The sequence below is a fragment of the uncultured Pontibacter sp. genome (genome assembly GCF_947492645.1).
In the GTDB taxonomy this organism is placed as follows: domain Bacteria; phylum Bacteroidota; class Bacteroidia; order Cytophagales; family Hymenobacteraceae; genus Pontibacter.
Genome location: NZ_CANLMZ010000006.1, coordinates 1 through 57,671, shown reverse-complemented (window position 1 = coordinate 57,671; position 57,671 = coordinate 1). Strand labels below are relative to the sequence as shown.

The window sequence follows — 57,671 nt, the reverse complement described above, 5'->3', positions numbered from 1 at the left end:
CGCTTCTCCTGGAAGGTTTCATACTCATGGTATGTCCCCGGATATTCTTTCAACTGGTAATCTTCAATGTACCAGATTTTGGTAGCCACATTCTCTACAAAATACCTGTCGTGCGAAATAATGATAAACGTACCCTCGTACTGCTCCAGCGCCTGAATCAGGATGTTAACCGATTGCATGTCGAGGTGGTTGGTAGGCTCATCCAGCATCAAGAAATTAGCTTCCGAGATCAGGGTTTTGGCCAGCGCCACTCTTGATTTCTCTCCTCCCGAAAGTACCTTGATCTTTTTAAACACCTGGTCGCCGGTAAACAGGAAAGAGCCAAGCAGCGTGCGCAATTCCATCTCCGTTTTACCTGAACCCGCTTGCTGCAACTCCTGCAGCATTTCGTTCTCAACGGAAAGCGACTCCAGCTGGTGCTGCGCGTAAAAAGACATGATTACGTTATGGCCGAGCTCGCGTTTGCCTTTGATGGGTTCTGTACCAGCAATGATGCGCAACAGCGTAGATTTACCTTTACCGTTACCGCCAATCAGCGCAATTTTATCGCCGCGCTCCACGTGCACATTCGTATCCTTGAAGATAACTTTATCACCGTAAGCTTTGCTCATTTGCTCCAGGCGCAGAACATGGCGGCCCGGCTGCACATTAAACTTAAAGCTGAAATTCACTTTAGCGGCATCAGGCGCAACCTCCTCGATGCGCTCCAGGCGCTCCAGCTGCTTCATGCGGCTTTGTGCCTGCTTTGCTTTGGTTGCCTTGGCTTTAAATCGCTCAATAAAACGCTCTGTCTGGCGTATGTGGGCCTGCTGGTTTTCGTAAGCGCCTTTCTGTATCTCGTTGCGCATCGCTTTTTCCTCTACATAGTAGCTGTAGCTGCCTGCGTATACATTCAGTTTGCTGTTAGATACCTCCACGGTTGTGTTGGTGGTTTTATCCAGGAACTCGCGGTCGTGCGATACAATGACCACAGCACCTTCAAAACGCTCTAAGTAGGTTTCCAGCCATTTAATGGAAGGTAAGTCCAGGTGGTTGGTAGGCTCATCGAGCAACAGCAAAGACGGCTTCTGCAAAAGTATTTTAGCCAGCATTACGCGCATGCGCCAGCCCCCGGAAAACGAAGCCAGCGGCTGCTGCAGTTCTTCGGTGGTAAAGCCAAGCCCTTCCAGAATGGCTTCGGCTTCGGCCTGCATGGTGTAGCCGCCCAGCGCCTCAAAACGCTCTTGCAAGCCGGCCAGTTTATCTACCAGGTTATCATGGAAATTATTCTCAAACTCCACCAACACCTTATCAATCTCCTTTTGCAGGCTAAGGGCTTCCTCAAAAGCCTGCATTGCCACTAAAAGTATACTTTCGTGCGTTTCGTAGCTTAGCAGGTCCTGGTTCAGGAAACCGATGGTTGTTTCCTTGCTCATCTGTATGCTTCCGCCATCGGGTTTATACTCTCCTACTATAATGCGCAGCAGCGTAGATTTGCCTGTACCGTTAAGGCCAATTAAACCGATTTTATCTTTGGGCTTTATATGCAGGTTGGCATCCTCATACATGGGGCGGCTGCCAAAATGGAAGCTAAGGTTATTAATAGAGATCATGTGCTAGGGCAATAGTGTAAAGTGCAAAGGTACTTATTTTTGCATGCCAGATAAAACACAGGCCGTTTAGAATTAGTGCAGTACAAATAAAACCATGCAAGTGCATCAGCTGGCGTTTCCTCTAAAAAATTTAGCTTTGAGACATAAACCCGGAAGATACTGCCAGGCAACAACTTGCAAACCGCCAAGGTTATGCTCCCAGGCTTAATCCCAGCACTACACAACCTTATAAACTGCACGTAGTATAAGCACTTCTAATTATTCGCGGCTAGATATTATCACTTATTGATTCAAACATTTAACTTTGCTAATCGTTTTTCTACTGTTAGCCATAAGTACTAAAAGCTTTACCTTATGATCGCAATTGCTTCGCTTTTAGACAAAAAAACCTCTGATCGTGTTAATGAGCTTACAGAGTATCTCGAAAAGAAATTCGGGCTTAATGGTGTTAAGCTAACGCCTTACCCTCATCTCACTATCCTTACTGCCGAAGTAGTAGACGCCGACGAGCTAAAGCAGTACCTGGAGATGACCTGTTACGAAACAGAGAAGTTTACCATACGCACAACAGGCCTGGGTATTTTTCCTGGAGAAAACCCGGTAGTGTACATCCCTGTGCTTCGAACGCCCCCCTTAAACCGCCTGCACGAGCGCCTGCACTCTGATATTTCTGAGATGAGCTCTGAAATGGGCATCTACTACCATACAAACAGGTGGTTGCCACACATTACCTTGGCCTTAGGAGATACCAGCCCCGATGTGCTTGGCCCCTTGCTCAGTTACCTGTGCGAGTATAACTTCGACTGGGAGATCACGATAGACAACCTGATTATACTTCAGAAAAGCGGTGAGTATTATCTAAAAGAAGATGAGTTCAGGTTTGGCAGAAGAGAGCTGATCAGCTAAAAACGCATCCTCTATTGATTCTCTTACCGATTTACTACTTATTAAGCTGCCTTTAAATCGTTATAAAGAGCAAAGCGGTTGTATTCTTTAAGTACAACTTTCTTTTATCCTCTGCCGCTGCAGCGCAACAACAGCTTTGTACGCAACACATCCCCAAAAAGCCTGTTATACTAGTTTCATGGGCTCTGCTTATACTTTATCCTCACTTTAGTTCGTGCTTCCGGCGCTGTACATGCATTAATTTAAGGCAATTTTAATCTTATTTTAATGTAGTATCCCAAAAGAATAATTCAACAATATACTTTCTCGATCCGTACAGATTCTTAGCAAAATAGCCTGTGCCACCTATACTATTCCGTAACGGCGTGCTTGCTGTTTACGTCAAAACCTGCACTACATCAGCTATGTGCTTAACCAGTATTTCACTATACTCCAAACCCATAAATAATGGAACAAAATAAAGACCAGGAAAAAGAACAAGGTAAATCTTTTAATGTTGACCAGGATAGCAAAAACCGCCAGTTAGAATCTTTCCGGGAAGACGTAAAAGACCAGTACATGACTACTGATCAGGGGCTCCGCATTAACCACACCGACGACTCGCTTAAAATAGGATCAAGAGGGCCAACCATCATGGAGGATTTCCACTTCCGTGAAAAGATGACGCACCTTGACCACGAGTCAATTCCTGAGCGGGTGGTGCATGCCAGGGGTTCAGGTGCACATGGGTACTTCCAACCCTACGACGACTCGATGAAGGAATACACTAAGGCGCAGTTTCTGACAGACCCTAATACCCGTACACCTGTATTTGTGCGTTTCTCTACTGTTGTAGGTTCCAGAGGCTCTGCTGATACAGTACGCGACGTGCGGGGCTTTGCAACTAAATTTTATACTTCGGAAGGCAATTACGATCTGGTAGGCAACAACATGCCGGTATTCTTTATTCAGGATGGTATAAAGTTTCCGGACCTGGTGCACTCTATTAAACCGGAGGCTGACAACGAAATGCCACAGGCCTCTGCCGCACACGATACTTTCTGGGATTTTGCCTCTCTGATGCCTGAAGTTAACCATATGATTATGTGGGTGCTTTCTGACAGAGCGATACCCCGCAGTTTCCGGATGATGGATGGCTTTGGCGTGCATACATTCCGGTTTATAAATGAGGCCGGTAAATCTCGTTTTGTGAAGTTCCATTGGCGTTCGTCATTAGGTGCGCACTCGCTGGTTTGGGATGAGGCCCAGAAGCTAGCCGGAAAAGACCCCGATTGGCTGCGCCGCGACCTTTGGGACGCTATAGACATGGGCGATTACCCTGAGTTTGAGCTAAGCGTGCAGATAGTGGAAGAAGAAGACGAGTTTAAGTTTGATTTTGACCTGCTGGATGCCACCAAGATCATACCTGAAGAACTGGTGCCGCTACGCCCAATAGGTAAAATGGTACTGAACCGTAACCCTGATAACTTTTTTGCTGAAACTGAGCAGGTAGCTTTTCACCCGGGCAACCTGGTGCCGGGCATCGATGTTACAAACGATCCGTTATTGCAGGGCCGCCTCTTCTCTTACCTTGATACACAACTGAACCGCTTTAACAGCTCCAACTTTACAGAGGTGCCCATCAACCGCCCTGTAACGCCGGTACACAACCACCACGGTGCCGGCTTTATGAAGCAAACCATCAACAAAGGCAAGGCAAACTACTGGCCAAACTCCATTGGTGGCGGTTGCCCGATGATGGCCCCGGAAAACCAGGGTGCTTTTGTGCACTACATGGAGAAAGTGGATGGCCATAAAATACGGGCCCGCAGCGAAAGCTTTAACGACCATTACAGCCAGGCCACCATGTTCTGGAATTCCATGACGGCCGTAGAGAAAAAGCACATCGTAGATGCGGCGCATTTTGAGCTGGGCAAGGTAGAGTCGGAGGAAATACGTAAGCGCATGCTTGGCCACTTCTCTAAAATATCATCTGAGCTGGCAAACAGAGTGGCGGAGGCTATCGGAGTGGATGTGCCCGCTAATTTTGAACAGGAGTCTACCGGCAATTATGAAAAGGACGCTGTCTCAGGCAAAATGAAGCAGGGCAAATCCGTTAAAGAATCGCCTTCGGTAAGTATGGAACGCAACAAGATTGAGTCTGTAAAATCGAGAAAGGTAGCAGTTTTGATAGAAGATGGTTTTGACTGCAACGAGCTAACGCAAGTAAAGCAGGCCCTGGAGAATGCCGGCGCACATGTTAAGATCATATCGAAGTTTTTGGGCATGCGCAAGGCAAGCAATGGCACCGAGGTAAAAGTAGACAAGAACCACGTAACTACCGGCTCCATCATGTACGATGCCATTTACATACCTGATGGCGAAAAGAGTATCGAAGCCTTAATGAAAGAAGGAGATGCGCTGCATTTCGTTAATGAAGCCTTCAAGCATTGCAAAACAATTGCCACGTCGGGCCACGGCATCAAATTACTCGAGAAATCTGGTGTAGTAGGTGTATCTTATGCTGATAAAACCTCTGGTACAATAAAAGACGACAAGGGCGTTATTACAGCCGGAAACGATGCCGATGCCGAAGAATTTGCCGAGATGTTTATGACTGCCATTAAAAAGCACCGCCATTGGGACCGCGAAGAAAAAACAATGGTACCCGCTTAAGTATTTTATACTTCTGATAATTTAAAAAGCGGCTGAACCTTCGTTCAGCCGCTTTTTTGTAGCTGGTCAATTCTTACTTACTATATTCCGCATGCTTAGCCCTTTAAAAAAAGCTGAATTACAAAGTATAAATTTTAAAGCGAAGGGTGCTGTCTAGCTCATGGCTACGTTCCATACTACAAGCACCTGCTTGTGGTGTGCATTTATCTCCTGCAATGCGTAACTTTACCTTAGCTCAAATCATTTTGCATGAAACTTGTACCCTCCCTCCTTTTTAAAGCCGGTGCTATGGCTTTGCTCCTTTTTTCAGCTGCATCGTGTAGCCAGACAGCAACACAGTCCAATGCGCTTCCCGTGGAAACCGGCGTGTCACAGCAGTTGGCAACCTACCGCAAACGAGTAGTAAGTAACATCAACTACAACCTGCACCTGAGTATACCGGAAACTAAAAGCGAGCCAATTACGGCCTCAGAGCTTATAACGCTTACCTTAACCGATAACACACAGCCACTTCAACTGGACTTTAAGGAGCAGGCAAGCCACCTGAAAAGTATAAAGGTAAATGGCAAAACCATCCCTATAGTTTTTGAGAATGAGCACATACTTGTTGAGACTAAGTTTTTGCAGGAGGGCGAAAATAAAATCGAAATAGATTTTACTGCCGGCAACCTCTCCCTGAATCGCAACGCTGATTACCTGTATACTTTGCTTGTACCTGACAGGGCTCGAACTGTGTTTCCAGTAATAGATCAGCCTGACCTTAAGGCTACCTTTACCTTAGCCTTAAGTATACCGCGCAGCTGGAAAGCCGTAGCCAATGCTCCGCTGCAGGACATCGTGGCAAAAGGCGAACAGAAAGTATACCGCTTTCAAGAGTCAGACAAGATCAGCACGTACCTTTTCTCGTTTGTAGCCGGCGATTTTAATTTGATCAGCCGAACTGAAGCTGGCAGGCCCATGAACTTTTACCACCGCGAAACCGACAGCAGCAAGCTAAAACTAAGTATAGATCCCATCTTTAAAATACACGCTGATGCGCTGGCGTTTATGGAAGACTATACCCAAATCCCCTATCCTTTCCAGAAATTTGATTTTGTGGCGATTCCGGATTTTCAGTATGGAGGCATGGAGCACGTTGGAGCCATCGATTACAAAGCCTCTACCCTCTTTTTAGACGAAGGCGCAACAAAGGATCAACGCGTATCGCGCTCAAACCTGATTGCCCACGAAACAGCACATATGTGGTTTGGTGATCTGGTTACGATGCAATGGTTTAACGATGTGTGGATGAAGGAGGTGTTCGCCAACTTTATGGCCGATAAAATATCGCAGGTTACGGTGGCCGACGCGAATTACGACCTTAAGTTTTTGATAAACCACTTCCCGGCTGCCTATGGTGTAGACCGTACCACAGGTGCTAACCCCATACGCCAGCAACTGGATAACCTGCAGGATGCCGGCAGCATGTATGGCAACATTATCTACCACAAAGCCCCCGTTATGATGCGCCAGCTAGAACGGCTAATGGGTGAGGCAAAGTTTCAAGAGGGGCTGCGTGAATATCTAAAAACCTATGCCAACGGCAATGCCACCTGGCCACAACTTATCGAAATTCTGGATGCACGTACCCCAGCAGACCTGCAAGCCTGGAACCAGGTATGGGTAAACGAGCCGGGGCGACCTGTATTCGATTATCAGCTGCAAACAGACAAAAGTAAAATTACAAGCTTTACTATCTCCCAAAAAGGAGAAGATGGCTCAGACAGATTGTGGCCGCAGTTTTTTGAAGTAGCGTTAGTCTATAAAGATCGGGTAGAAGAACTAACAGTTAACATGAACGCGCAGCAGGTGGCGCTAAAAGAAGCTATAGGAAAGCAACAACCGGAGTTTATACTTTTCAACTCATCCGGGCAAGGGTATGGGCAGTTTCCAATTGATAAAGATAACCTAGAGGCAATACCTAAGCTACAAAGCCCTTTGATGCGAGCTTCGGCTTACATTAACCTTTACGAGAGCATGCTTAACAACCGGGGTATAAACCCTGATTTGTTACTGACATTTACTGCTCTGGAGTCTGAAAAAGAGGCAGAAGAACTAAACCTGAAACTACTGACTGGCTACACCAGCGACATTTTCTGGAAGTTTTTATCACCTGAGTACCGAAAACTGATGGCATCAGCATATGAGAAAAAGCTTTGGGATAACATGGAAAAGCAGCAAGATACGAATGCAAAAAAACTGCTCTTTAAAACCTACCAGGACATAGCGCTTACTCCTGAAGCAACCAAACGCCTTTACCAGGTGTGGAAAACTCAGCAGGCCCCTGACGGTGTAAAACTAACAGAAGACGATTATACTTCGCTGGCTCTTGTTCTGGCACTAAGGGAATATCCGGAGGGCAACACCATACTTGATAAACAGCTTGCCCGCATCAAAAACCCAGACCGCCAGAAAAGACTGCAATTCCTGATGCCAGCCTTATCGGCGGATGTGCAGGTGCGTGATGCATTTTTTGCCTCGCTTAAAGAGGAACAAAACCGTGACAAAGAAGCCTGGGTGGCAACTGCACTTGGGTACCTGCACCACCCGCTGCGCAGCCATACTTCTGAAAAGTACCTGAAGCAGAGCCTGGAGATGCTGGAGGAAATCCAATTAACTGGAGACATTTTCTTCCCGACGAACTGGCTGAATGCCACATTTGGCTCTTACCAAACACCAGAAGCCGCCGCCGTAGTCCGCAATTTTTTAGAAGCAAACCCTACATACAACCCGAAGTTAAAAGGCAAGATACTGCAGGCAGCGGATAACCTTTTCCGGGCACAGCAGCTGGTGCAAAAGCAACAGTAACAACAAGCATGTATAAATCAAAAGCCCGGTAACACAGGCTACCGGGCTTTTGATTTATACTTTATACTTTCCGAATTACATATCCAGCACAATCGCGAAGATAAGCGGAGCCACAATTGTGGCATCTGATTCGATCATATACTTTGGAGTTTCTTTGCCAAGCTTACCCCACGTAATTTTCTCGTTTGGCACAGCACCGGAGTAAGAACCGTAGCTGGTAGTAGAATCGGAAATCTGTGCGAAGTAGCCCCAAAGCGGAACACCATCACGCTGCAAATCCTGGTGCAGCATTGGCACTACGCAAATCGGGAAATCGCCGGCAATACCACCGCCAATCTGGAAGAAACCTATGGTAGATTCTTCTTTAGCAGTTTGCGTATACCAGTCGGCCAGCTCCATCATGTATTGTATACCGGTTTTCATGGTATGCACATTTTTAATGTCGCCGCTGATAACGTGGCCTGCATAGATGTTACCTAGCGTAGAGTCTTCCCAGCCCGGGCAGATGATAGGAAGGTTCTTTTTTGCGGCCTCCAGCATCCAGCTGTTCTTCGGGTCAATCTGGTAATACTGCTCCAGTTCTCCGGATAACAGAATCTGGTAGAAAAACTCGTGCGGAAAGTATGCCTCCCCTGCTTTATCAGCCTTCTCCCAGTATTTTAATACAACATGCTCTAAACGGCGCATAGCTTCCTCTTCCGGAATACAAGTATCGGTAACGCGGTTCAGGTGGCGGCTAAGCAGCTCCTCTTCGTCTGCGGCAGAAAGCTCACGGTAGTGCGGCACGCGCTCATAAAAGTCGTGGGCTACCAGGTTAAAGATGTCCTCTTCCAGGTTAGCACCTGTACAAGAAATTGCGTGGATCTTGTCCTGGCGGATCATCTCGGCCAAAATAATACCCAGCTCTGCCGTAGACATGGCACCAGCCAATGTAACCAGCATTTTACCACCATTGTTCAGGTGTGTTTTGTATCCTTCGGCGGCATCAATCAACGATGCAGCGTTAAAGTGCTTGTAGTGTTTTTTTAAGAAATTTGATACTTCCATTTTGATTAGCTTTAAGCACCCTAAAATTGGGCGTCTTGATTCTGCAAGTTATAAATTTATCTCTGATTTATACTTTACGAACTATATACTACAGCTGTTCGAACACCGTAAAATGCAGGTGGAATTAAGTAGCCAAGCTAAGGTCCTCCAGTTTCAGAAACCAAATATAATCGGGTGCAATAAAATCCATTCTCAGAACCTGAAAAAAGATAATTACCAACACACGTTTCAGTAGCTTTAACTAGCTGGTTTCTCTATTATCAGGTTATGATTGGTGTAGATGCATATGTCGGCTGCAATGGTCAGGGCCTCGCGCACCATCTCTTCTGCAGATAAGTGCGGCGCGTGCTTTTTAAGTGCCAAAGCGGCAGCATGCGCATACATACTTCCTGAACCGATAGCTGCAATCTGGTTGTCCGGCTCCAGCACATCGCCTGTACCTGAAATAATCAGCAGTTCATCTTTATTAGCCACCACCATCATGGCTTCCAGTTTGCGCAGGTACTGGTCTTTGCGCCAGTCCTTGGCAAGCTCTATGGCAGCGCGCTTCATGTTGCTCTGGTAGGTGTTCAGTTTCTCCTCAAAGCGCTCCAGCAGCGTAAAAGCATCGGCAGTAGAACCGGCAAAGCCTGTTACGATTTTACCATCCAGCAGCTTACGGATTTTTTTAACGTTGCTTTTAGCTATATGCTTGTCCATGGTAGCCTGTCCGTCGGCACCTAAAGCCACTTCGCCGTTATGGTAAATTCCGCAAACGGTGGTCGATCTTATTTTTGTCATCTTTTTATACTTGGTCAGGTTTAACATACGCAGCTGCGGCCATACTTGCTGCAATTGCTAGTTGTAAAGCTAAGCACTCTTCAAACAAAAAGCCAAAGCCATACTTTGCGCCAAATTGTCCGGTAAGGACTGCAACGGTTTAAAATAAAAGAGGGCTTACAGAGATATTCGCAATTATATGCTCAGCAAAGTGGAATATATGATCAATACCTAAAAGTGAAAATATTTTATAGATGAATGCAACATTTGCCATTTAATCTGCATCTTAGTATAGAAATCCTGATGTTATGAAAACGCCGGCCTATACTTTTAAAATGCTGCTGATGCTGCTAGCTGTAACTGTTGCCTGTAAAAAAGACACCGTGCATGTGTCTGCCTATACCCAGGAGTGGCTGCAGACAAAAACAGATACGAAGTTATACTTTACCAGCCATACCGGAGAAAAGGAAGAGCTAACGATTAAGGTGCAAAAGGACACCCGGACTTACTCCGGCAAATTCGGTGCAAACAAATCGGAATATTACTGGTTAACCTACACCGGGCTGCAAAGCGACCTGGGGCTTATCGTGGTGGCCGAGCAGGATTACCTCGACATTAGAAACATTGGCCAACCAGACTTCAACGCTTATTTTGCAACGTTGATTACAGCAAAAAATCAAGCTGATGAGCAGGTTATGGCCCGCGAGGTAGAGGCCGAACTCATAAACAACCTCGACCTGAACGGCACCCAGTACGAAAGAGTGTTTCGCGTTAAATTTAACCTGCCTCCCCACAGGCCAGACAAAATACACGAGATTTACTATGCCAAAAAGCACGGCTTGGTATACTTCCAAACTATTGACGGGCAGTATTGGAGCATCGATAAATAAAGTTGCACCGGCTTAAAAGTAGAAGCGCCATGGCGGAAGCCGTGCCCGAAAATCGTACCTTTACGCGATTAAATTTGGTTGCATTACCAGTTACTTACTATGCAAAAAACCTTTAAATTACTTTTAGTTATACTTACATACTTCAGCGCCTCTTCCTGCGACGATCTTTTTGAATACCACCCTAACCAGATACGCCTCGATAGCGACGAACGTAACTTAACGGCTACTAACCTGGAGCGCCTGCAAAAGCAGCAACCCGGCGATACCCTGCGCTTAATCGTGATGGGCGATACACAGCGCTTTTATGACGATGCGGTAGACTTTGTAAAGTCTGCCAACAGCAGGTTTCAAGACATTGATTTTGTGATACACCAGGGCGATATCTCCGACTTTGGCATGACACAGGAGCACAAATGGGTGCAGGACATTTTAAAAGACTTGAAATGGCCGTATCTGACGGTAGTTGGCAACCACGACCTGCTGGCCAACGGCAGCAAAGTATACCAGCAAATGTATGGCCCCCTGAATTACTCCTTTACCTATGGCCACACCAAATTTGTAATGGTTGATACCAACGGCCGCGAGTACAGCTTTAACGGGAAAGTACCCGACATTAACTGGCTTGCCAAAGAACTCGCGCCACAGCAGGGCGAAGTATGGCAGCAGGCCATTGTGGTATCGCATGTGCCACCTTACGATGCAGACTTCGATCGTAAACTGGAGGCCTCCTACCACCATGCATTAGCTCAAAGCAATATGGTAAGCCTGAGCCTGTTCGGCCACATCCACAACTGGAACACGGATTATCTGTACGATAACAAGATACTTTACCACGGCACCACCACCGTTAAAAACCGCGGATTCACATATTTAAAAGTATGGGAAGGTGGTTACGACATAAGGAGAATCGCCTACTAGCATGAAGCAACTTTATACCTTTATACTTGCTCTTGCTGTGATCGCAGCTTTACGTTTACCTGCACATGCACAGCAACCTGCCCCGGATTCCGCCGCACAGGACTCTCCTATTGCTTCTCCGTACCACGTAAAGGCGCAGTTTGCGGGGGGCATCGGTTTCTTATCGGCTGGCGTGGGGCGATCTTTTTTCAAAGATAGACTCGAGACAGACCTCTTCCTGGGCTACTTGCCAGAAAGCATTGGCGGCGACAGAATTACGACCACGGCTATCAAAATAACTTACGTTCCAGTTAAAGCGCTAAAGTATAAAGCCATAAGCTGGCAGCCACTAAGAACAGGCATACAGGTAAGTTATACTTTCGGAGACGAATATTTTGCCTTTGAGCCACATGATAAATACCCAAAAAGCTATTACGGCTTCTCTACTGCCCTGCACGGAAGTATACTTTTAGGCGGTCAGGTTGATTTTGCAAGGGTAAATAAACTAAACAGATTTGCCGCATACTACGAGTTTGGCTCTAGCGTGGAGTACATTATCTCGTATGTGCAGAACCCAAAGTACCTTGGCCCCGGCAAGATCTTTAACCTGGCGCTAGGGGTTAGAATGAAACTCTAACATTGGTAGTTTCTAGGTTACTTTCTATATTTAATATAAAGGCTACTCCGTTTAGCCGCTGGTTTATAGTGGTAAACGTAAGAGAGTTCTGTTTGTATGTTAGTTGGCAGTAATTTCTAATTAATGAAAAAAGCATTCTCCATTGTTTTTATACTACTGTTCTTTGTGGTCAACGGAAATGCGGACTCTCCTCCCTCTTGGACTCCATATAAGGTAGAATCTGAAAATGGAGAGTACTTCTCTTGGGTGCGTTTCCGCGACAATGATACCACTAAATTACCTTGGGAACGGAAGTGGGTTTTAATTGTCTACACAAAAGATAGTACTGAGCTTTGGAAACAGCGAATAAGACCAATGGGGTATCCAGAAGGTAGATTGTCTACTGATGGTATGTACTTCTCCTATGTCAACTACTGGTACTATTCTGAATCTCCCATAGTTGAAGTATATAGAAAAGAAAAAAAGCCAATCACAATAACAGGCGATAAGTTTAATATACCCACGCAATATCTTCAACAGACTTCATCCCACCAATTGTGGTTAGCAGACAAAGGTTACCATTACGCAACCGGAACTGAGCAGCAGCTAATCATTAACACAAGGGACTTTAATACTTGGTTAATAAATTTGGAAACAGGAGAAGTACATGTTGAAGGTATGAATTGGAATTATGTTTATGCCTTTCTCATTTCATCTATTATCATTACTTTGTTGTATATTTTATTTAGGAAAAGAAGTAGAATTACTTTCGCCAACAAACACTAAAGTGTGCTTTAGCCTGTACGAGGCATTGAGAATAATAAATTGATTAGGGTTAAGATGGGCTCAAATAAATGGTTAGCCTCGGTTATTGCTACACTAATAGCCATTTTCACCAGTTGGGGTGTTGGTGAGATGTTTTCTTATAGAAGCTTTGTATTTGCTTGGAGTCTTAATTTCATACTAATGAGTTGGTATACTTACCTGGCCTCACAGGTAAATCTAAAACTCGATTCAGATTATTTCGAACCTAATCCATTTGAAAGAAATGGGAGCATTTATAAATATTTAGGCGTTCATGCCTACAGAAAAATACTCGTGTGGATTGGATGGGAAAAAATTAATAAAAAGAAAAACCCTATAAAAAACAGCCTGCTTTCACTAAAAGCAAATGAGTATAATACTCGAGCATCTGAACTAGGACATACGATTATAGCTTTAATTGTTTTCGCAGTAGCTATCGTAGTTTCAAGCTCATCAGGTGAGGCTAAATGGCTTATCATCACCAACCTATTCTTAAATATATACCCGATAATGGTTCAACGCTTTAACAGACCAAGATACAGCAGGATTATTAGGTTGAGAGGAAATATTAACGTAAGCTAAGTAGATATACCATATTTCCTTTTAAGAACACTACCTGCAACCACATCTGAACTTTAGCTACGCCACCACAACTTAGCCAAGTCCGCAGTACGACACAAACAACATAAAATGTGTATGAATCAAATAATCCACATCTCAAGCCTCATCTTTCCCCAGCCATTGTTCGTGTTATCATTAACAATCTAAATAATAAAAGCTAATTCATGCTGATGAGAGCACGCAGCAAGGGCGGGTGAAATTGAGACTAATAACCGTGTTTATACCTTATCCGTTCGCTATCTGTAAACAAGTTAAATACAGAATTCCGACACTTTAATAAAAATCAGAATGGAGAATAAGCACGGAATGACACAAAATGAAGAAAGTAAAAGCCATTACACAAAGTTTGTGTTGATGTTACTTTGCTCGTTTATAGCAATGTACATAACCATGTACTTAAATACGTACGAAATAGACCATGTGTACTTCAGCCTCACACGATTTTACATGGCTTGCCTTGGTATAGCTGCAATGGCAGTAATAATGCTATTGTTTATGCAACACATGTATAAGAACAAAAAGAAAAATATTGCCATACTCTTAGGTAGCTTAATTCTATTTGTGAGCGCTTTAACTCTGGCAAGAACACAAATTCCAGTTGGTGATGTGCTGTATATGAAAGCGATGATTCCGCACCACTCCATAGCTATACTTACAAGTAAAAGGGCGAATATAAAAGACCCTGAAGTACGAAAACTGGCAGATGACATTATAAAAGCGCAGGAAAAGGAAATTGCAAAAATGAAAGCACACATCAAGAGGTTGCAGTCAGATAAATAATTTCCGGAAAAGGGATGCTGGATTTGAGTATATGAGAACAACTGGCTCTATCGCAGAAATAGAGTGTCGGCAGGTAGCATTTAAAGTATAAAAATCATTTCCAACAAGTGTTACCCCTAGCTTCACTCCTTCTACATCAAAAATAACCCAGAAACAAAAACGCCTCTCCGTTCCCGTAGAGGCGTTTTCATGTTAGTTCTATTTTCCCAAAGGTCTATTGTCCTTTGTCAAAAAAATCTTTTGTCCAGAATCTTACACCAGTATTCGCACCGGGTTCTCCAGCAGGTTCTTAAACGTTTGCAGGAAAGCAGAACCAACGGCTCCGTCTACCACGCGGTGGTCGCAGCTTAGCGTTACCTTCATCACGTTGCCAATCTGGATGTTGCCGTTCTTCACTACAGGAATCTGCTTAATGCCACCAACTGCCATAATACACGCATCCGGCGGGTTGATGATGGCAGTAAACTCCTCGATGCCGAACATGCCCAGGTTAGAGATAGTAAACGTGTTACCTTCCCAGTCTGATGGCTGTAGCTTTTTGCTCTTGGCTTTGCCACCAAGGTCTTTCACCTCCGCTGCAATAGCAGATAGCGATTTATAATCAGCGTTGCGAACAACAGGTACCAACAGGCCTTCTTCTACCGCTACGGCCACACCAATGTTAATGTGCTTGTTGTAACGGATCTTATCGCCCAGCCATGAGGAGTTAACCGCAGGGTGCTGGCGAAGTGCAGCAGCAGCAGCTTTAATCACCAGGTCGTTAAACGATACTTTAACCGGAGATACTTCATTTATACTTACACGCGCCTCCATAGCCTTGTCCATGTCAATTTCCATGGTCAGGTAGAAGTGCGGAGCAGAGAATTTGCTTTCGGCAAGGCGGCGGGCAATTACCTTACGCATCTGCGATACGGCTACCTCTTCGTAAGAGTCGGCAGGAGCGCCTGGTATGGCCTGTGCAGCAGTTGGTGCAGCCTGAGGGGCAGCAGCCTGCTGTGGTGCGGCAGATGGCTTAAAGTTCTCGATGTCGCGCTGTACGATGCGGCCACCTTCGCCGGTACCTTTTACCTGGCTCAGGTTTATGCCTTTCTCGCTTGCCATTTTCTTAGCCAGCGGAGAAGCCTTTATGCGGCCATTGCTTTCGGTAGCGCCTGTTTCAGCACTTGTATCCGTTACTTTGGTTTCTTCTACTTTTTCAGCGGTCACTTCATCAACGCCGGCTTCAATAGCCTCATCTGTCTGTGCGTTTTCCTGGCGTTCCTGCTTATCATCAGAGCCTTCCGCATCTAATAGCGCCTTGTAGTCAGCACCTTCTTCACCTATAATGGCAATCACAGCGTCAATGGCAACAGAGTCGCCTTCGTTTACACCTGTGTAAAGCAGCGTACCGTCTTCGTAAGACTCCAGCTCCATCGTTGCCTTGTCTGTCTCTACTTCGGCCAGCACGTCGCCTGATTTTACTTTATCGCCTACTTTCTTCAGCCAGCTAACAAGCACACCCTCTGTCATGGTATCGCTCATCTTAGGCATACGGATAACGTTAGCCTTGATATTGCTGGTATCTACAGTAGTTTTAGCAGGGGCATCTGCTTTAGCGGCAGCAGGCTTTGCTTCTTCTTTATTTTCTTCTTTGGCGGTTGGTTTCTCTTCTTTAGCAGCAGGAGCACCGCCACCTTTTATCTCGTTTAGAAGGCCGGAGATATCCTCGCCTTCCTTACCGATAATGGCAATAACAGCATCTATAGGCACAGAGTCGCCTTTTTTAGGACCGATGTAAAGAAGCGTGCCATCCTCGTAAGACTCCAGTTCCATGGTTGCCTTATCGGTTTCCACTTCGGCCAGTATGTCGCCCGAACTTATTTTATCACCCTCTTTTTTCAGCCAAGATGCAATCACCCCCTCTGTCATCGTGTCGCTCATCTTAGGCATCTTTATTACTTCAGCCATATATCGTGTTGTTTAGTCGCCTAATTAGGTAAATTCTTATCCGCCCAAAATTAGATTTAAAAATATTTTATTCAAACTATATGAGGCTAATTTGTTCGGATCTGCTGAAAGCGGTCTGGTTCTGTCGCGTTTTCTTTCAGGTGCGATACGTCGCAATACTTCTTTACGGTAAACATGCTACCTGTATAGTCTAATTGGTACAGGCACAGGTTCTGGTGCAGAAACTGGTCCATGCAACGCAGCGGGTAATGCAGCAAGTTACTTAAAAGTATGCGCATGGCGCGCCCATGCATGCAAATTAGTATCGTTTCTTCTTCGGGGCGGCTCAGCATCAGGTCTACAAATGGTCTTTGGCGGGCCGTTACCAGCTCAGGGCTCTCCCCTCCTTCAATGCAAACGTGCGTGTCTCCGTTGTTCCAGGTTTGTAGAATATGAAAATAGTAAGCATCTTCCTCGGGTGTGATGCGCTGGCCTTCACGGTTGCCCCAGTTTATCTCGTTCAGGCCGGCATGTGGCTCATGCGGTATGCCCAGGTCTATAAAACCTTGCACCGACTGTATGCTGCGCTTCAGCGTGGAAGTGTATACTTTGTCAAAAGGTATAGCCTTATACTTCTGAAAGAACAAAGCCGCCTGTTGCTGCCCCGCCTGGTTCAGGTTAGAATCGATGCCGCTGCCCTGCACAATGCCTTGCTGGTTAAAGTCTGTTTGCCCGTGGCGGATGATGTATACTTTCTTAATACTCAAAATTCTTATACTTTTGCCTTCTTACTCTTTTAAAAATGCGAAATTAAAGATCGCTGCGTATGCACAAAAACTCTATTACGTTAGACACCCTGAATGAGTGGCGAAAAAATACCATGGTAGAGCACCTGGGTATAGAGCTGACTGAGTTTGGGGAAGGTTATATCTGCGGCAAAATGCCTGTAGACCACCGCACCCACCAGCCGATGGGCCTGCTGCACGGTGGCGCTTCTGTGGCCCTCGCCGAAACGCTGGCAAGTATAGGAGCCTTTATACACGTAGACCAAACAAAGAAAGCCTGTGTTGGTTTAGAGATTAATGCAAACCACGTCCGCAGCGTACGCGAAGGCTGGGTGTATGCCAGAGCCACGGCCCAGCATATTGGCAAAACCACGCAAGTATGGGAAACTAAAATCACCAACGAGGCCGGCGATACGGTTTGCATCAGCCGCATGACTGTTGCCGTGATCGATAAGATTGGTTGATGGTTGGTGAGGCAAAACTTTACATGATTTAATGTTGCGGTTTAGCTGAAACTCCGCAGGATCTGCATGATCACTTTGCCACTCCAACGATGGCATCTTCTGCTAATGCAGGGATGAACAGGTAGAAATCTCTTGTGCTGCATGTCTCTCTAAAAGGGGCAGGCAGAAGACAAGTCGGGAAAGAAGCAAAGCAGCACAGCATATACTTTAAGAGAATAACAATGGGTGGAGAAACCCCAAAGCATACTTTAGAAAATATATTCAGGACGGCCGTTGCGCAACACAAGGCGGTAGCCGCCTGGCGATTACCCTTGCAGCAGGAAGTGCAGGCCTGTGTATCGCTGCAGGAGGAGCTGGTAACAAATCAACCTAACCTGGAGCAAAGCCCATTCGGGTTCCTGTTTTGCCCCTTCCATAGTTCAGCGCAGGAGGAGCAGATCTTTATCAAGGGCGATGTGTACTTTAATAACACCACCGGTACTGTAACAACAAGTGCGGATGCCCCTGAAAATGAAGTTAAAGCTTTCCTGCAGGCTTTGCAAAGTATAAATTCGCACTATTCAGGCTGGTACAGTTCTGCAACAGATCAGGCCTCTTACCAAACTGAAACCGGTTTTAAAAATGCCGTAGAGAAAGCAGTAGCAGCCATAACAGCAGAAGCAATGGAGAAGGTAGTTCTATCCAGAAACTTCAGCCAACAATTGCCCGCCTCCTTCTCTCCTGTTGCTGCGTTTGAGGCCATGCTGCAAGCTTATCCCAATGCTTTTGTATCGCTGGTGTCGGTACCGGGGGTTGGCACCTGGATGGGTGCCTCGCCGGAGGTGCTGGTAAGTATAAACGAAGAACAGATCTTTAAAACTGTTGCCCTTGCCGGTACGCAGCCTGCCGTAGAAAACGTTGCCGACGCCATCTGGAGACAAAAGGAAATTGAGGAGCAGGGCATGGTGGAGCGCTATATTCTGAGTTGCTTTAAAAGCCTGCGCCTGCGCGAGTACACCGAGGTTGGCCCACGCACCGTAATTGCAGGAAATTTAATGCACTTGCGCACCGATTTCAAGGTAGACTTAAAAGAAATCGATTTCCCGACGCTTGGCACGGACATGCTCCAGTTGCTGCACCCAACCTCTGCCGTTTGCGGCCTGCCTAAAGCACCAGCCCTGCAATTTATACTTGACCATGAAGGCTACAACCGCAGTTATTACAGCGGCTACCTGGGGCCTGTAAATGGTGCTGAGGGCACGCATTTATTTGTAAACCTACGCTGCATGCAGGTGCGCGACCACGAAATTATACTTTATGCCGGTGCCGGCATTACCGCCGAATCAAACCCGGAAAAGGAATGGCAGGAAACCCAGCACAAAATGCAGACAATGCGAAGAATACTGGCTAAATTTGACTAAGCGATTGCGTGCATATTTGAATAATGATTCTGCTGCTTAGGCAAATGACAATAAGTATAGCAGCCAGATATTTCCTTTAGATTTACACGCATGCACTCAACTACTCATTTACTCATTGCAGAAAGACCATGATCATCCAACCTGTTGTAAACATCGCTGAAATTTGCTCTCAGAAAGGAGTTAAAAATGTAGTGTTATCACCAGGTTCGCGTTGTGCCCCGCTTACCATTGCCTTTGCCCGACACGGTGGTTTCAGCATCCGTACGGTAAGTGATGAACGTGCCGCCGCCTTTATGGCCCTGGGCATGGCGTTATCAACCGGAAAACCTACGGTGCTGGTGTGCACCTCCGGAACGGCTGCTTTAAATTATGCGCCCGCTGTTGCCGAGGCTTATTTCCAGCAGGTGCCGCTGCTTGTACTTACCGCAGACCGCCCTACCGAGTGGATAGACCAGTTGGACGGACAAACTATCCGGCAGGAAAACATTTACGGCAGGCACATCAAGCAAAGCTATACTTTCCCATCAGATTTTTCCCACCACGATGCAGTATGGCATAGCGAGCGTATCTTATCTGAAGCTTTGAACGAGGCAGTAGCATACCCGGCAGGGCCAGTACATGTTAATGTGCCGCTGCGAGAGCCCTTCTATCCGGCTCCGGGCGAAGAGGTAAGCTATAACGCCGGAGTAAAAGTGATTGAGGAAGATGCGCAGGAGTTTATACTTTCGCAGAACACCTCGCTTAAGCTGCAGGGCGAAATCTTAAAGTATAGCAGCGTACTGGTGGTGGCTGGCCAGAATAGCTACGATAATCAACTTCTGCAAAGCATTTATGCTTTTTCGCAGTCTACAGGTGCCGTTGTGGTGGCCGATACCATTAGCAATGTGCAGGAATTGCCCGCAGCAGTACGTTACCAGGATGTTTTCCTGGCCTGCCCTGATGAAGAAAAACTGAAGCAACTACAGCCAGACCTGCTCATTACATTCGGTAAATCGGTTATCTCTAAAAGCCTGAAGTTATACTTGCGCAAGTACAAACCGCAGGCCCATTGGCACATACAACCTTCCGGACAGGTAGCCGATACCTTTCAGGCACTTACAAAAATTATCCGGAGTAACCCCACCAGCTTTTTTTACGCCCTTGCCGGCAGCACCAAAACCAAAAGCAGCTTTACAAATGCCTGGTTAGGCATGAATGAAAAAGCAGCCAATTTTTTAGAAGGTTACACACAAAATGCCGTTTACAGCGAGTTAAGTGTAGTAGCCCGGGTAATGCAGCAGTTACCTGAAAACAGCAACCTGCACCTTGCTAATAGTATGGCGGTGCGCTATGCCAACATTATCGGCCTAAAAGCAAACCAGGAAGTAGAAGTTTTTGCCAACCGGGGCACCAGCGGCATCGATGGCAGCACCAGCACCGCTGTTGGGTGTGCCTTGTCTAATCCAAAACTAAACGTACTGCTTACCGGCGACATGGCCTTTTTCTACGATCGCAACGCGCTGTGGCACAATTACCTACCCAAGAACCTGCGCATTGTACTGTTAAACAACCACGCAGGCGGTATTTTCAGGTTGATAGAGGGACCTAAGCAACAGCCGGAACTTGAGCCATACTTCGAAACAAGACAAGCCCTCGATGCTGAAAACACAGCACGCGATTTCGGGATGCAGTACATTGCCGTACATGCACTAGAAGAATTAGAGAAAGCGCTGCCTTATTTCTTTTCATCTTCGTTTGGAGCAGGTATCCTCGAAATTTTTACCAGCAGCCCTGCCAACGGAGAAGAATTCAGCAAGTACAGGCAAGCAGTCAGAAGTATAGCTTTCTAATTCCCCTTTTAAGTTTTTGTACGCAACTCCCCAGGTTAAGGAGCTGTTTTGCCTTTTGCCCAAGTATAAGCCTGGGGCCTGGTGCTACACTCCCCTTTTATCGCGTAACTGATTGCCTCTACTAAGGTGGAGTGTACCTACATACTGCTGCGCTATGCCTAACAGATACGGAAGATGGCACGAAGTATAAAACTGGGTAGAAAAGAAAAGCCTGAAGCTACATAAGCTGTTAATTACCGCGCCAAGACTATTCTTTAAAAAGATGTCCTAATTATTCATAAAATCGTTTAACATAATGTAAATCAGTTGTGTAACCAAACAAATTATAGCCATGAACTTAACACACGACATGCACCGCGTTGAGCATTGGGCAGATACGCACCACCCTATTTGGGTAGATTTTCTGAGGGTTGGCCTTGGTATATTTCTGATGGTGAAAGGCATTATGTTTTTAGGCGACTCGGAGGCATTGTTTGCGATGCTTCGAAAAAGCGAGTTTCCGTGGGTATCTATTGGGCTGGCGCATTATGTTGGTTTTGCGCATTTAGTGGGCGGCTTTCTGATTGCCATCGGTATGATAACGCGCGTAGCTATACTTTTCCAGTTGCCAATCCTGCTGGGTGCAGTATTCTTTATCAACCCTGATCGTGGGTTTTATTCCGAGAACACCGAGCTTTGGTCGTCCATACTTGTACTCATCCTGCTGATAGTATTCTTTATCTTTGGATCAGGCAAGTTCTCAGTTGATCATCGCATTAAAAAATCTAAAAAGGATTGGCTATACTAGCACATAGCCAATTTAAAAGTATAAAAGCGGCAGAAAGTTCACAGGAAAAGTATGCACCTTCACTTCTGAACCAACCGGTGTTTTAGCTTTTTCCTGCTGCTACCGCACCACGACAGGTTAAAATATTTATTCTAAACGCGGCATTGTTTGTTTTACAGCATCTTCTCACCGATTTTTGCACCAGAACGTAATATTCTAATTTAACTGGAGTTTACCATTGCTTAAGCCTAAGCTATACTTTCTGGTGTACACATGAATGAAGATTTCCTGCTGCTGAACGGCAAAAAGTTCTACTACGACGAAATAGCCAATTATTCTTTCCGGAACAGCATTCCCCTGAACGGGTATGAGAGTAAAACCCTTGAATTTTGCCGTAGCTGGCTAAATGGTATCCAGGAGTTTCCGATTCAAACTTCAGGATCTACGGGCACTCCTAAAACCATTGTGCTAACACGCGCCCAGCTAGAGGCAAGTGCCCGCCGCACTATCAGCCTGCTTAACCTGCAGAAAAGCGATACAACATTAGTTTGTCTGAATACCGAGTACATAGCCGGCATGATGATGCTGGCACGTGGCTTTATGGCTGAACTGCAAATGGTGATCGTGGAGCCTATTGGCAACCCTATAAGTCTTGTTGGCCGCGAAGAGCAAATTGCCTTTGCCTCTTTTGTGCCGATGCAGCTACAAACTATCTTACAGGAAACACCTGAAGCGCTCCCGCAGTTAAATAACATGAAAGGCATCTTGGTTGGCGGTGCCCCCGTTAGCCCAACCCTGCAACGCGAGCTGCAACAAATAAAAGCCCCTGTTTACCATACCTACGGCATGACCGAAACGGCTTCGCATATTGCGCTGCGCCGCCTTAACGGCCCCGAAGCTGCCGAATATTACCAGGTACTACATAACATTGACATAGGCCTGGACAAACGCGGCTGCCTGACTATAAAAGGTGACATCACGAACAACGAACTACTTGTTACAAACGACATTGTTGAACTGCTTACCCATGATCGCTTTAAATGGATCGGGCGGGTGGATAACGTGATTAACTCGGGAGGTGTAAAAGTGCAGGTAGAGAAAGTAGAGCTGGCCATCGCCGAGGCGTTTGCTGACCTCACCGACTCGCCCCGCTTTTTTATCGCGCCGCAACCCGACGAACTGTTAGGCGAAAAGGTAGTGCTGGTACTAGAAGGAGACACTTTTACTCCTGAAAACGAAGAGATACTCATGGAGAGGCTCCGCAGCAAGCTTCGTAAATTCGAACTGCCAAAAGAACTGTACTACAGCCCGGCTTTTACAATGACGGCGACCGGAAAGCTGTCACGGCAGCGCACCCTCCAGAAACTGGGCTTGTTCACCGACTAAACAACGCTTGATAACAGCCAGCGCATACACCCGTACAACGTATAAATCAACAGAAACAACTATGCGATTTTTACTTACAAGTGTATTTTACGGATTTATAGCAATAGGCCTTGGCAGCTGCAGCGGCGGTTTATTTTCGTCAAAAGCACCTGTGCAGCTGCAAGAGGCATGGGCCACCGACAACACCCTGCGCACCCCTGAAGCGGCGCTGCACGACCCGGTGCGCAATACCATTTATGTAAGTAACATTAACGGTACAGCCGGATTAAAAAAAGATGGCGACGGGTTTATCTCCAGGTTATCCAACGATGGAAAAATTGAGGAGCTTTATTGGGTAACCGGCCTTAACGACCCCAAAGGAATGGCGCTGCATAACAACGTGCTGTATGTGTCGGATGTGGATGAGATTATTGCCATTGCAACACAGTCGGGAGCAATTTTGGGGCGTTACAAAGCCGATGATGCAAAGTTCCTGAACGATGTGGCTGTAGATGAAGCGGGCAATGTATATGTAACCGACTCGGAGCAGAAGCGAATTTACATGCTGCGCAACGGCCGCGTAACTACCTGGCTGGAGAAAATGCCTGCTGAAAGGCCAAATGGCATTTTTGTGGACGGCACCCGCATGGTGGTAGCTTTTAACGGCGAAGTGCGTTTTCTGGACCTTGAAACAAAGCGATGGACAAGCTGGAACGAAGGTATAAAAGCCGGAGACGGAATAGCCAAGGTAGATGACGGTTTCCTGATTTCGAGTTGGCACGGAGAAGTATACTTTGTGAACAACGAAGGCCGAAGCTGGCTACTGCTAGACACAAAAGACAAAAAAATAAACGCCGCAGACATTACCTACTCAGACCGTACAGGCTTGCTGTTGGTACCTACTTTTAACGATAACCGCGTAGTGGCTTACAGACTAAACCGCTAGGCTGCGCGTTAAATAAATAGAGAACTATAAGGAAAGGCAGCTGCACCACACGTGACGGCTGCCTTTCCTGCTTAAGACCACCATACTATGAAAAAACTGCCTACACTACACCTGATCAACGGCGATGCCTCTCTTGATGCCTTTGAAGCAGCTAACTTTCCGGGGCAGGTGCTTATCTGGCGCGAAGTCTTATCCGAGGGTCCTGTTATCGGCAGTTTACCTGAGCAGGCATTCTGGCAAAAGCGGCAGGAATACATAACAGCCGCCTACCACGAAAAACCGGAAGCATACCAGCAGAAAGTGCTGACAGAACTTGAAAAGCTGAACAATGCCCAATCTTTTTTTGAGGTTATACTTTGGTTTGATGCAGATTTGATGTGCCAGCTAAACCTGCTCTACCTCCTGCAGAAGCTGTCTAAAGTAAAGCCGGCTACTATCTCTGTATGCACTCCGGCAGGAAACAAGAACATAGGGTATTCAGGACCAAAAGAACTTCATGCTATATTTGAGAAAAGATTAGTAATAACTCCGGCGCATTTACGAGAGGCAGAAAGGATCTGGCAACTATATGCAGGGCCAGATCCGCTGCAGTTGCAGTTGTTTGTACGGCAAAATGAAATTTTACTGCCTAACCTGAAAGAAGCAATTTACCTGCACTTGCTGCGCTTCCCAAACTGCAAAACGGGCTTAAGTCAACCAGAAACATTGTTGCTCAAGATTATTGAGGAAGGTGCCCATACTTTACATGAGCTGGTGCAGCAGTTTTCTGAGCAGCAGCCTTCGTGGGGTTTTGGCGATGGACAATTAGAACGTATACTGCAGCACCTGCAACCTGCGCTGGTAAGCCCGCAGGAGCCCCTAAATCTAACCGAGAAAGGGCAACAGGTGCTGCAGGGTTTAGCCGTACACGTGCCAGCCCCTGCCTGGCTGGGTGGGGCCCATCTGCAGGCGCAACAGATGTGGTGCCACAATACACTCGAAAACAAACTGGAGGCAACTCAGAATCTGGCCTGAAATATGCATAGGCAGATGCTATACTTATACTTTAATTAGAAAGGAGAATGAAGATGATGAAAAAGTATGCTTCAGCGCTGATGCTTGGCTTGCCACTGGTTGCCCTGGGTTTTACATCGCAAGCGCAAAACACGAAGATACCGGCCCCGGCACAAGAACATATTCTCGTATCAGAGAACCCAACTGAAAACCGGAAAGAAACCCTTTCGGGCATTCATCTGCAGCCAGCGCAAAAGGGCACCTTTCTACTCGACTTTTCGCAGGAACTGGACGAGGACGCCACACTAGAGGTGAAGAACACCGCAGGCAGAACCGTATTTAAAAAGCCTGTTAGTATTACAGACAACAAGAAAGCCTGGCGCTATAACGTAGGCAAATTACCCTCCGATACTTACCTGGTTGAAGTTAAAACAAGCGACACCACCTACTGGACCAAATTTAAAGTAAGTAAATAAATTTAAAAGTCCGCCTCTCAGGTATACCCAAGAGGCGGACTTTTTTAGAAGTATAACGGCTCAACAAAAGTCACTTTTGACTTTATGCTTTACTCCAGTTACTTATTACCTGGTAAAGTATGGCCGCAGCTAGCTTGGCTGTTCTGTTGTCTATGTCGTAAGTGGGGTTTAACTCTGCTATATCGATACTTAAAAGTTTACCGCTCTGCACAATCGCTTTAAGTAGCGCTAACACTATTTCGGGTTGTAACCCTAAGGCATTTACAGCACTAACACCGGGCGCATACGCAGCGGCAAACACGTCCATATCCACAGTAAGATACACCTTGTCTGTTGTACTTAAAAAGTGGTTAAGCTCGCTTATAAGCTGTGCCAACTGGTGCAATTGCACTTCGCTTGCAAAAGTATACGCCACACCTAACTTATCTGCAGCCTCGAAAAGTATAGGCGTATTGCCATACTCCTGCAAGCCGATGACTTTATACTTAAACTCGTCTCCGTGTGCCGCTGCTCTGTCTGCAATCTGTAAAAACGGAGAGCCAGAACTAGGCTGCTGCGCATAGTTTCGTAAATCAAAATGAGCATCCAGGTTAAGGATACCTAACTTTCTGCCGGCAACAGCCTGCTCTAAACCCAGGTAATGCCCATAGGCTATCTCGTGGCCGCCTCCCAAAACCAAAGGCTTGTATCCTTGCTTAAGAAGTATGGCCACTTTTCTGCCTAACTGCTCCTGCGCCTCTTCCAGGTTCTGGTTTGTGCACAGCACATCGCCGGCATCAAAAAGCTGCACATGCTCCGGCAGGTGATAGGCAAAAGAGGCCATGGCACTCCGCAATGCCGCAGGCCCGGCCGCGGCCCCTACTCTGCCCATGTTCCGGCTTACGCCTTCGTCGCAGCAAAAACCTAAAAAGGCAAATGCTGTATGTTTGGCTGCTACAGCAGGTATGCCCTCTGTAAGGTTTAAAAACTGTATAGCCTGGTGCCAGCGTAAACCCAGCGCACCGTCTGCTGCATCTGTTCGGCCTGACCAGGCACTTTTTGTGGATGGTTTATACAAGGTTAATCAGGTTAGTTTAAGATTTATACTTCCTGGCCATTCTTCCATACTTTATGCGGCTTTAACTTACCCTGGAAGTACAGAATTTCTTTGTAATCTGCTGTCGGAAAAGCGATCATGTCGGCTGCAAAACCTTTGGCCAGTTGCCCTTTGTCCGGGAGGTTAAGCGCACGGGCAGCACGTGTGGTTATAGCAGCTAATGTTTCGGCTGTCGTCAGTTTTTCGGCTGCACCGAGCAAGGCAGCCTGCATCAGTAGGTCCCCCATCGGGGCAGATCCAGGGTTCCAGTCGGTGGCAATAGCCAGGCAAAGGCCACCGTCAAGCATTTTTCGGGCAGATGCATAGTGCATGCCTAACCCTAAGGACGCACCGGGCAATACAGTAGCAACCACACCTGCGTTGCGCAATAAATCAATCTCAGCGTCGCTGCTGGCTTCTAAATGGTCGGCACTAAGGGCACCTACTTCGGCTGCCACTCTACTGCCACCTGTGCTAAACTGGTCGGCGTGTACTGTCAGGTCAAACCCTGCTTTCTTTGCCTCCAGTAAATATTCAACTGATTCCTTTTCGGTAAAAGCGGTATCCTCAATAAAAATATCTACTCGGCTTGCCAGGTTCTTTTCTTTAATGGCTGGCAGCAACTCATCTAAAACGGTTCGCAGGTAAGCTTTGGAGTCGGTGAACTCCGGTGGACGCATGTGGGCTGCCAGGCAGGTAGGAACCAACTCCAAAGGGTGATGTTTATTTACTAATTGTATTGCCTCCAGCATTTTCAGCTCATCATCCACACTCAGGCCATACCCACTTTTTACCTCGCAGGTTGTTACCCCTTCCCGCAAGTGGCGGTCGCAGCGCTGCTTCAGTAACTCAACCAACTCTATTACTGTTGCTTCGCGAGTTTTTCGGACGCTGTCAAGTATACCGCCACCGCTGCGGGCAATTTCCAAGTATGATTTTCCGGCAACGCGCATCGCGTAATCGTTTGCCCTTGAGCCGGCAAAGCAAATATGCGTATGGGCATCGATCAAACCGGGCAGCAGCACCATCGGCTCCTCAAACGGTTCTACCGCATAATCATACTGCTCCGCCTCCTGCGATAAGCGAATGTAGTCATCTACCCTGATTATTTTACCGCCGCTAACTAAAACACCAGCATTCTCCAGCACCTGCAACGCTTCGTCGGCAATGGGGCCGGCATCTGGTAAGTCGGCCATGGTTAATATCTGCGAAAATGGGCCGTATAAAGTATGCGTTGCTACTGATGCTTCCATGGTTTTATGTCGTTGTTTTGGTACTGATGCTGGTTCTAGTAATTAAATTATGTGGAGATGTTAAACGCGGCGCAGGATTACCTTAAATTTTTAAGTCAAACTTCGCTGCGTTTTCCTGGGCTGTCTCATAGCCAGCATCTGCGTGGCGGAAGATTCCCATGGCAGGGTCGTTGTGCAGCACGCGGCTCAGGCAACGGTCAGCACGCTCGGTACCATCGGCAAGTATAACCATACCGGCATGCTGCGAATAACCAATGCCCACACCACCGCCGTGGTGGAACGATACCCAGGTTGCGCCACCCGCTGTGTTTGACATCAGGTTGAGCAATGGCCAGTCTGAAACAGCGTCCGAGCCATCCAGCATGCCTTCGGTTTCGCGGTACGGCGATGCAACTGAGCCACAATCCAGGTGGTCGCGGCCAATCACGATTGGAGCTTTCACTTTGCCATCACGCACCAGTTGGTTAAACATGAGCCCGGCTTTTTCGCGCTCGCCCATACCCAGCCAGCAAATACGGCACGGCAATCCCTGAAATGCAACTTTCTCCTCCGCCTCATCCAGCCACTTGATCATGTGCTCATTCTCCGGGAAAAGTTCTTTTAGGGCCGCATCAGTTACTTTGATGTCTTCGGGGTCGCCGGATAAAGCTGCCCAACGGAACGGGCCTTTGCCCTCACAGAAAAGCGGCCTCATGTACTCTGGCACAAAACCAGGGATATTGAAAGCATTTTTCTCACCGCCCTGCTGCGCGAACTCCCGCAGGTTGTTGCCATAGTCGAAGGTGCGGCTGCCACGGCGCTGCAGCTCCAGCATAAACCTAACATGGCGGGCCATACTTTTAAGGGAACGTGCTTTATACTCCTGCGGATCGCTTTCGCGTAGTGCTTTTGCTTCTTCGAGGGTCAGGCCATTTGGCACATAACCATTGATAGGGTCGTGCGCCGAAGTCTGGTCAGTTAATATTTCCGGGGTAATGTCGTCCTTGATAAGTTTTTCCAGCACATCGCCAATATCGCCAACCAAGCCAATCGATACTGCCTCTCCTTTTTCTTTAGCCTCTAATGCCCACCGCTTTGCTTCTTCGTAGTCGTAGGTCATTTTATCGATGTAGCGGGTTTCCAGGCGCTTTTTAATACGCTCCGGATCAACATCTACCCCCAGAAAAGTTGCGCCTGCGATAGTAGCTGCCAAAGGCTGCGCACCACCCATACCGCCAAGTCCGCCGGTTACAAGCAGTTTATGGCGCAGGTCTCCGTTGAAATGTATTCTGCCGCAGGCAGCAAAGGTTTCGTAAGTGCCTTGTAGTATGCCTTGCGTACCGATGTAGATCCAGCTGCCTGCCGTCATCTGCCCATACATCATCAGGCCACGCTCTCGCAGTTCGTTAAAATGCTCCCAGGTGGCCCAATGCGGCACCAGGTTCGAGTTGGCAATCAGTACGCGCGGGGCTTCGGCATGTGTTCTTACTTTACCAACCGGCTTACCCGACTGCACCAGCAAACTCTCGTCGTATTCCAGGTTAAGCAGCACCTCAATAATCTTCTGGGCATCGGCTACTGTGCGGGCGGCCTGCCCAATACCACCGTATACTACCAGGCGGCTTGGGTCTTCGGCAACTTCATCAGTCAGGTTGTTCAGGAACATGCGCAGGGCTGCCTCCGATTGCCAGTTCTTAGCGTTCAGTACCGGGCCGGTTGGGGGAATATAAGTTGGATGGTTTGCGTATTTTTGGATGAACTCGCTTACCGAAAGGCCGGAGCGTTGTATGGTTGCTGTTGCAGCAGATGTATTCATAGTTGTGTATTTATACTTTGGAAAAGACTCAATATGCAACAAAAATATAGAAAATGGCAGGAAAAGTATACTTAAATTCGTTTTCTGAACTTCTGGTTAACCTTGTACCTTACCCCATAAAACCATGTTCCATATACCCCTTACATCTCTTGCGGCGCACTTTGCCAATATAGACATCTACCTTTTTGACCAACTGCTGAAGGGCAGAATTGCAAAAGGAATGAAACTGCTAGATGCTGGCTGCGGCGGCGGCAGAAACATACAGTATCTGATGCAGGCAGGCGTAAAAGTATACGGTGCCGATACTTCTGAAAAAGCGATAGAAGATGTAAAACGCATGGCTGCTGCGTTAGCCCTTACCCTATCCGCCAAAAACTTTGTTGTCGCTGACCTGGAAAAGCTGCCGTTTGCCGATGCTGCCTTTGATGTAGTGCTTTGCAGCGCAGTACTCCATTTTGCAAGAGATGAAGCTCATTTTAAACGTATGACCCAGGAGTTGTGGCGCGTTTTAAAACCCGGAGGAATGCTTTTTTGCCGCCTTAGCACTACGATAGGCATGGAAGGCAAGCTACAGCAAGCCGGGCACAGAAAATACCAGATGCCCCATGGCCCTGTCTGGTTTTTGGCCGGTGAGGATTTATTGCAGGAACTGATCTTGGAGTGGCAGGCTGAGAAGCTGGAGCCTTTAAAAACAGTGCTGGTGGAGCAGGAAAGAAGTATGACAACGCTAGTTCTGCGGAAAGCTTGATTTGCGCGCGGTAGCCTTATAAATAAATGGCCTCTGCTACCAAAGCAGAGGCCATTTATACTTTACTTCAGACTCGACATGTCTATTACAAACCTATACTTCACATCGCCCTTCAGCATACGCTCATAGGCCTCGTTTATGTAATCTATTGGTATAACTTCCACATCTGATAAAATATTATGCGTGGCACAGTAATCCAGCATTTCCTGTGTTTCGGCTATACCGCCGATTAGGGAACCTACCAGGCGGCGGCGCTTGAACAATAAGTTGCCAGCCATAATCTCTGCCGGTGCCGGTGGTGCTCCCAGCAGAATCATGGTACCATCGCGCTTCAGCATCGACAAAAACTGGTTATAGTCGTGTGGTGCCGATACGGTGTTGATGATAAAATCGAAAGTGTTGGCCAGTTTCTTTAGTTGATCTGCATCGCGGGTATTGGCAAAGTTGTGGGCACCAAGTTCCTCGGCATCCTTGGCTTTTTCCGGAGACCTGCTGAGCATGGTAACATCGGCCCCTTTAGATGCTGCAATTTTTACAGCCATATGCCCCAGGCCGCCTAAGCCAACAATACCTACTTTGTGTCCTTTTCCTATTTTCCATTCTCTGATTGGTGAGTAGGTGGTAATACCGGCACAAAGCAAAGGTGCTACACGAGCCAGGTCCATGTTGTTCGGTACGCGCAGCACATACTGCTCATCAACAACAATATTGCTGGAGTAACCGCCTTGCGTTGGGGTGATGCCATCTTTACCCTGGCCACCGTAAGTTGCCACAAAGCCGTTTTCGCAATACTGCTCCAGCCCATCCTGGCAGCTAGGGCAATGGCGGCAGGAATCTACAAAGCAGCCCACACCTGCCAGGTCGCCCTCCCTGAATTTTTTGACGTTAGCGCCTACGCTTGTAATGCGCCCCACTATCTCGTGGCCAGGTACTGACGGATAAATGATTTCGCCCCACTCTCCTTTTACATGGTGCAGATCGGAGTGGCAGATTCCGCAGAACAGTATTTCAATCTTAACATCGTTTGGGCCTACCTCACGGCGCTCAAAACTAAATGGCCTCAGATCCGAAGTTGCATCGTAGGCAGCATATCCTTTCGTTTGTATCATAGTTTAGTTCGTGTGTAAAAGTATAAATTAATAGTCTTCTTAAGTTGATGGAAGTGCGGTCTCTATACAATTCCTGCATAGAACCCGGCTGGCACGCCATGCGCCCCGGGTCGGGCAGCGAACAAGCCTCCGCTTTCCGGACAATCCTTCAGTTCATCTTCAGATAACCCTTCGCGGGCTGTAGTAATATACAAAGTGCCCAGATCTTCGCCGCCAAAGGCACACGAAGTTGTTTGTTTTGTTGGCACTTTTACTTTTTGCAGTTGCTTGCCAGTAGCAGGGTCATACTTTGCCACAGCACCGCCGCCATGCAGAGCAACCCAGAGGTTACCATCCGCATCCAGGGTCATTCCGTCCGGCGATCCTTCTTCTTTTGGTATACTGATGATAACGCTTCTGTTGCTGATTTCCCCGGTTTCGACTTCGTAATCAAAAGCCTCTACCTGCTGCGTGCGGGTATCGGTAAAGTACATCGTTTTTTTATCCAGCGACCATACAATACCGTTAGCGATTGTGAGGTTATCCAGCATTTCTTTTACCTGCTTGTCTTTATCTAACCTATAAAGTTTAGCCGCACCTGCACGTGTATCCAGGGCCATGGTTCCAATCCAGAAACGTCCTGCAGGGTCGCATTTGCCATCATTGAAGCGAACGTCCGAGGCTAGTATGGGATTTGTGATAAAGGTTAAGGCACCTGTTTTGGTATCTATGTGGTGGATTCCGGTCTGCAAACCCACCAGAGCACCTCCTCCCGAAACAGGCACTACCGTTCCTATCCGCGCACCAACATCCAGCGAACTGTTTTCACTTGTCTGGGGTTTGTAGAAGTGCAGCTTTTTGCCTTCAATATCCACCCAATAGAGGCATTGCTCAGCCGGGTGCCATAAGGCTCCCTCCCCAAGTATAGCTTTTGCATCAAACACTAAGGTAGCTTCTACAAGCTCGTCCTGCGGCAAGCTTTTATCTTCAGGTGTGGGCACTTGTTATTTTTTTAAAGACATAACATAGCGTGCCATTTCTCTGGCATCTTCTTTACTTATATTCGGGTGCGGCGTCATGGGTATCTGGCCCCAAACACCCGAGCCGCCTTCAATTATTTTACCGGCCAGGTAATCAATGTTCTTGTCGTTTGCCTCATACTTGTTTGCCACATCCACATACGATGGGCCTACTAATTTTTCGTCTTCCCGATGGCAAGCAAGGCAGTCGGACAACGCAACAAGTTTTGCCCCTTTCGCAAATTCATTGGCCTCTCCGGCTTCGGCGGCACCACCCGTTGCATCGGCCCCTGTTTTAGTTTGCGCCACAGGCCCGGTTACTCTTTGCCGGGTGGTATCAGGCTGGTAATCGCTTTCATAATATTTTTCATACTCAGATTTTTCGCCACCGCAGGCTACTAAAAGTAAACCAAGGCCTAATACTGAAATCGCGTTTTTCATGGTATCTATGTTGTTGTTTAAGGTTTTTGTTATACGGGAAGTTTGCCGCTTATGTGTTATTATACTTTGAATTTTGGTCTGGCTAGTGTAGTGCTCCTGCAGGTTAGGGCTAATGCTGTGAGGCTAATACCAGCGATTTCTCATTCGTTAAGTTTATGTGTGCTTTTATTCGGATAGACTCCTAAATGCATAAATCCCTATATTTACTTATCTTACACCATCAACCCAAACTAACCTTTCCATTTTATATGAAATCGCCTTTTACAAAAATTTTGTGGCTTTTACTGCTGCTGCCCTTGCTGGTGGCAGGTAAGGCCATGGGGCAAAAGTTACTAACCATCGCCTCCAAAACCGAAGGCATGAAACGATACCCCGGCTACTTTACTTTCTACTACGATGAGGCAAGCGGTAAAATATGGCTGGAAATAGATAAGCTTGACCAGGAGTTTTTGTACGTGAACTCGTTGCCGGCTGGCCTCGGCTCCAATGACATCGGCCTGGACAGAGGGCAGCTTGGCGATACTAAAGTGGTATACTTTAACAGGCAAGGGCCAAAAGTGATGCTTGTGCAACCAAACCTCGCCTACCGCGCCAGTTCTGACAACCCAAACGAACGCCGTGCCGTGGAAGAGTCTTTTGCACAATCCATACTTTGGGGCTTTAAAGCCGAGGCTGCCGATGGAAATAAAATACTTGTAGACGCTACCGATTTTCTGCTGCGCGATGCACATGATGTAACCGGAAGTATAAAACGCAGCCGCCAGGGTAGTTACAAGTTAGAGGCAAGCCGCTCTGCTTTATACTTACCGCGCACCAAAAACTTTCCGCAGAACACCGAATTCGAAGCCACGCTCACTTTTGTAGGCGGCGAAGACGCAGGGCGCTATGTACGCGAAGTGGCCCCGGATATAAACGCCCTGACGCTGCGCCAGCACCACTCCTTTATACAGCTGCCAGACAATAACTACCAGCCCCGTAAGCTCGATCCACGTGCCGGTTACTTCGGCATTTCATACTTTGATTACTCCTCTCCTGTAGACGAGAACATAGACAAACGTTTTATTGCCCGCCACCGCCTGCAGAAAAAGAACCCGGAAGCGAAAGTGTCTGAGGCTGTAAAACCAATTGTATACTACGTGGATAATGGCGCACCCGAACCGATAAGATCTGCTTTAGTAGAAGGTGCACGCTGGTGGAACCAGGCTTTTGAAGCTGCAGGTTATAAAGATGCCTTCCAGGTGGAGGTACTGCCAGACACCGCCGACCCAATGGATGTGCGCTATAACATGATCCAATGGGTGCACCGCAGCACACGCGGCTGGTCTTACGGCGCATCAGTAACAGACCCTCGCACCGGCGAGATCATCAAAGGGCATGTATCGCTTGGCTCTCTTCGCGTACGCCAGGATTATATGATCGCGGAAGGGCTGCTGGCTCCTTACAAGGATGGCAAAAACCCGAACAAGGACATGATGGATATGGCCCTGGCACGCATCCGGCAATTATCGGCGCACGAGGTAGGGCATACTTTGGGCATACAACACAACTACGCTGCCAGCACCAACAACAATGCCTCGGTAATGGACTACCCGCACCCCATGGCTAAACTGGACCGCGCCGGAAACATTGATTTGAGCAAGGCTTATGAAACCGGCATAGGCGCCTGGGATAAAATGGCAGTTGCCTACGGCTACCAGCACTTTCCGGAGGGCAGCAATGAACAGCAGGCGCTGAACCAGATTTTACAGCAAGGCACTAAGGAGGGTTTGCTGTTTATAACAGACAGAGATGCCCGAGCACCCGGAGGCGCGCACCCGCTGGCCCACCTTTGGGATAATGGCTCAAATGCAGCCGAAGAACTGGAAAAGGTACTGCAGGTGCGGGAGAAAGCGCTGAAGAACTTCTCGGAGCAAAACATTAAACCAGGGCAAGCATTAAGTACACTTGAAGATGTGCTGGTGCCGATTTACAATTACCACCGCTACCAGACCGAAGCTACTGCCAAACTGATTGGCGGTTTGAATTATACTTACGCCACCCGTGGCGACAACCAGGTCATCACAGCGCCAGTGGGCAAACGTGCGCAGCAGGAGGCGCTGGATGCTTTGCTCAAGACGCTCTCTCCGGATGTGCTGACGCTGCCCGAAGATATTATAAAATTAATACCGCCTCGTGCACCGGGCCTGGGTAATAACCGTGAGCTCTTCACAAAGCGCACCGGCCTCACCTTCGACCCTCTGGCAGTTGCCGAAGCCTCTGCTGATTTTACGCTTTCGTTCCTGTTGCACCCGGAGCGTGCCTCGCGTTTAATTGAGCTGAGTGCCCGCCACAACAGTATAGGCTTGCAGGATGTAACTGCGCAGCTGATTGATAAAACCTGGAAAAGCCGACGCGAGCAAGGGCTTCAGGAACATGTGCAGATGCAGACAGAACAGCTGGTATTAACACACCTGCTGGCGCTGGCCCACAACGAAAACGCATCTTACCAGGCGCGCGCTATTGCCACCGCCGGTTTGCAGCAAATAAGAGAACTTGCGTCTCGTAAGCAAAAAGCCGGCAGCAGCGTTTACCAGGCGCACCTGGCTTTCGCATTAAATCGGTTAAACCGCCCTATAACCGAAGACCTGAAGCCAAGCCGCGCGTTAGATCTGCCCCCTGGTGCCCCCATTGGTAGTGGTGAGGTGCTGGGGTGTAACTAGTGCTCTCGGATAAAGTATAAAAACAAGCGCCGCCATATAATTTTGGCGGCGTTTGTTTTATTTAAAACCTGTTGGTGTGATAAGTATGAAGCTATCCAACAATTATTTATAGTACCACCCCGCCCACCATTATCTTATTAAACAACACGTTTAACTTGTTTCCCGGCTTTAGGCGTAGTTAATTGCATTTAAGTTAATTACATTTTTCATTACAGGATTAAATATTGTGGGAACAGGAAACCTATCCTTCAGGGAAACATTTTTCATTGGTTTGATGCTATTTGCCGTCTTTTTTGGAGCCGGTAATCTTATTTTTCCGCTTTCGTTGGGGCAGGCAGCCGGCGACAATTTACTACCCGCTATACTTGGCTTTCTCATAACTGGTGTGGGGCTCCCACTCTTAGGCGTGATTGCGATAGGTATATCTAAAAATGAAGATGTTCAGTCGATATCAGCCAAGGTTCATCCTCTATTCGGACTGATTTTCCCTGTAATCATTTACCTGACCATCGGCCCCTTGTTTGCCGTGCCCAGAACCGGAACCGTTTCATTTGAAATCGGCATCGCCCCGTTTTTATCAGAAGGATTAAGAAACTCTGGTTGGGGTATGATTTTATACTCTGCTGTATTCTTTGCCATAACTTACGTGCTGGCTTTAAACCCTGGCAAAGTTGTAGACCGGATCGGCAAGATACTAACGCCTGTATTGCTCATCATTTTATTTGCACTTCTGGCCAAAAGTGTCGCTAATCCATTAGGAAATGTTCAGGTACCGCTGCCCTCTTATGAAAGCACGCCATTTTTTAGGGGCTTTCAGGAAGGCTACCTTACCATGGACACTATCGGGTCGTTTGTTTTTGGCCTTATCGTGATCAATGCTATTCGGGCCAAGGGTATAGAAAGCACAAAGCAGATTGCTAAAGTATGCACGACGGCAGGGCTGATAGCCGCAGCAGGATTAGCCTTGGTATACATCGGGCTTGCTTATACCGGTGCAACCAGCGTAGAAAAGATAGGTCACCTGGAAAACGGGGGGCTAATCATCACGAACGTATCTCACGAGCATTTTGGCTTATGGGGTAATGTGATCCTGGGCATAGCCATAACGTTTGCCTGTTTAACGACAAGCATCGGCCTGGTTGTTTCTTGTGCGAGCTATTTTAACAAGCTTCGCCCTTCTATTTCCTACAACACCTACGTTTTACTTTTAACGATTGTCAGCGCTGTTATCTCAAATGTAGGGCTCACGCAGATCATCTCATTTTCTGTGCCTGTACTTGTAGCGGTCTACCCTATTATAATTGTGCTTATCGCCCTTACGTTATTTGGCTCACTTCTTAAAAAGAGAACAAGCGTTTATACATGGGCTGTACTTTTTACCGGTATCGTAAGCATTTTTGACGGAATAAATGCGGCAGGCTTCGAATTAAAAATCAACAGTTTTCTTGCTGATTACCTGCCATTATTCGGCTTGGGTATGGGGTGGCTTGTTCCCGCACTTGTGGGAGGATTGATTGGCTATGCCATTTCGTTCAGGCAGAAGTCCTATGATCTAAAACAAGTATAGCTTTGTAATTAAGTTTTAGTATAAATAAAAAGCGGGAGAAGATGTAGATTATCTTCTCCCGCTTTTTATTTATACCACTTATGTTAGTTGATTCTTGTTGCCGGCATAGCCTTGCCGCCGTGGTGCATCACCATTTTAGCAATCTTGCCTGTAGCATCTTTCTCAAAAGCTATCAGGGCAGGCGCTACCTTAATAAAAAACTTGTCTTCTGCCTCCGGAAAAATCTCGAACCGGTCCTGGCCTGCCGCTTCGGCGTAAAGCTGCCCTTCTTCCAGTATAATCTTAAAAATCATCTTCGGCGCTACCTGGTATTCGCCAACATATGCCTGCAACTTACTTGGAGCCAGTTGTACCATGTGTCGCACTACAGGCACTTCATACTTTTCGCCTAACACGATAGCCGTAACATCTTTGGCAATGGGGCCATTTACCTGCTGCGATTCATAGTTGCTTAGCACCGCTATCGTAATTTCTTTACCCGGCAGACGTATCAAACTGGCCTTAAAACCATTGATGGCTCCGCTGTAACCGATGCGCTGCTGCTTAAAAACAGAGTCTATTACACAGCCATAGCCGTAGTCTCTTTTCTCCGGCGTATACATCATTTTCTTGGAAGCATCGCTTAGCAGCATGTTGCCTTCCAGCCCTTGAGCAAACTTTACAAGATCCTCTGCTGTACCGTACACTCCACCTGCCGACCAGCACCAACTCATGTCTATCGGGTTACTCTGTTTACGTGTAGTGCCGCTATAGTTATACCCTATCGCCAAACCAGGCACCGGCTTTCCGCCGCCTTCCAGGCCGGCAGTTTTCATTTTCAGGGGTTTGAAGATGTGTTTAGTCAGCAGTTGCTCATACGTTTTGCCAGTCACTTTTTCGGTGATGAGGCCCAGCAGCACATACCCTGAATTACAGTAACTAAACTTTGCCCCAGACTCAAAAAGCATGGGTTTGTCTTTAAAGTGTGTAATGATTGCTTCTCCTGTGGTGGGTTGTTTGTTTACCTCTTTCCAGGTATCAGTATAGTTGGCAAGTCCCGAAGTATGGGTAAGCAGGTGGTGGAGCGTAATTTTATCTCCATTCGGAAAGTCGGGCAGGTATTTACTCACCTTGTCCTGCACGTTAAGCTTGCCCTGTTCCTGCAGTTGCAGCACAAGCGTAGCGGTAAAGGCTTTGCCAACGGAGCCGAACCTGAATTTTGTTTCAGCGCCATTTTCGGTTCCCGCCTCATAATCAGCCATGCCGAAGCCTTTGCTGTAAACGATACTGCCCTTTTCGACAACTACAACGGTACCACTAAATACCCCTTGCTGCAGGTGTGCGTTCAGGTACTCATCCAGTTTATCGGAAAAAGTTTGTGCTTTGGCTTTGTAGCTGGTAAAGCAGAACAATAGCCATAGCAGCAATAAAGCCGTGATGTAATGTGTGAATGGTGCAGAGATGCGTGATAACTTTTTCATAGGTTTATTTTATACTTTACAAACCTATAATAGCCAACATGTATGCCACTACACGAATAAATTGATTATCAGCTACTTAAAACCTAAACCACTACATCCAAGGATAGATTACCTGTTCAAAAGTGTACACTTTTGTTCGATTTCAGGAGTTGTGATAGTATACACAGAAGTATAGGCTCTGAGAAGAAAGCCATACTGTTAGTTAAAACTGCCAGAGCGGCTTTATTTGGTGTGTGCTTCTTAAAGATCCAGTAATTCCTTTACGTCAACAGCATCAACGTAAGGCTCTAGTATGGCTACTGCATTGGCTGATTTTTTAAACGTGCTGTATACTTGCACCTTATCTCCTGACCACAGCTCAATAAACGAATTGTTTAAAGTATACAGCGTAACCGTCCAGTTATTGTATTTGCGTTGTGCAAGCACAGTTCCGTTTTTAGCTAATGCTTCTGCCTGGCTCCTGAAAGGCAGCCTTTCAAACATCGAGTACTCAAGCATACATTTTTAATTTGTAGGTAATAAATAAGCTGAAAAGTATAGAATTAGTTTCGTGCTACTGTAATCATCTAAATACAGGACTTTGTTTAGTTAAATTTTAAATTATTCATTAAGCATAGGCAACTATCCTGGTCTAAGCCGCATCTATACTTTATACAACAATTTCTTATACACCTATGAAAAATTACTTCTTGCCAATTACAAAACTAACTTTGTTTGTAGCCGCCATACTTTTACATGCTCCTGCACTATACGCACAATCAAAAACTAATTGCTACGAATATAACCACGAAGGCATTCCAACTGATGTTAAAAGTATAAAGGCCAAAACAGTATCCATCAACAATGGCAAGTATGATCTTAGCTGGCTGGATAAGGCCATCAAGACAAAAAAAGTGCTTATGCTTGGAGAAAACCATTGGATGAGTACCATTAAGGCGATGGAGGAAGACATTATTTTTTACGCCAACGAGAAGGGCAGCTTCCCTGTACTGGGACTAGAAATCTCGTACTCTGCCACACCTTTTGTGAATGCTTTCATAAACTGCCAACCCGGTTCTGATTGCGACCCGCTGCTAAAGTTGCTAAGTCCTCATTTTTCATCAAAGGAATCTGTAGGCTTGCTGAGAAAACTGCAGCAATGGAATTATGACAATCCTACCAAAAAGATAACAGTAGTCTGTACTGATGTGGAGCAAGACCTTGCATTTACGTTGCACCAAGCTATTGTACCGTTTTTTAAAGAACTCGGCGACAAGAAGTTATTTGCTATGATAAACGAGCAAAAGCAGTTTACGGATGCCATTGTATCTTACATGGATTCTGTCGTGCAAAACGCACCAGACATGGTTAAAGTAAAAGATAAACCTTACATCGACAAAAGCTATTTACAAAATGTGCTGTCGAACTTTAAGGTGCGATACAATGCCTACGCTACATCGTTAAAACAGGGCGAAGACAGCTTTGAGGCGCTTTTTATGGAGGCGAGGCTGGAACAAATAATCAGAAACCTGACTAATGATGCGGTTTTCGGGAAATTAATAAAAGAGCATAACAGCATTTTGGTCGGGGGAGCAAACCATATGCGTGTTTACCAGGCTGGCCCAGGTGATGAGGATGCCGCTGCTTGGGAAGGTTGGTATTTGGCACACAACTATGCGCCTACTAAAGGCAAAGTATATTCTGTTAAACTTGTTAACCTTAGCTACAACATACCAGAAACTTACCTAGAGCAAGAGTATGAGACGGATAATTATAGCCTTAAGTACTTGATTTCGGGGTATAAAAACTGTTTCGGCAGCGATAAGGCAGGCAGTTACAAGTTAATAGATGGACTAACGCCTGTTACGGCGGCACTTGTGCCGGCATTTAAGCAAAACCAGGACCAGCCGGTGAGGCTGCTCGGACATTTCGAAATGAAAAAGCTTGCCAAAAAGCTGCCATCTGTAAAAGAAGACGCTAACTGGAAAAATTTTTATGCCCACGATATGGTGATCGTGATGCCGACTGCCACACTTTTCCAGATGCTTTGAGGCAAGGTTTTATGTTGGAGTGCTGCTATTTTAAAATTTACTAATAAAGCATCCCCTCTGCTCGCTAGCCGGGATGCTTTATTAGTAACAGTTAAGATCATTCCTGCTAGTATACCCAATGGGCTGCTGCATCACTTATTTATGCAACATTGCCTATGCCTTCTTACTATAGTACACTCAAATTCGTACGTTCAGCTGCAACTCCGCTATCCCGACAATAGGTAAATCACCTGCTTTGCTGTACTTTTGATGTGAAAGTATAGCACGTATATAAGCGAAAGGAGCTGGCCAAATTGCCGGCCAGTAAATGGCAGCCAGAATACGCCCACAAAGTATGGAACCGATCAGATTAAATAAATTCATAAGCGATGCCGGCTATTGCTCACGCCGCGAGGCAGATAAGTTGATAGAGCAAGGCCGGGTAATGGTAAATGGGAAACGCCCCGATGTAGGCGCTAAAGTTACACCCAAAGATAAAATACGGGTAGATGGCAATTTGCTGCAGGTAGATGCGGTAGAGCCTGTATACTTGCTGCTAAACAAGCCGGCAGGCATTGAGACAACAACCGACCGCTCTCAGCGCGACAACATCATCAGCTTTGTAAATTACCCTGAGCGCATTTTCCCGATTGGCCGCCTCGATAAAGACTCCGAAGGCCTTATCATACTTACAAACAACGGTGACATTGTAAATAAAATACTGCGGGCTGGCAACAAGCACGAAAAGGAATACATTGTAACGGTAGATAAACCTATCAACCAGGACTTTGTCACGAAAATGAGCGGCGGAGTTTCTATACTTGGCGTGAATACGAAAAAGTGCTTTGTAGAGCAGTTAGGGCCAAACAAATTCCGGATTATACTTACCCAGGGCATGAACCGCCAGATACGCCGCATGACCGAAGCCTTGGGCTATGAAGTACAAACCCTGCAACGGACCCGTATTATGCACCTGTCGCTAAACAAGATTCCGCTGGGCCAATGGCGCAACATGACCGACACAGAAATAGCGGAAATGGAACGATTGGTAGCTAGCTCAACCAAAACAGAAGAAGGCTCTGCAACAAAAAAACGTGCAGAGTCAGGGGCTCCAGCCAGAAGTAACAAACCGAAACCACGCAGCAACTCCTCAGCAGCAGCAAGGCCTGGCCGGCCAGGTGGCGCACCAAAAGCAGGTGGAAAAAGTGCTGCAGGCGGTAAAAGCAACAAGCCTAAAAGCGGTGCCCCAAGTGCCCGCGGATCACGGGGTGCATCTAAAGGCGGGCCAAAAGGAAACGCTGGAGGCAAAGGCCGTAGCGGCGGGAAAAGAAGATAGCAAGCTGACAACAGCAGTAGGTACAGGCGCTTTAAAGTATAAATTCAAAAAAATGTTTGTTACAGGATAGGGTTTATACTTACGCTGCAAGCCGGTAACTATACTTTAAACCCTGCGCTTAACCGATTACAAGCCTGGTATAGCTGAATATTCCGGATTTGAGGTCGTTAAACCAATCCTTTTCCTGTAATTTCGCCAAATCATTTAAAACAGGCGTAAGAAGATGCAACAAGTATACTTGTACCAGCTGCAACGCCACTACAAACCATGGAACCAAAGCGATTAAATAAATTTATAAGTGACACCGGCTTCTGCTCCCGCCGCGAAGCAGACAGACTGATTGAAGAAGGCAGAGTAACTGTGAATGGTAAGGAGCCGGAAGCAGGTATAAAAGTAACGCCAAAAGATAAAGTCAGAATAGATGACCAGCTGCTAAATGTGCGCGAAGAAGCGCCTGTTTTCCTGGTTCTGAATAAGCCTGCCGGCTTGTCGGCTACGGCAGATATGGAAGTACGCGACAATGTGGTGCGCGCCATTAACCACCCGGCATCTCTGCAACCTGTAGGCAAACTGGACAGAGACGATGAAGGTGTTCTGTTTTTGAGCAATGACTCCGATTTTGTGAGAAAGCTGACCAAAATGGACAGCAAACTCGAAAAAGAGTTAATTGTATCAGTAAACAAACCTATTTCCTCTGATTTTATATCGAAGCTTAGCGAGGCCTGTGCATCTTTTGAAAACGGGATTCCTAAAAAAGCTGTTGTGAATAAAGAAGCAACCAGCCGCTTTAGAATTACGCTAGAGCCCGGCATGAACCATAGCATCAAGAAAACCTGCGAGGCGATGGGTTACAATGTCACGTTTATACAGCGCGTCAGAATCCAGAACATCACACTTACAAAACTACAAAAAGGCCATTGGCGCACCCTTACAGGAACCGAAGTAGAAAGTCTGAAGCAGCTGGCCTCTTCTAAGCCAGATAAAGCACCATCAAAAGCAAAGTCAGGTTCAAGAGATTTTGGTTCGAGAGAACATGGCGCAAAAGCAAACCCTAACCGCGAAAAAGCTGGAACAAGCAGCAGAGAAGGCTATCAGAAACCTGCCAGATCCGGGGCATCGGATTTTAGTGGCGCTGGTAAGCGAATCGGGAAATCAAGACCTGCTCCGGCAAGCGCTGGTAGCGCCAAGGGCGCCAGAGGCGGTGCGAAAGGGACACCTAAAACAGGGGGCAAGCCAGGGGCAACAGGCCGTGGCAGCGCTCCAAAAAGATCGCCTAAACGTTAACATAGCAAGTATAAAAAAGCCCCTGGCAGATAAATTGCCAGGGGCTTTTTTATACTTGTTAATCAGGACTTTGCCTTTATATAAATTTACTTCTTTTGCAGCAGCTTCAGCAGCTCTTCTGCGGCTGGCTCAGATGATGCAGGGTTCTGGCCTGTAATAAGCAAACCATCCGTAACCACGTAAGGCTGCCAATCCTCTGCCTTACTGTAGTTTCCGCCCAGCTCCTTCAGCCTGTCTTCTACTAAAAAAGGAACAATGTTTGTTAACTGCACAGCCTCTTCTTCTGTGTTTGTAAAGCCAGCTACATTTTTACCTTTTACAAGGGGCTCACCGCTTTCGGTTTTAGCCTTTGCCAGTACTGCAGGTCCATGGCAGACAGCGGCTACCGGCTTGTTTTGCTTTGTAAACTCTTCTATCAGCTTTATAGACTCTTTATCGTTGGCCAGGTCCCAAAGCGGCCCATGACCGCCTGGGTAAAATACTGCATCAAAGTCATCAGCCTTTACGTCGCTAAGCTTTTTGGTTTTGGATAGTTTCTGTTGCAAGCCGGAGTCTTTGTAGTACCGTTCCGTAGCTTCAGTCTGCGCGTCAGGTGCTTCGCTTTTTGGATCAATGGGAGGTTGGCCTCCTTTGGGTGAGGCTAAGGTAACATCTACGCCTGCATCTGCCATTTTGTAATATGGCGCGGCAAACTCCTCCACCCAAAATCCGGTCTTGTTACCGGTTTCCCCTAGTTTATCATGAGAGGTTAGCACAAATAATACTTTCATAGCTCGCTGTTTTGGTTAACTATAAAGCGTGTACGCAGCATATGGGCCAGCTGCTATGCCTAAACTAAATTAAACTGAGTTTATACTTTGCAAAAGTACAGCTGCCTCCACGCACTTCTGCTTGTATCTGAGGCACTATAGGTTACTCTTCCCAGGCACCCATTTTCCCCATTTGGTAATCCCGGAAGGCTTCTCTGATTTCTTCTTCGGTGTTCATCACAAATGGGCCGTGCGCTACAACTGGCTCGTTAAAGGGCTTGGCATGGCCAAGTAGCAAATAGCTATCTTCAGAAGCATTAACCGTAATTTCTTCGCCTTCATTTGTGAACTCTACCAGGTTTAGCTTTTCAGCCTCTACACCATTCACGGTTACTTTGCCGCGTACCACGTAAAAGAAAATATTTCGCGCGGCTGCTATACTTGTAGTAAAACCTGCACCTTGCTGCATTTCTATACTTGCCATGTGTATGTCGCTTAGCGATGGTATCGGCCCTTCCGTTTCGCCCCACTTACCAGATACCACGTTTACCTTTACCTTACCATCAGCTTCCGTTACCACAGGTATTTTATCTTTCTGCAGGCCGATGTAGTTAGGCTTTACCATTTTATACTTGGCTGGCAAATTAAACCACAGTTGCAGAATTTCCATCGGGCCTCCCTCCTTCTTAAACTTTTCAGAGGATACCTCAGCGTGAATCAACCCAGAGCCAGCGGTCATCCATTGCACGCCACCAGCTTCAATTACATCTTTGCCGCCGCCAGTATCCTGGTGGGTAATATCGCCCTCAAGTATAAAAGTAAGCGTTTCGAAGCCACGGTGCGGGTGCGGCCCAAAGGGCAAGCCTTGGTTGTTAGGCTGGTATACCTGTGGCCCATGATGGTTAAGAAACAGGAACGGATCTATGTAATCAACTGAGTTGGTAGGCAGGGCACGATAGGTTACAAGGTCAGCTATGGGCGCACTAACGGCAGTATGTTTTTTCTTTATCTTTCTTTGCATCGCGTGTTTATAAAATGATGTAGCTACATTAAAGTTATAAAACTAAACCGCTTCATCAAAAGAATGTTCTACAAAGTGCTGTATACGCTGCTGCTGCTCAGGGTAGGTAAAACTTCTCCTAATTGCCTTCGCTTGGTTTGCTAAAGCAGTAATTAAAAAAACAAGGTTGATTCCAGTTGCTTCGCTGTTGCAAATTTTAACGGAAGCAACTAAGGACGCAGCTAAAATGGCAGCAGTAACACCTGTTTAAGGTTAACGCCTCCTTTACCCCGAACTGCAAATGCCATGTTATTTTACCCGGGACGCTACAAGTTCAGTATCAGACCATTGCCAGGCCTGCTCAAACGCTTTCTGGGCTTGTTCTGCTTTGGTTTTGTTTCCGAGTGCTTTGTGTGCCTGAGCCAGGCCGTTTAAGGCCCATCCGTTGCGTGGCAGGTTTTGCAGGTCTTGCTCGTATACCGCAACGGCTCCGTTATACTGCTGCGCCAGCAAAAGCACCGGGCCAAGGTGGTGGCGAACCGAGAAAAACCAGTCTGGAGGCTCGTTGTAGTTCAGGTTATCCTCAATTTCAACTGCTTCGCGCAGCAACTTTATACTTTGCGGGTACTTTTCTTCTTTGGCAAGTATACTTCCCTGTAGCACGCGGTGCGCTATTTCGGTGATATCGTGCATCGAGTTTATTCCCCAAATGGTCATTTCTTTAAGTGCTGGTTTACTGCTAATGGTTTTTAGTTTTGCCAGTTCCGCTTTTGCCCCGGCCAGGTTGTTTTTCCCCAGATAAGCCATCCCATTTGCATAATGTTTTATAGCCTGAGGGTAAATAAGCGAAGTATCTGTTTGGGGCATGCGCAGCACCTCGTCCCAAAGGCCAAATTTTACAGCTACATTATAAGGGATAGTATAATAATGTTGCAGCGTTTCCCACCCTGGCTGACTCATTACATCAGGGTGCACATGGGCCGCCATTTTCAGGGCGCTCTTCATAGCTAAGCTGCTGTTTCCCTCCAGCGTTGCTGTAGCAGCTAAAAAGTGGTAATTGTGCGGGTAGTACGCCAGCGGATACGCGCCCTGGGCATGGCAGGTAGTAGTATACATACTATCAGCTTTTACAGCCCTCAGGTTTGCCAGCGTACCCGCATGGTAATCGCCGGTGCGGATGTAAGTATGCGATGGCATGTGCACCAGGTGGCCGGCACCCGGGACCAGCGTTTCGAGCAGTTTTGCGCTAGTGGCTGCTGCCCCCGGGTTTTTAGATGCCTCTGTGGCATGAATGTATAAATGGTTTGCTCCGGCGTGCTTTGGTGCCTGCTTCATTACCTGCTGCAACGTAGTCATGATTTCTTGGGTCCAAGGTTGCGGCTTGCCATTTTTCTGCCAGATATCCCAGGGGTGTAAATCCATAAGCGCCTCAGCATACATAGTGCCTATATCTGCATCCTTAGGGTAAGCCATATGTACTTTTTTCATGGCATCGGCATAGGCCATGTCGTTGGGGCTGCAATCTTCTACCACTTTGGCGGGATACCTTTTTTCCAGGGCAAGTATAAGCGCGCGCTCTTTAGGCGTTGCATTGCCAGCGTGAGTTTTGGCCTGCTGCACCGCCTTGTAGGCCCTGCTAAAATTGTCCGGCTCCATGCCTGCATTGTAATTTGGGCCTAGCACATAGGCATACCCCCAGTAGCACATGGCGCAGTTTGGGTCCTGGCGCGTTGCCTCATAAAAAGATCGCGCTGCTTCGGCGTGGTTAAAACCATAAGCCAGCATCAGCCCCTGGTTAAAGTATTTCTGCGCCTCCGGGTTGGCAGTAGTTATTTTCACCTCCACCCCTTCCAGTCCTTTAAAAAGTGGGGCTTTTTTATTTTGAGTATACCAAAGTGTATCGGCAGTTGGCGGAGGAGTGCATAATGCTATGCCAGACATTTCGAGGGTAGAAACATATGATACTTCCTGTACTTCAGATCCTCCACAAGCTGCCAGAAATAATGCTGATAATAACCGTAAATGCTTCATAGAAATCAATTTTATCTATTTGATCAGCAAGTCGGGAGGCTTAGGTGAGCGAAATGGCATTTTTGTGTAATAGCCTATGCCTGAGCATAGGTACAGCTGCAAAACATTGATGTGGCACTTACTACATTATACGAAAACAAGAATTTATTAGCCTATATAAAATTGACTGTCGTGACTAAGAACATAGCCTCTATCCTTTCAAAATTCCATGAGTAGCATTAAGCACTAACAAGCGAATAATTTAACATTCATTTATACTTATCAGCCTTGAATAATTAAACTCATAAAAACTAATTTATTTAGTTAAAACTAATTAAATTAGCACAAGTATAATCAAGTATGAAGGCTGAAGAATTTATAAAAGGTCGCGGAGCGCAGTATAACCCTGCAAACCCCTACTTAAAACAGGAGTATGTAGCTGCCCATATTGAAGGTTTGGATGAAGCAATGGTTTCGAATACCAAAACTGAGTTTCTGGTAGAGCATCCTAAAAAGATCGTTAATAAAGTTGACAGCCCCGATATTGGTTTGAGTTACTCGCTAAACCCATACCAGGGTTGCGAGCATGGCTGCATTTACTGCTATGCCCGCAACTCGCACCAGTACTGGGGCTATGGCGCGGGGCTGGATTTTGAACGAAAGATCATTGTAAAAGAAAATGCGCCCCAGGTGCTGGCTAAGCAATTAGAGAACCCCAACTGGCAGGTAATGCCGCTCATGCTGGCCGGCAACACAGACTGCTACCAGCCTATAGAGGCCAAAAAGAAACTTACACGCCAGATATTGGAGGTGTTGCTGCAGTACCGCCACCCTGTCAGCATCATCACTAAAAACGCTTTAATCCTTCGCGACCTGGACCTGCTTACCGAATTAAATAAGCTGGACCTGCTGCACGTGAACATCAGTATCACAACCTTAGATGAAAAACTGCGCCTTAAGTTGGAGCCGCGAACGGCTTCCGGTGCTAAACGGCTGGAGGTAGTACGGCAGTTAAGTGCAGTTGGCATACCTGTAAATGTGATGGTGGCCCCCATCATTCCCGGGCTAAACGACCATGAGATACCGCATATAATCAAGCAGGCTGCTGCTGCCGGTGCACAACATGCAGCCTATACTATTGTGCGCTTAAATGGCAGTATAGGTCCTATTTTTGAGGATTGGATACAAGAAGCTTTTCCGGATAAGGCAGCTAAAGTGCTGAGCCAGATAGCCGACTGCCACGGCGGCAGCCTGAACGATAGCCGTTTTGGCACCCGTATGCGCGGTGAGGGCAAGTTTGCAGAGGCTATCTCAAAACTCTTTAAAATGAGCAGGCAAAAGTATATGGCTGGCCGAAGTATAAAACCTTTTAACTACAGCTATTTCTGTACGCGTGCCGGCAAGCAGATGGAGTTATTTTAAGTAGATAGCGGCACTTTTTGGGGCACAAAAAAAGCGAGGGTAAAATACCGCCGCTTTTTTGCTTTAGCTTTAAACAAGCTAAACTTTAAAGTTTTCCCTTCAGTTTATTCAGCATGCCTTTAGCGCTATGCCCGTTCATCATCTGCTCTACCTGCGCATGGCCTCTTGGGTCTGGTGGGCCTAGTTCTGGTTTGCCACCCTGCGGTTTGGCTAATTTATACTCAAAGTCTCCTTTACCATCAATGGATTTGCCCTGTGTCCAGCGGCCATCCGACTCTGGTTTGCACTCCAGCTCAGTTGATAAGAATGCATAGTTGAATTCCTGATTCTCCTCAGCCTGCGGGAAGCTGTTGGGGATTGGATGCACGCCCTGCACGCCGCCTAACTCCTCCAGCACAGCCAACCATTGGTTCTGGTGCATGGTATCGCGGGCAATCAGGAACGATAGCATATCTTTCATGCCGGGGTCATCTGTCATTTCCCAGAGGCGGGTTGCCAGCACACGGCCCGTAGACTCCGCCATTACGTTTGCATACATATCAGCCGCCATGTTACCGCTGCCCACTATCCACGAACCATTAAAAGGCACACCATTGCTATCGGCTGCAATAGCGCCAAGCCCTGAGGAAAGTATATGGCGAGGGTCCATGCCTCCCATTACAGCACCTACCATTTTGTCTTTGGCCATTTCTTCCTTCAAAGAGAGCGGGGCTCCCTCCAGGTTAAGCGCCACGGCCGTGGCCAACATCTCAATATGCGCCATCTCTTCAGTACCAGTCTCCAGCAGCATTTGCCTGTACTTTTCAGGGCCTCTGCAATTCCAAGCCTGGAAGAGGTACTGCATACAAACTCTCATTTCGCCCTCTATGCCACCAATGGCTTGTTGCAGCATTTTGGCAAAAGTTGGATTGGGTTTATCTACCCGCACAGTATATTGAAGTTTGTTATCATGATAAAACATAAGCTTGTTTTTATAGGTTTTACATAGCTTTAGCTTACGAGAGCAACAGGCAGTTGTTATAAACTTTGTTCTATAGCAAACAATTTAAATACTATTATACACCTATACTTCAATTAAAATCACACGACTACATTAGGCGTTATTAATTGTATTCTTTAACTTAAACCCTGCCGTGGCCTAGTGCAGTATATACTAGTCATTGTAAAAAAATAGTTTTGCAGAGAACCTAGCAGCACCACCCGAATCTATGCATAAAGGAAATGACGTTGTCGTAAACAGTTGGGCAGAATTACAGAATGCCCTGTTTGACCACAGTTGGGACGATAAGATTGAGCGGTTTCGTTCGTCTTTTGTATACAGGGGCACACACAACAACGATTTTAACCTGAAAACCAGCATCATGCGCATTGGCAGCAAGTATGAGCAACTGGAGCCGCACCTGCTGCGCAATTTCCGGAAGTATGCCCACACGAGTGCCGCATCCGGCAATTCCGTCTGGAACTGGCTAGCCCTTGCGCAGCACCACGGGCTGCCAACCCGCATGCTCGACTGGACTTACTCGCCTTACGTTGCCCTCCATTTTGCCACCGAAGACCTGAGTACCTTTGAACAGGATGGCTGCGTGTGGTGCGTAAACTACGTAAAGTCGCGGGATTTTTTGCCATCCCCACTTATGAAGGCACTAGAAGAAGAAGGCTCTAATGTATTTACCCCGGAAGTGCTGGAGCCGGTGGCACCATCTTTCAATGCCTTAAAAAGCTTTCAGGAAGAAGAGTTTGTGATGTTCCTGGAGCCGCCATCCCTGGATGCGCGCATTGTGCACCAGTATGCTTTGTTCTCGATGATGTCGGATGTGAGAACCGAGTTAAGCCAATGGCTGCTAAAGCACCCCGACTTATACTTTAGAGTTATCATCCCAGCCAAATTAAAATGGGAAATCCGTGACAAGCTGGACCAGGCCAACATTACCGAACGTGTGCTGTTTCCGGGGTTATCAGGTTTAAGCCAGTGGCTGAAGCGGCATTATACCCATACCTGACATTTTAACTAAGAAAACGCGGAGCGGGGAGTGTATCTTGCGTATTTATCTTTATCTTATGAAACATTTTATACTTACGCTTTAACTTTAGATGAACCCGCGATTACCCCTTCCCCGAATTACGCTTACCACCCTACAAAAATTATCAGGCAAGCTTACCGATCTTAATTTTCCTAATAAAAAGGCCTTTCGCACAGCGGCCATGCTTTGCGGCATTTTGTTTAGCGGCGCCTGCACCCAGGAGCGTGAAGTTAGCACCGTAACTACGCCAGAGCAGGTGGCCACAGCAGAGCAAACGCCTGCTGCCCCAGCTGCCGACACAATGGCTGTGGCCAGTACGGCGCCTGTTGCTTCCCCGGTTACTACAGCTGCCCCCGACTCTGGTTATACTTACCCGGGCCCCAAACCATTGCCAGGTGCCATACTGCCGCACAAGCGCATACTTGCCTATTATGGTAACCCGCTTTCTAAACGCATGGGTATACTTGGCGAATACCCGGAAGATGAAATGCTGGCGAAACTGGATGAGGAAATGGCAAACTGGGCAAAAGCAGATTCGCTAACGCCTATACAACCTGCCCTGCATGCTATTGTAGTTACTGCACAGGGCCACCCAAGTGCCGGAGGCAAGTACCGCCTGCGCATGACCGATAAAATGATACAAGGTGTGTTGGATATGGCTGCCAAGCGCGATGCCATTGTGTTCCTGGATGTGCAGGTAGGCCATAGCACCTTGCAGGAGGAGCTGCCAAGGCTGGAGCAATTCCTGAAATTGCCGCAGGTGCATTTGGGCATTGATGCGGAGTTCTCGATGAAGGACGGAAGTATACCGGGCCGCAAAATAGGCACTTTTGATGCAGAGGATATTAATTATGCTACCCAATATTTATCCGATCTGGCCAAAACGCATGGCCTGCCACCCAAGCTGCTTATTGTGCACCGCTTCACGCAGCGCATGATCACCAACACGGATAACATCATACTTAGGCCCGAGGTACAGGTAGTCATGCACATGGACGGCTGGGGACCACCTGCCCTCAAAAAAGACACTTTCAGGCGCTACATTAAAAACGAGCCGGTGCAGTTTACAGGCTTTAAGATTTTTTACAAGAACGACACTAAAAACAATTCCCGTTTGATGAAACCGGAAGAGGTCCTGGCCCTAAAGCCTACGCCTATGTACATTCAGTACCAGTAGCATCTGGCTGTAAGTAAATTTATACTTCAAAAACCCCTGCCACATAGTAATGGCAGGGGTTTTTAGTTTATGATTAGCGTAAAGCGGGCATTTGAGGTGCAGCAGCTTTTCAGAGAAGCAAGAAAAAGGCTACAATGGCTGTACTTGGCTTAACTACCTGGCAGCTACAGCAGATCTTGTGCGTAATTATCAAAGCCCTCTATCTAATTTAAAACCCAAAATCTTATTAAAATTCAGCTTGTATAGCAACAAATAAAGTTATTAGAAGTATATTTGTATCGCACACGACTTAATCACTAGCGATACAAAATGAAAACGTCCACTACACAAAATATCTTTAGAGTAATTTTAGGCTTGTTCATGGCTTTTGCAGGTATAGGCCACCTGACTTTTCAGCGGCAGGAGTTCCTGGCGCAGGTGCCCCGTTGGTTGCCCACCGATCCTGCTTTTATGGATTTTATCGTACTTGCCTCTGGTGTTGTGGAGGTAATGCTGGGCCTGGCAATGATTTTTATGACGAAGCACAAGGTAAAAGTCGGCTTAGCGCTGGCCCTGTTCTACGTTCTTATTTTCCCGGGCAATATCTCGCAATACACCAACGGAATTGATGCTTTTGGGCTAGACACAGATCAGAAACGATTGATCCGCCTGTTCTTTCAGCCTATCCTGATCTTATGGGCGCTGTGGTCTACGGGTGCGTTAACGTATTTGATCAGAGGCAGACAAGAACGAAATCAGGCAAAACTCCAAAACTTATACGACTTTACAGCAACTGATATCAAAGGCAAAAGTGTTGCAATGGATGCGTTTCGAGGTAAAACGGTTGTTGTTGTTAATACAGCCAGCAAATGTGGCTTAACTCCACAATACGAAGGTTTGGAGGCGCTCTACAACAAGTATAAAGATCAGGGCCTGGTTATACTTGGTTTCCCCTGCAACCAGTTTGCCAACCAGGAAGCCGGCACCTCAGAGGAAATAGAAGAGTTTTGCCAGATTAACTACGGTGTAAGCTTCCCCATATTCTCTAAGGTTGATGTGAACGGAGCGAATGCACACCCGCTTTTCCAGTACCTTAAGGCATCATTAGGCGGCTTTTTTGGTAGCCAGGTTAAGTGGAACTTCACCAAATTTGTGGTAGACAAAAACGGGGTGCCTATAAAAAGATTCGCGCCATTTACTAAGCCAGCAAGTATGGAGGCTTATATTCAGAAACTGCTTTAATATGAAAACGGACGGAACATCGCTGTACCTGGAAAACCAGGTTTGTTTTCCGCTTTACGCCGCTTCCAGGCTAACAACCAAACTGTATACGCCTATACTTAAAGAACTGGACCTGACGTACCCGCAGTACCTAGTGCTATTGGTTTTGTGGCAGCATGGCACCCAAACGGTAAATGAAATCTGTAGTCGCTTGCTTTTAGAATCGAACACGGTTACGCCTTTGCTTAAGCGCCTGGAAGAGAAAAATATTCTGCTCAGAAAAAGGTCAGAGGCCGATGAACGCGTCGTTCAAATTTCGCTGACGGAAAAAGGAGAAAGCTTAAAGCAGAAAGCCAGCACTATACCCGGGCAGATAATCAATTCGTTTAGTGATGAATCGATAAATGAACAAGAGATCCTGAACTTACAGAAAACCTTGTTTAAGCTGATTGACATCATGAACAGGAAAGAACTGCTGGAGGGCACCTGCCGCCATGATTGATGGTTAGCGGCTTTAACTATAGCATTTATACTTCAGGAAGTAGGTAGCAAAGCTACTGCCCACCACAACGCATCCGGCAACCATAGCCCCATCTTTTATACTTCGTACTATATGCTTGAACGTATATACTACTAAGTATAAAAATGATAAATTACAGCTGATACAGCTTTATTAACAGGCTGCTCCTTTCCCATGTTTTTAAATCCTAACAAAATTAAACCTGGTTAACGATGTATGGCTTTGTAAATTCTGCACTAGGCTGGTTCCACTTAATAGTAGCGCTTTTGGCGATGGTTGCTGGCGCATTTGTGTTGGCCACTAAAAAGGGCACCGAGAAACATAAACGTATGGGCTACAGTTATGTGATCGCGATGGCTTTGGTTTGCACATCAGCGCTGGGTATTTACAACCTGACAGGAAGATTCGGCTTATTTCATATAATGGCTGTGATCAGTTCCCTTACCCTGGCTTTGGGAATGGTACCATTGCTCGTTAAAAGCATGCCTCTGAAGTATAAAGCGGTTCACCTTTGGTTTATGTACTACTCGGTACTTGGTTTATATGCTGCCTTTGCTTCAGAGTTAAGCGTTAGGTTACCTGATAAGCCATTTTTTGCCATGGTGGGCATTGCAACAGTGATCGTGTTTGGTTTGGGAACAGCTTTTATACTAAAGAAAGAGAAAGTATGGAACAGGTTTTTTGGGAGTTAAGTATACATACGCTACGCCCATCTGTACTGAGACCAAGCCTTTGTTACACGCCCGAAATATAGAATTATCCTTATACTTGATCCCCCAGAAAATAAACTAAAAAATAAATGTAAAATTTCGTAACTTAAAGGAGTAAAAAGGCCCGCCTTTTGCGTTACAATAAAACAGAGCGTTAGTGTCTGCTGCCAAAAACGGCGGGCACTTGATTACCAGGCGCCAGAATCCTCAAATTTGAGATCCTATGACGCGATTTTTCCGACCTACTGCATTACTGAACTTCGCTATCAGGTTCATACAGATTATTATTGTGTTTCCGATGGCTGTATTGTTCAGTTTCTACATACCGCCCTACAACTCCATGGACTACGAATTGCACTTTTTACTGTGCCTGATGTTCGCTGCTGTAGTCTCGGTTATAGTTACAAAATTCAGCCAAAAATTAATTGTGGTGATGTTTATAGGCATATTAGGCATCATGGCTTTTAATAAAACCTTTAAAGACCAAACTCTTGACGGCATTTACGCCGATTATAACGCCATGCTGGTGAACATGACCAGCAACCCGCACAAGGTGTCATACTTTAAGCCTGTAAGAGGTACTTACTTCCAGGACCAGCGCGTGAAAAGTGCCATGCAGCCCACACACCCGAAGGTGCGAGCCTTTGCCGTTGAAAACTCTACCCGCTATTTCCATGACGAATACTATCGTAAATTCGGAAAGGCCACACGTTATTTTTCGCTCTTCAAGCATATTCGCCTTAACTGGAAATATGTAAACGACCCGCTGGGCATGGATTACTACTCTCCGCCAACCGAAAGTATGGGCCTGCTGGCCGGCGACTGCGACGACTATGCTATCCTGATGGCATCCTCTGTTATGTCGATAGGTGGGGAAGCACGTATTGTTATCTCTCCAAGCCACATGTACACCGAAGTAAAAGTAGGCACCATCGAGGATATAGATGAAGTGAGTTATGCGATCAGAACGCTGTTTCCGGATGAGGTGAACGGCGGTAAGATACACTTCCACGAAACCGGTGGAGACCTTTGGATTAATTTTGACTATACTGCAAGTTACCCAGGCGGCCCTTTCCTGGAGCCTGAGCTGTACAGCGTTATTACATTTAACAAATAACTGAAACAAGATTTATACTTGGCCGGGCAGCATGTATGTAAACTATTTGCCATCACCTTGCTGCCCAAATCCTGTTTAGCCTGAACAGGATTTGATGCTGGCAGACTCCTTTTAGTATAAATCTTTTACAGAGCCCTACGATACTTTAATTTAAACTTTCTCCCTCCCTTTCTGCTTTAGAATTCGTAATCTTGCGCCTGCCTGCCAGCAGGTGTTTTTATTTTAAGGGGGTGGCTGCACCCCGGCATCACATTATGAAGGATTGGATTATTCGTTATAGCTTCTTTTTTATGGGGCTGTTATTATTCGGGCTTGGCAACGCGCTGGCAATAAAAGTTAAGTACCTGGGCCTGCACCCCTGGGAGGTTTTGAACGTAGCTTTCTGGCAAAAATTTGGCTTTACCATTGGCACCTGGAGCGTTATTACAGGTTTGTTTCTGGTTGGTATTTCATGGTTTGCAGGTCGTAAATACATCAGCATAGGTACTTTTCTTAACGCAATGCTGATAGGCCCCTTCATGGATTTTTTCCTGTGGCTGGACATCCTGCCAGATAAAACCGGCACCTGGCTGGACTATGTATACCTGCTGATAGCCATTGTGATTGGGGGCCTTGCAGGTGGCATGTATGTGGCTGGTGGCGTTGGTGCTGGTCCCCGCGATGGCTTTATGCTATCAATTGCAGACAGAACAAAGTTATCCATCAGCAAAGCCCGAATTATGGTGGAGTCGGTGGTGCTGGTTATTGGCTGGCTAATGGGTGGGCCTGTATTTATAGTTACATTCTTTTATACGTTGCTCTTCAGCCCGATTTTCCAGATTACACTAAAGTTCTTTGTGAACCTGCGCGAAAAGCTATCAGCCAAAACAGCAAAGCAGGAAGCGAAAGTATAACGTAAATGCCGAACCCGTAAATTTACATCCTACTCCTAAACTTACTATCTTTAACAAAAACAGAAACCGAAAGCAGCTTACAAGTTAAAGCTGACACATAAACCACACTAACTATGAGCACAGAAGTGAGAAACCTGGAGCCGAAAGCACTCTGGAATAATTTTGCAGACCTTAACGCGGTTCCCAGGCCATCTAAAAAAGAAGAACGCGTTATCCAGTTTATCAAACAGTTTGGCGAAAAGCTTAACCTGCAGACCTATGTGGATGAAGTAGGTAACGTGATCATTAAGAAGCCTGCCACCAAAGGCATGGAAAACCGCCAAACGATAGCCATCCAGAGCCACCTGGATATGGTGCATCAAAAAAACAACGACACCGACTTCGACTTTAACACGCAGGGCATTGACATGTATGTTGACGGGGACTGGGTGAAAGCAAAAGGCACAACCCTTGGAGCCGACAATGGCATGGGCGTGGCTTCTATTATGACGCTGCTTGCCTCTACCGACATTCCCCACCCTGCCATTGAGGCACTTTTTACAATTGACGAAGAAACCGGCATGACAGGTGCCATGGGCCTGAAAGGCGGCTTACTGGATGCCAGCATCATGCTGAACCTGGATACCGAAGATGACCGCGAGCTGACGATAGGTTGTGCCGGAGGGGTGGATATAACCGCCACCGGAAAGTATGAGCAGCAACCTGCTCCTGCTGATGCTAAGGGCTATAAGTTAACTATAAAAGGATTGACCGGCGGCCACTCCGGCATGGATATTTACCTTGGCCGCGGCAACGCCAACAAGCTGATGAACCGTGTGCTGGCGCAGGCAGCAGAGCAGTTTGGCATAAGGATAGCTACTGTAGATGGCGGTGGTCTGCGCAATGCTATTCCGCGTGAGAGCTTTGCAGAAATTGCCGTACCCGGCGATAAGGAAGCAGCATTTAAAACATTTGCACAGGAGCAGCAGGCTATACTTAAAAACGAGCACAGCACAACAGACCCTAACCTGCAGGTAGTTCTCGAAAGTATTGCGGCCCCTGCTAACGTAGCTGCAACCGAATTCGCAGGTAAGTTGCTGCGTGCGCTTTACGCCTGCCCCAACGGTATTTTCAGAATGAGCCCGGATATTGAGCACTTGGTACAAACATCAAATAACTTGGCGCGTGTGCTCGTAAAAGACGGTGAGTTTACTATACTTTGCCTTACCCGCAGCTCTGTTGATTCTGAGAAAATGGACCTGGCACGTAGTATAAAAGCTACCCTAGAGCTGGCTGGTGCCGATGTAAAGCTTAGCGGTTCATACCCCGGTTGGATGCCAAAGCCAGAGGCTGCCATTGTAAAATTGATGAGTGACCTTTACCGCTCTAAATTTGACGCTGAGCCACATGTAAATGCTTGCCATGCTGGTTTGGAGTGTGGTATACTTGGCGCGAATTACCCTGAAATGGAAATGATATCTTTTGGGCCCAACATCACAGGCGCTCACTCCCCTGATGAGAAAGTACAGATAAGCTCGGTGCAAAAATACTGGGATTTCCTGCTGGACACGCTGGCAAAAACTCCTGAAAAAGTTTAAGTATATTTAAGATCAGAAAAGCCACTCAAGTTTATACTTGAGTGGCTTTTTTGTTTAGTATGTCCTGTCCTGAAATAGGTTGACACCAACATCAACCTTATATGGAAAAACTGACAGCGAAAAAAGGCAAGCGTACC

General features: G+C 46.7%; 49 protein-coding genes (1 of these 49 running past the window's edge). 32 read left to right on the top strand and 17 right to left on the bottom strand.

Annotated features, from left to right (window positions below; genetic code table 11):
- Nucleotides 1–1,592, bottom strand: partial view of a ribosomal protection-like ABC-F family protein gene (gene abc-f / locus Q1A23_RS06740; RefSeq protein WP_299821321.1) — the 5' portion only. 340 nt of this gene lie to the left of the window's left edge; the window shows 1,592 of its 1,932 coding nt (coding positions 1–1,592); the start codon lies at nt 1,590–1,592; its stop codon lies off the left edge, out of view.
- A gap of 354 nt (nt 1,593–1,946) precedes the next feature.
- Here abc-f and Q1A23_RS06735 point away from each other — a divergent pair, with 354 nt between their 5' ends.
- From Q1A23_RS06735 to Q1A23_RS06725, 3 genes are all read left to right on the top strand, one after another.
- Nucleotides 1,947–2,498 (top strand): 2'-5' RNA ligase family protein, encoded by a 552-nt coding sequence (locus Q1A23_RS06735; RefSeq protein ID WP_299821319.1) that lies wholly within the window; start codon nt 1,947–1,949, stop codon nt 2,496–2,498.
- Between the two features lie 447 nt (nt 2,499–2,945).
- A complete protein-coding gene (locus Q1A23_RS06730; RefSeq protein WP_299821317.1) occupies nt 2,946–5,153 on the top strand; it encodes a catalase in 2,208 nt (735 codons plus the stop codon).
- A gap of 249 nt (nt 5,154–5,402) precedes the next feature.
- Entirely contained in the window at nt 5,403–8,000 is a 2,598-nt protein-coding gene (locus tag Q1A23_RS06725; protein ID WP_299821315.1) for a M1 family aminopeptidase, read from the top strand.
- A gap of 75 nt (nt 8,001–8,075) precedes the next feature.
- On the opposite strand, the gene Q1A23_RS06720 is transcribed toward Q1A23_RS06725, so the two are convergent.
- Both Q1A23_RS06720 and hslV read right to left on the bottom strand, forming a co-directional pair.
- A complete protein-coding gene (locus Q1A23_RS06720; RefSeq protein WP_299821313.1) occupies nt 8,076–9,047 on the bottom strand; it encodes a deoxyhypusine synthase family protein in 972 nt (323 codons plus the stop codon).
- Between the two features lie 237 nt (nt 9,048–9,284).
- Nucleotides 9,285–9,827 (bottom strand): ATP-dependent protease subunit HslV, encoded by a 543-nt coding sequence (hslV, locus tag Q1A23_RS06715; RefSeq protein WP_299821311.1) that lies wholly within the window; start codon nt 9,825–9,827, stop codon nt 9,285–9,287.
- A 287-nt stretch (nt 9,828–10,114) separates the two neighbouring features.
- Here hslV and Q1A23_RS06710 point away from each other — a divergent pair, with 287 nt between their 5' ends.
- The 6 genes from Q1A23_RS06710 (at nt 10,115) to Q1A23_RS06685 (ending at nt 14,414) form a co-directional block, all read left to right on the top strand.
- Nucleotides 10,115–10,696, top strand: coding sequence for a hypothetical protein (locus Q1A23_RS06710; protein ID WP_299821309.1), 582 nt, complete (start codon nt 10,115–10,117; stop codon nt 10,694–10,696).
- A 99-nt stretch (nt 10,697–10,795) separates the two neighbouring features.
- Entirely contained in the window at nt 10,796–11,614 is an 819-nt protein-coding gene (locus Q1A23_RS06705) for a metallophosphoesterase (protein WP_299821307.1), read from the top strand.
- A 1-nt stretch (nt 11,615) separates the two neighbouring features.
- Entirely contained in the window at nt 11,616–12,230 is a 615-nt protein-coding gene (locus Q1A23_RS06700; RefSeq protein ID WP_299821306.1) for a hypothetical protein, read from the top strand.
- A 123-nt stretch (nt 12,231–12,353) separates the two neighbouring features.
- A complete protein-coding gene (locus Q1A23_RS06695) occupies nt 12,354–12,995 on the top strand; it encodes a hypothetical protein (RefSeq protein ID WP_299821304.1) in 642 nt (213 codons plus the stop codon).
- A 39-nt stretch (nt 12,996–13,034) separates the two neighbouring features.
- Nucleotides 13,035–13,595 carry a hypothetical protein gene (locus Q1A23_RS06690; RefSeq protein ID WP_299821303.1) on the top strand — a complete coding sequence of 187 codons (561 nt, stop codon included), beginning with the start codon at nt 13,035–13,037 and terminating at the stop codon, nt 13,593–13,595.
- A 327-nt stretch (nt 13,596–13,922) separates the two neighbouring features.
- On the top strand, nt 13,923–14,414 hold the full coding sequence (locus Q1A23_RS06685; RefSeq protein ID WP_299821301.1) for a DUF305 domain-containing protein: 492 nt from the start codon (nt 13,923–13,925) through the stop codon (nt 14,412–14,414).
- Between the two features lie 252 nt (nt 14,415–14,666).
- On the opposite strand, the gene Q1A23_RS06680 is transcribed toward Q1A23_RS06685, so the two are convergent.
- Entirely contained in the window at nt 14,667–16,361 is a 1,695-nt protein-coding gene (locus Q1A23_RS06680; protein WP_299821299.1) for a pyruvate dehydrogenase complex dihydrolipoamide acetyltransferase, read from the bottom strand.
- A gap of 86 nt (nt 16,362–16,447) precedes the next feature.
- Entirely contained in the window at nt 16,448–17,107 is a 660-nt protein-coding gene (locus Q1A23_RS06675; protein WP_299821297.1) for a histidine phosphatase family protein, read from the bottom strand.
- Between the two features lie 59 nt (nt 17,108–17,166).
- On the opposite strand from Q1A23_RS06675, the gene Q1A23_RS06670 reads away from it, so the two are divergent.
- The 8 genes from Q1A23_RS06670 (at nt 17,167) to Q1A23_RS06635 (ending at nt 25,364) form a co-directional block, all read left to right on the top strand.
- The gene (locus Q1A23_RS06670; protein WP_299821295.1) at nt 17,167–17,589 is read left to right on the top strand and encodes a hotdog fold thioesterase; all 423 of its coding nucleotides are present in this window, start codon (nt 17,167–17,169) and stop codon (nt 17,587–17,589) included.
- A 221-nt stretch (nt 17,590–17,810) separates the two neighbouring features.
- Nucleotides 17,811–18,989 (top strand): chorismate-binding protein, encoded by a 1,179-nt coding sequence (locus Q1A23_RS06665; protein WP_299821293.1) that lies wholly within the window; start codon nt 17,811–17,813, stop codon nt 18,987–18,989.
- Between the two features lie 128 nt (nt 18,990–19,117).
- The gene (gene menD / locus Q1A23_RS06660; protein ID WP_299821291.1) at nt 19,118–20,818 is read left to right on the top strand and encodes a 2-succinyl-5-enolpyruvyl-6-hydroxy-3-cyclohexene-1-carboxylic-acid synthase; all 1,701 of its coding nucleotides are present in this window, start codon (nt 19,118–19,120) and stop codon (nt 20,816–20,818) included.
- Between the two features lie 331 nt (nt 20,819–21,149).
- Entirely contained in the window at nt 21,150–21,605 is a 456-nt protein-coding gene (locus Q1A23_RS06655; protein ID WP_299821289.1) for a DoxX family protein, read from the top strand.
- Nucleotides 21,606–21,857: 252 nt separating this feature from the next.
- Complete coding sequence (locus tag Q1A23_RS06650; protein WP_299821287.1) at nt 21,858–22,970, top strand: AMP-binding protein; 1,113 nt, start codon at nt 21,858–21,860, stop codon at nt 22,968–22,970.
- Between the two features lie 61 nt (nt 22,971–23,031).
- Complete coding sequence (locus Q1A23_RS06645) at nt 23,032–23,895, top strand: gluconolaconase (RefSeq protein ID WP_299821285.1); 864 nt, start codon at nt 23,032–23,034, stop codon at nt 23,893–23,895.
- 87 nt (nt 23,896–23,982) lie between these two features.
- The gene (locus tag Q1A23_RS06640; RefSeq protein WP_299821283.1) at nt 23,983–24,909 is read left to right on the top strand and encodes a DUF1835 domain-containing protein; all 927 of its coding nucleotides are present in this window, start codon (nt 23,983–23,985) and stop codon (nt 24,907–24,909) included.
- A gap of 47 nt (nt 24,910–24,956) precedes the next feature.
- Nucleotides 24,957–25,364 carry a hypothetical protein gene (locus Q1A23_RS06635; protein WP_299821281.1) on the top strand — a complete coding sequence of 136 codons (408 nt, stop codon included), beginning with the start codon at nt 24,957–24,959 and terminating at the stop codon, nt 25,362–25,364.
- An 82-nt stretch (nt 25,365–25,446) separates the two neighbouring features.
- On the opposite strand, the gene hutG is transcribed toward Q1A23_RS06635, so the two are convergent.
- The 3 genes from hutG to hutU form a co-directional block, all read right to left on the bottom strand.
- The gene (hutG, locus tag Q1A23_RS06630; protein WP_299821279.1) at nt 25,447–26,421 is read right to left on the bottom strand and encodes a formimidoylglutamase; all 975 of its coding nucleotides are present in this window, start codon (nt 26,419–26,421) and stop codon (nt 25,447–25,449) included.
- 23 nt (nt 26,422–26,444) lie between these two features.
- Nucleotides 26,445–27,692: an imidazolonepropionase gene (gene hutI, locus Q1A23_RS06625; protein WP_299821277.1), complete on the bottom strand. Its 1,248-nt coding sequence runs from the start codon at nt 27,690–27,692 to the stop codon at nt 26,445–26,447.
- Between the two features lie 82 nt (nt 27,693–27,774).
- Nucleotides 27,775–29,487, bottom strand: coding sequence for a urocanate hydratase (hutU, locus tag Q1A23_RS06620; RefSeq protein WP_299821275.1), 1,713 nt, complete (start codon nt 29,485–29,487; stop codon nt 27,775–27,777).
- A gap of 124 nt (nt 29,488–29,611) precedes the next feature.
- Between hutU and Q1A23_RS06615 the strand changes: the two genes are divergently transcribed.
- Complete coding sequence (locus Q1A23_RS06615) at nt 29,612–30,235, top strand: class I SAM-dependent methyltransferase (RefSeq protein ID WP_299821273.1); 624 nt, start codon at nt 29,612–29,614, stop codon at nt 30,233–30,235.
- 62 nt (nt 30,236–30,297) lie between these two features.
- On the opposite strand, the gene Q1A23_RS06610 is transcribed toward Q1A23_RS06615, so the two are convergent.
- From Q1A23_RS06610 to Q1A23_RS06600, 3 genes are all read right to left on the bottom strand, one after another.
- Complete coding sequence (locus tag Q1A23_RS06610; RefSeq protein ID WP_299821271.1) at nt 30,298–31,344, bottom strand: NAD(P)-dependent alcohol dehydrogenase; 1,047 nt, start codon at nt 31,342–31,344, stop codon at nt 30,298–30,300.
- 62 nt (nt 31,345–31,406) lie between these two features.
- Nucleotides 31,407–32,324 carry an SMP-30/gluconolactonase/LRE family protein gene (locus tag Q1A23_RS06605; protein ID WP_299821269.1) on the bottom strand — a complete coding sequence of 306 codons (918 nt, stop codon included), beginning with the start codon at nt 32,322–32,324 and terminating at the stop codon, nt 31,407–31,409.
- 3 nt (nt 32,325–32,327) lie between these two features.
- Nucleotides 32,328–32,783 (bottom strand): c-type cytochrome, encoded by a 456-nt coding sequence (locus Q1A23_RS06600; protein WP_299821267.1) that lies wholly within the window; start codon nt 32,781–32,783, stop codon nt 32,328–32,330.
- Nucleotides 32,784–33,031: 248 nt separating this feature from the next.
- Between Q1A23_RS06600 and Q1A23_RS06595 the strand changes: the two genes are divergently transcribed.
- Nucleotides 33,032–35,482, top strand: coding sequence for a zinc-dependent metalloprotease (locus Q1A23_RS06595; protein WP_299821265.1), 2,451 nt, complete (start codon nt 33,032–33,034; stop codon nt 35,480–35,482).
- A gap of 226 nt (nt 35,483–35,708) precedes the next feature.
- Nucleotides 35,709–37,049, top strand: coding sequence for a branched-chain amino acid transport system II carrier protein (gene brnQ, locus Q1A23_RS06590; protein ID WP_299821263.1), 1,341 nt, complete (start codon nt 35,709–35,711; stop codon nt 37,047–37,049).
- A gap of 83 nt (nt 37,050–37,132) precedes the next feature.
- On the opposite strand, the gene Q1A23_RS06585 is transcribed toward brnQ, so the two are convergent.
- Both Q1A23_RS06585 and Q1A23_RS06580 read right to left on the bottom strand, forming a co-directional pair.
- The gene (locus Q1A23_RS06585; RefSeq protein WP_299821261.1) at nt 37,133–38,509 is read right to left on the bottom strand and encodes a serine hydrolase; all 1,377 of its coding nucleotides are present in this window, start codon (nt 38,507–38,509) and stop codon (nt 37,133–37,135) included.
- Between the two features lie 240 nt (nt 38,510–38,749).
- Complete coding sequence (locus Q1A23_RS06580; protein WP_299821259.1) at nt 38,750–39,007, bottom strand: hypothetical protein; 258 nt, start codon at nt 39,005–39,007, stop codon at nt 38,750–38,752.
- 176 nt (nt 39,008–39,183) lie between these two features.
- On the opposite strand from Q1A23_RS06580, the gene Q1A23_RS06575 reads away from it, so the two are divergent.
- The 3 genes from Q1A23_RS06575 to Q1A23_RS06565 all read left to right on the top strand — a co-directional run bounded on the left by Q1A23_RS06575 (nt 39,184) and on the right by Q1A23_RS06565 (nt 43,138).
- On the top strand, nt 39,184–40,539 hold the full coding sequence (locus Q1A23_RS06575; protein ID WP_299821257.1) for a hypothetical protein: 1,356 nt from the start codon (nt 39,184–39,186) through the stop codon (nt 40,537–40,539).
- A 334-nt stretch (nt 40,540–40,873) separates the two neighbouring features.
- Nucleotides 40,874–41,854, top strand: a complete 981-nt coding sequence (gene rluF / locus Q1A23_RS06570) for a 23S rRNA pseudouridine(2604) synthase RluF (protein ID WP_299821254.1) — start codon at nt 40,874–40,876, stop codon at nt 41,852–41,854.
- A gap of 267 nt (nt 41,855–42,121) precedes the next feature.
- On the top strand, nt 42,122–43,138 hold the full coding sequence (locus tag Q1A23_RS06565; RefSeq protein ID WP_299821251.1) for a pseudouridine synthase: 1,017 nt from the start codon (nt 42,122–42,124) through the stop codon (nt 43,136–43,138).
- Between the two features lie 86 nt (nt 43,139–43,224).
- Here Q1A23_RS06565 and Q1A23_RS06560 read toward each other — a convergent pair whose 3' ends face one another.
- The 3 genes from Q1A23_RS06560 to Q1A23_RS06550 all read right to left on the bottom strand — a co-directional run bounded on the left by Q1A23_RS06560 (nt 43,225) and on the right by Q1A23_RS06550 (nt 46,918).
- A complete protein-coding gene (locus Q1A23_RS06560) occupies nt 43,225–43,908 on the bottom strand; it encodes a type 1 glutamine amidotransferase domain-containing protein (RefSeq protein ID WP_299821248.1) in 684 nt (227 codons plus the stop codon).
- Between the two features lie 142 nt (nt 43,909–44,050).
- Entirely contained in the window at nt 44,051–44,908 is an 858-nt protein-coding gene (locus Q1A23_RS06555; RefSeq protein ID WP_299821246.1) for a pirin family protein, read from the bottom strand.
- 288 nt (nt 44,909–45,196) lie between these two features.
- Nucleotides 45,197–46,918: a hypothetical protein gene (locus tag Q1A23_RS06550; RefSeq protein ID WP_299821244.1), complete on the bottom strand. Its 1,722-nt coding sequence runs from the start codon at nt 46,916–46,918 to the stop codon at nt 45,197–45,199.
- A gap of 339 nt (nt 46,919–47,257) precedes the next feature.
- Between Q1A23_RS06550 and Q1A23_RS06545 the strand changes: the two genes are divergently transcribed.
- A complete protein-coding gene (locus tag Q1A23_RS06545) occupies nt 47,258–48,319 on the top strand; it encodes a PA0069 family radical SAM protein (RefSeq protein WP_299821242.1) in 1,062 nt (353 codons plus the stop codon).
- Between the two features lie 85 nt (nt 48,320–48,404).
- On the opposite strand, the gene Q1A23_RS06540 is transcribed toward Q1A23_RS06545, so the two are convergent.
- On the bottom strand, nt 48,405–49,280 hold the full coding sequence (locus tag Q1A23_RS06540) for a manganese catalase family protein (RefSeq protein ID WP_299821240.1): 876 nt from the start codon (nt 49,278–49,280) through the stop codon (nt 48,405–48,407).
- A gap of 247 nt (nt 49,281–49,527) precedes the next feature.
- Here Q1A23_RS06540 and Q1A23_RS06535 point away from each other — a divergent pair, with 247 nt between their 5' ends.
- The 8 genes from Q1A23_RS06535 to Q1A23_RS06495 all read left to right on the top strand — a co-directional run bounded on the left by Q1A23_RS06535 (nt 49,528) and on the right by Q1A23_RS06495 (nt 57,534).
- A complete protein-coding gene (locus Q1A23_RS06535) occupies nt 49,528–50,319 on the top strand; it encodes an FRG domain-containing protein (protein ID WP_299821238.1) in 792 nt (263 codons plus the stop codon).
- Between the two features lie 91 nt (nt 50,320–50,410).
- On the top strand, nt 50,411–51,517 hold the full coding sequence (locus tag Q1A23_RS06530; protein WP_299821236.1) for a hypothetical protein: 1,107 nt from the start codon (nt 50,411–50,413) through the stop codon (nt 51,515–51,517).
- Nucleotides 51,518–51,826: 309 nt separating this feature from the next.
- Nucleotides 51,827–52,738, top strand: coding sequence for a redoxin domain-containing protein (locus tag Q1A23_RS19585; protein WP_363322030.1), 912 nt, complete (start codon nt 51,827–51,829; stop codon nt 52,736–52,738).
- Between the two features lies 1 nt (nt 52,739).
- Nucleotides 52,740–53,219 carry a MarR family transcriptional regulator gene (locus Q1A23_RS06515; RefSeq protein WP_299821234.1) on the top strand — a complete coding sequence of 160 codons (480 nt, stop codon included), beginning with the start codon at nt 52,740–52,742 and terminating at the stop codon, nt 53,217–53,219.
- A gap of 230 nt (nt 53,220–53,449) precedes the next feature.
- Nucleotides 53,450–53,929, top strand: coding sequence for a DUF2306 domain-containing protein (locus Q1A23_RS06510; RefSeq protein ID WP_299821232.1), 480 nt, complete (start codon nt 53,450–53,452; stop codon nt 53,927–53,929).
- A 241-nt stretch (nt 53,930–54,170) separates the two neighbouring features.
- Nucleotides 54,171–55,064 carry a transglutaminase gene (locus tag Q1A23_RS06505; RefSeq protein ID WP_299821230.1) on the top strand — a complete coding sequence of 298 codons (894 nt, stop codon included), beginning with the start codon at nt 54,171–54,173 and terminating at the stop codon, nt 55,062–55,064.
- Between the two features lie 254 nt (nt 55,065–55,318).
- Nucleotides 55,319–55,957, top strand: coding sequence for a hypothetical protein (locus Q1A23_RS06500; RefSeq protein ID WP_299821228.1), 639 nt, complete (start codon nt 55,319–55,321; stop codon nt 55,955–55,957).
- Nucleotides 55,958–56,070: 113 nt separating this feature from the next.
- Nucleotides 56,071–57,534, top strand: coding sequence for an aminoacyl-histidine dipeptidase (locus Q1A23_RS06495; RefSeq protein WP_299821226.1), 1,464 nt, complete (start codon nt 56,071–56,073; stop codon nt 57,532–57,534).
- Nucleotides 57,535–57,671 lie beyond the last annotated feature (137 nt).

What these genes read in the sequence shown, in the direction of transcription:
- Q1A23_RS06735 (WP_299821319.1), top strand. Translation starts at nt 1,947, where the DNA reads ATGATCGCAATTGCTTCGCTTTTAGACAAAAAAACCTCTGATCGTGTT.
- Q1A23_RS06730 (WP_299821317.1), top strand. Translation starts at nt 2,946, where the DNA reads ATGGAACAAAATAAAGACCAGGAAAAAGAACAAGGTAAATCTTTTAAT.
- Q1A23_RS06725 (WP_299821315.1), top strand. Translation starts at nt 5,403, where the DNA reads ATGAAACTTGTACCCTCCCTCCTTTTTAAAGCCGGTGCTATGGCTTTG.
- Q1A23_RS06720 (WP_299821313.1), bottom strand. Translation starts at nt 9,047, where the DNA reads ATGGAAGTATCAAATTTCTTAAAAAAACACTACAAGCACTTTAACGCT.
- hslV (WP_299821311.1), bottom strand. Translation starts at nt 9,827, where the DNA reads ATGACAAAAATAAGATCGACCACCGTTTGCGGAATTTACCATAACGGC.
- Q1A23_RS06710 (WP_299821309.1), top strand. Translation starts at nt 10,115, where the DNA reads ATGAAAACGCCGGCCTATACTTTTAAAATGCTGCTGATGCTGCTAGCT.
- Q1A23_RS06705 (WP_299821307.1), top strand. Translation starts at nt 10,796, where the DNA reads ATGCAAAAAACCTTTAAATTACTTTTAGTTATACTTACATACTTCAGC.
- Q1A23_RS06700 (WP_299821306.1), top strand. Translation starts at nt 11,616, where the DNA reads ATGAAGCAACTTTATACCTTTATACTTGCTCTTGCTGTGATCGCAGCT.
- Q1A23_RS06695 (WP_299821304.1), top strand. Translation starts at nt 12,354, where the DNA reads ATGAAAAAAGCATTCTCCATTGTTTTTATACTACTGTTCTTTGTGGTC.
- Q1A23_RS06685 (WP_299821301.1), top strand. Translation starts at nt 13,923, where the DNA reads ATGGAGAATAAGCACGGAATGACACAAAATGAAGAAAGTAAAAGCCAT.
- Q1A23_RS06680 (WP_299821299.1), bottom strand. Translation starts at nt 16,361, where the DNA reads ATGGCTGAAGTAATAAAGATGCCTAAGATGAGCGACACGATGACAGAG.
- Q1A23_RS06670 (WP_299821295.1), top strand. Translation starts at nt 17,167, where the DNA reads ATGCACAAAAACTCTATTACGTTAGACACCCTGAATGAGTGGCGAAAA.
- Q1A23_RS06665 (WP_299821293.1), top strand. Translation starts at nt 17,811, where the DNA reads ATGGGTGGAGAAACCCCAAAGCATACTTTAGAAAATATATTCAGGACG.
- menD (WP_299821291.1), top strand. Translation starts at nt 19,118, where the DNA reads ATGATCATCCAACCTGTTGTAAACATCGCTGAAATTTGCTCTCAGAAA.
- Q1A23_RS06655 (WP_299821289.1), top strand. Translation starts at nt 21,150, where the DNA reads ATGAACTTAACACACGACATGCACCGCGTTGAGCATTGGGCAGATACG.
- Q1A23_RS06650 (WP_299821287.1), top strand. Translation starts at nt 21,858, where the DNA reads ATGAATGAAGATTTCCTGCTGCTGAACGGCAAAAAGTTCTACTACGAC.
- Q1A23_RS06645 (WP_299821285.1), top strand. Translation starts at nt 23,032, where the DNA reads ATGCGATTTTTACTTACAAGTGTATTTTACGGATTTATAGCAATAGGC.
- Q1A23_RS06640 (WP_299821283.1), top strand. Translation starts at nt 23,983, where the DNA reads ATGAAAAAACTGCCTACACTACACCTGATCAACGGCGATGCCTCTCTT.
- Q1A23_RS06635 (WP_299821281.1), top strand. Translation starts at nt 24,957, where the DNA reads ATGAAGATGATGAAAAAGTATGCTTCAGCGCTGATGCTTGGCTTGCCA.
- hutI (WP_299821277.1), bottom strand. Translation starts at nt 27,692, where the DNA reads ATGGAAGCATCAGTAGCAACGCATACTTTATACGGCCCATTTTCGCAG.
- hutU (WP_299821275.1), bottom strand. Translation starts at nt 29,487, where the DNA reads ATGAATACATCTGCTGCAACAGCAACCATACAACGCTCCGGCCTTTCG.
- Q1A23_RS06615 (WP_299821273.1), top strand. Translation starts at nt 29,612, where the DNA reads ATGTTCCATATACCCCTTACATCTCTTGCGGCGCACTTTGCCAATATA.
- Q1A23_RS06610 (WP_299821271.1), bottom strand. Translation starts at nt 31,344, where the DNA reads ATGATACAAACGAAAGGATATGCTGCCTACGATGCAACTTCGGATCTG.
- Q1A23_RS06600 (WP_299821267.1), bottom strand. Translation starts at nt 32,783, where the DNA reads ATGAAAAACGCGATTTCAGTATTAGGCCTTGGTTTACTTTTAGTAGCC.
- Q1A23_RS06595 (WP_299821265.1), top strand. Translation starts at nt 33,032, where the DNA reads ATGAAATCGCCTTTTACAAAAATTTTGTGGCTTTTACTGCTGCTGCCC.
- Q1A23_RS06585 (WP_299821261.1), bottom strand. Translation starts at nt 38,509, where the DNA reads ATGAAAAAGTTATCACGCATCTCTGCACCATTCACACATTACATCACG.
- Q1A23_RS06580 (WP_299821259.1), bottom strand. Translation starts at nt 39,007, where the DNA reads ATGCTTGAGTACTCGATGTTTGAAAGGCTGCCTTTCAGGAGCCAGGCA.
- Q1A23_RS06575 (WP_299821257.1), top strand. Translation starts at nt 39,184, where the DNA reads ATGAAAAATTACTTCTTGCCAATTACAAAACTAACTTTGTTTGTAGCC.
- rluF (WP_299821254.1), top strand. Translation starts at nt 40,874, where the DNA reads ATGGAACCGATCAGATTAAATAAATTCATAAGCGATGCCGGCTATTGC.
- Q1A23_RS06565 (WP_299821251.1), top strand. Translation starts at nt 42,122, where the DNA reads ATGGAACCAAAGCGATTAAATAAATTTATAAGTGACACCGGCTTCTGC.
- Q1A23_RS06560 (WP_299821248.1), bottom strand. Translation starts at nt 43,908, where the DNA reads ATGAAAGTATTATTTGTGCTAACCTCTCATGATAAACTAGGGGAAACC.
- Q1A23_RS06555 (WP_299821246.1), bottom strand. Translation starts at nt 44,908, where the DNA reads ATGCAAAGAAAGATAAAGAAAAAACATACTGCCGTTAGTGCGCCCATA.
- Q1A23_RS06550 (WP_299821244.1), bottom strand. Translation starts at nt 46,918, where the DNA reads ATGAAGCATTTACGGTTATTATCAGCATTATTTCTGGCAGCTTGTGGA.
- Q1A23_RS06545 (WP_299821242.1), top strand. Translation starts at nt 47,258, where the DNA reads ATGAAGGCTGAAGAATTTATAAAAGGTCGCGGAGCGCAGTATAACCCT.
- Q1A23_RS06540 (WP_299821240.1), bottom strand. Translation starts at nt 49,280, where the DNA reads ATGTTTTATCATGATAACAAACTTCAATATACTGTGCGGGTAGATAAA.
- Q1A23_RS06535 (WP_299821238.1), top strand. Translation starts at nt 49,528, where the DNA reads ATGCATAAAGGAAATGACGTTGTCGTAAACAGTTGGGCAGAATTACAG.
- Q1A23_RS06530 (WP_299821236.1), top strand. Translation starts at nt 50,411, where the DNA reads ATGAACCCGCGATTACCCCTTCCCCGAATTACGCTTACCACCCTACAA.
- Q1A23_RS19585 (WP_363322030.1), top strand. Translation starts at nt 51,827, where the DNA reads ATGAAAACGTCCACTACACAAAATATCTTTAGAGTAATTTTAGGCTTG.
- Q1A23_RS06515 (WP_299821234.1), top strand. Translation starts at nt 52,740, where the DNA reads ATGAAAACGGACGGAACATCGCTGTACCTGGAAAACCAGGTTTGTTTT.
- Q1A23_RS06510 (WP_299821232.1), top strand. Translation starts at nt 53,450, where the DNA reads ATGTATGGCTTTGTAAATTCTGCACTAGGCTGGTTCCACTTAATAGTA.
- Q1A23_RS06505 (WP_299821230.1), top strand. Translation starts at nt 54,171, where the DNA reads ATGACGCGATTTTTCCGACCTACTGCATTACTGAACTTCGCTATCAGG.
- Q1A23_RS06500 (WP_299821228.1), top strand. Translation starts at nt 55,319, where the DNA reads ATGAAGGATTGGATTATTCGTTATAGCTTCTTTTTTATGGGGCTGTTA.
- Q1A23_RS06495 (WP_299821226.1), top strand. Translation starts at nt 56,071, where the DNA reads ATGAGCACAGAAGTGAGAAACCTGGAGCCGAAAGCACTCTGGAATAAT.